Here is a 55376-nt window from a genome sequence, read left to right as displayed (position 1 = left end):
TCGGCCGAGCCGGCGAAGAAGCGGCGACGACGGAACACGGGGTGCTCACGGCGCAGCTCGACGAGGTTCTGGGTGAAGGCGATGAGGTCGAGCTCGTCCTGGTCGAGCTCCCAGTCGATCCACGAGATCTCGTTGTCCTGGCAGTAGCCGTTGTTGTTGCCGCCCTGGCTGCGACCGAGCTCGTCGCCGTGAAGCAGCATCGGCACGCCTTGGGAGAGCATCAGGGTGGCCAACATGTTGCGCTGCTGCCGCAGCCGCAGGGCGTTGACCTCCTCGTCGTCGGTCGGGCCCTCGACACCACAGTTCCAGGAGCGGTTGTGGCTCTCGCCGTCGTTGCCGTCCTCGCCGTTGGCGTCGTTGTGCTTCTCGTTGTAGGACACCAGGTCCCGCAGCGTGAAGCCGTCGTGAGCGGTGACGAAGTTGATCGACGCGATCGGCTTGCGGCCGCTGTGCTCGTAGAGGTCGCTCGACCCCGTGAGCCGTGACGCGAACTCACCGAGGGTCGCGCTCTCGCCGCGCCAGAAGTCGCGGACGGTGTCGCGGTACTTGCCGTTCCACTCGGTCCACAGGGGCGGGAAGTTGCCGACCTGGTAGCCGCCGTCGCCGACGTCCCAGGGCTCGGCGATGAGCTTGACCTGGCTGACCACCGGGTCCTGCTGGACGAGGTCGAAGAACGCGGACAGCTTGTCGACCTCGTGGAACTGGCGGGCCAGCGTCGCCGCGAGGTCGAACCGGAAGCCGTCGACGTGCATCTCGGTGACCCAGTAGCGCAGCGAGTCCATGATGAGCTGCAGGACGTGCGGGTGGCGCATGAGCAGGCTGTTGCCGGTGCCCGTGGTGTCGTAGTAGTGCGCCTTGTCCTCGTCGACGAGGCGGTAGTAGGCGGCGTTGTCGATGCCGCGGAAGCAGATGGTGGGTCCGAGCTGGTTGCCCTCCGCCGTGTGGTTGTAGACGACGTCGAGGATGACCTCGATGCCGGCCTCGTGCAGCGCCTTGACCATGCCCTTGAACTCGGCGACCTGCTCACCGCGCGTGCCGTACGCCGCGTAGCCGTTGTGCGGGGCGAGGAACCCGATCGTGTTGTAACCCCAGTAGTTGGACAGCCCCTTGTCGCGCAGGGTGAAGTCGTTGACGAACTGGTGCACCGGCATGAGCTCGATCGCCGTGACGCCGAGGTTCTTGAGGTGCTCGACGATCACGGGGTGCGCGATGCCGGCGTAGGTGCCGCGGATCTCGTCGGGGACGTCGGGGTGGGTCTGCGTGAGGCCCTTGACGTGGGCCTCGTAGATGACGCTGTTGTGGTACTCGTGGCGCGGCAGGCGGTCCTGGCCCCAGTCGAAGAACGGGTTGATGACCACGGAGAGCATCGTGTGGCCGAGGCTGTCGTCGGTGTTGACCTTGTCGGGCTCGTCGCTCGGGTCGTCGAAGCGGTAGGAGAACAGGGACTCGTCGCCGTCGGGCTGTCCGTCGATCGCCTTCGCATAGGGGTCCAGCAGCAGCTTGGCGGGGTTGCACCGGTGGCCGGCGGCCGGGTCGTAGGGGCCGTGGACGCGGTACCCGTAGCGCTGGCCGGGCTGCACGCCCGGCAGGTAGCCGTGCCACACGAAGCCGTCCACCTCGGGGAGCTGCACCCGCGTCTCGACACCGTCGTCGTCGACGAGGCAGAGCTCGACGTTCTCGGCCACCTCGGAGAAGAGGGCGAAGTTGACGCCGGTCCCGTCGTAGGTGGCGCCGAGCGGGTAAGACTTGCCGGGCCAGATCTGCATGTGTCGCCTTCGTGTCGATGTCGCGGCCGGGCGGCCACGTGGTGCTGGTCGAGGGCGCCAGTGACCTCGGTAGACGTCCCATTGTGCAGGAGGCGGGGCCACCGCGCCGACCAGCGCCCGGACGCTAAGGTAAGCGAGCGCTTAGTACAGCGCACCCCACCCGACCCCGCCCGTCCCACCCCTTGGAGGACCGATGAGTACCCAGCGCGTCGCGATCGTCACCGGAGCAGCCCGCGGCATCGGAGCCGCCACCGCGAAGCGCCTGGCCGCCGACGGCCACGCCGTCGCCGTGCTCGACCTCGACGAGGGCTCGTGCGCCGCGACGGTCGACGCCATCACCGCCGCCGGGGGCCGCGCCATCGCCGTCGGGGTCGACGTGGCGAAGGCCGACCAGGTCGAGGCTGCGGTGCAGCGCGTCGCCGACGACCTGGGCGCCCCCACGATCCTGGTCAACAACGCCGGCGTCATCCGCGACAACCTCATCTTCAAGATGACCGAGGACGACTGGGACACCGTGATGTCGGTGCACCTCAAGGGCTCGTTCCTCATGACCAAGGCCGTGCAGGCGCACATGACGGCGGAGAAGTACGGCCGCATCGTCAACCTGTCCTCGAGCTCGGCACAGGGCAACCGGGGCCAGGCCAACTACTCCGCGGCCAAGGCCGGCCTGCAGGGCTTCACCAAGACCCTGGCCATCGAGCTGGGACGGTTCAACGTCACCGCCAACGCCGTCGCCCCCGGCTTCATCCAGACCGACATGACGCGCTCGACCGCGGAGCGGATCGGCGTGCCCTTCGAGGACTTCATCGCCCACTCCGCCTCCCAGATCCCGGTGCAGCGCGTCGGGCAGCCCGAGGACATCGCCGCCACCATCGCGTTCCTCACCTCGGACGAGGCCGGCTTCGTCTCCGGCCAGGTCATCTACGTCGCCGGCGGCCCGCTCGACTGACGCCCTGGAGGCGCACGTCGCCGAACGTGCACCGATGGCCCCGCCGGACACCAGCGCGGCCATTCGTGCGGAGATCGGCGCGCCCCCGCCTCAGGGAGCGGTGACGACGATGCGCCCGGTGCTCCGGCCGGCGCCCAGCCTGGCCAGGGCGGCCGGGGCCTGCTCGAACGGCACCTGCTCGGAGACCACCGGTCGCACCAGGCCCTCGTCGGCCCAGGCCGTGAGGGCGGCGTGCGACTCACGGGCCACCGCCGGGTCGCGCTGCAGGTAGAGCCCCCAGTGCAGGCCGAGGATCGAGTAGTTCTTCACCAGGGCGTGTCCCAGGGCGGGCGCGGGGATCGTGCCGCTGGTGAAGCCGACCACGACGATGCGCCCCTCGAACGCGATGACCTTGGTCGATGCGTCGTACGACGCCCCGCCCACCGGGTCGAACACCACGTCGGCCCCCGAGCGACCGACCGCGTCCTTGAGGCCCGCGACGAGGTCGCCGGCGGTCCGGTCGACGACGACGTCGGCCCCAGCAGCCCGGGCCACGTCGGCCTTCTCCCTGCCGCCCACCACGGCCACGACCGTCGCCCCGAGCGCCTTGCCGACCTGGACGGCGGCCGTGCCGACGCCACCCGCGGCCGCGTGGACGACGAGGGTCTCCCCACGCTGCAGGCCGGCACGGTGCACGAGCCCGACGTGGGCGGTCTGGTACGCGATGGTCAGCGCGCTCGCGCGGGCGTCGTCGAGCGCGGCCGGGGCGGGAAACGTCCCGGCCACCGGCATGAGGCACTCCCGGGCCAGCCCACCGTGCGGCATCGCCGTCGTCCCCACGACCCGGTCGCCGACGCGCAGGTGCGGGTCGGTGGTGATCCCACCCGTGGCCGGGCCGACCTCGAGCACCTCGCCGCACACCTCCACCCCGGGGGTGAACGGCAGCTCCGGGCGGACCTGGTACTGGCCGCGGGCCATGAGCACGTCGGGGAAGTTCAGCGCGGTCGCCAGCACCCGGACACGGACGTGGCCGGCGGGCACCTGCGGCACGGGGACGTCCTCGAGGACGAACACGTCGGAGGGCTCACCGAGGGACGTGACCTGCCATGCCTGCACGGGGCCTCCTGCTGCTCGTGGGGGACTTCAGTCGGTGCCCATGGTGACCGAGGGCAGCGCCCCGGACATGCGCCGCATACCGGCGAGCCAGCGGTCCGGGTCCGAGGCGCGACGCGCGTACATCTCGGCGACCTCCGGGTGCGGCAGGACGAGGAAGCGCCCGGCCTCCATCGCCGCGAACAGGTCACGAGCCACGTCGTCAGGGTCCACGGCGTCGGGCTCCATGAGGGCACGGCCGGCTGCGCCCGAGCTCCACAGCATGTCGGTGCGGACGCCTTGCGGACAAACGGCGTGGACGCGAACACCCTTGTCGCCGTAGGTCATCGACAACCACTCGGAGAACGCCAGGGCTGCGTGCTTCGTGACGGCGTACGGCGCGGCGCCGGGGATCGAGAGCAGGCCGGCGGCCGAGACGGTCGCGACGAAGGTGCCGCTCCCCCGCTCCACCCAGTGCGGCACGAGCAGCCTGGCAGCGCGCACGTGCGCCATGACGTTGACGTTCCACGAGACGTCCCAGGCCTTTTCGGCGACCGCCTCGGTGCCGCCGCGGGCGACACCGGCGTTGGCGCAGTACACGTCGACCTCGCCGAGCCGCTCGCGGGAGGCCGTGACGAGGGCGTCCACGCCGTCCTCGCTGGAGGCGTCACCGGGGACGGCAAAGGCCTTGTCCCCCAACGACTTCGCGACCGACGTCGCCGCCTCTGCGTCGAGGTCGTTGACGACAACCGTGGCCCCTGCGGCGACGAACGCCTTGGCGTAGGCCGCGCCGATGCCGCGGCCCGCCCCGGTGACGACGACGCCCTTCCCGGCGAGGTCCGGGGTCACAGGTTGCCGCCGAGCGTGACGCCGCCGTCGACGACGAGCGTCTGCCCCGTGACCCAGGACGCATCCTTGGACAGGAGGAAGGACACCGCACCCGCGACGTCCTCCGGGACACCGAGCCGCTTCATGGGGTAGGCGGCGGCGACCTTCTCCTCGCGCCCCTCGTACAACGCCTCCGCGAACCGGGTCTTGACGACCGCCGGCGCCACCGCGTTGACGCGCAGGGCCGGCCCGAGCTGGTACGCGAGCTCGACGGTGAGGTGGATCAGCGCGGCCTTGCTCACGGCGTACCAGCCGATCGCGCCGGTCGCGCCGAGGCCGGCGATGGACGCGACGTTGACCACGGCGCCGGGGTTGGCCTCGCTGCCGAGCCCGGCGGCCACGGCCTTCTGGGTCCACGAGAACGCCGAGAGGACGTTGACCTCCATGATCTTGCGGGCGACCTCGAGCTCGGTGTCGAGCATCGGTCCGTAGACGGGGTTGATGCCCGTGTTGTTGACGAGGTAGTCGAGCCCACCGAAGGTGTCGCGGGCGGCGGCGAGCACCTCGTCCTGGTGGTCGGGGTCGGCGGCGTTGCCCGCGACGCCGAGCGCCTTGGACGGTCCGCCGAGGTGCTCGACGGCCTCGGCCAGGGCCTCGGGCTTGCGGGCGGTGATGACGACACGGGCGCCGCCGGCGACCAGCTTCTCGGCGATGCCGAGGCCGATCCCGCGAGAGGCTCCCGTGACGACGGCGACGGCGTTGTCGTGCGTCAGGTGGCTCATGGGTGTCAGAGGCCGAGGTCGCGGCCGATGAGCTCCTTCATGATCTCGTTGGAGCCGGCCCAGATCTTCGAGACGCGGGCATCGCGCCAGGCGCGCGCCACCCGGTACTCGTTCATGAAGCCGTAGCCACCGTAGAGCTGGACGCACTCGTCGAGGACGTCGTTCTGCACCTGCGCGGACCACCACTTGGCCTTGGCCGCGTCGACCGCGGTGAGGTCGCCGTCGGCGTGCGCGGCGATGCAGTCGTCGACGTAGGCCTGGGTGACCTCGAGCTTGGTCTGCAGCTCGGCCATCTTGAACTTGTTGTGCTGGAACGAGCCGACGGGCTGGCCGAAGGCCTTGCGCTCCTTGGTGTACTCGACGGTCTCGCGGAAGATCTGGAAGGCGTGCGCGGTGTTGGCGACGGCGGCGCCGATGCGCTCCTGCGGCAGGCGCTGCATCATCGAGATGAAGCCCAGACCCTCCTCCCCGAGGCGGTTGGCGTCCGGGACGCGCACGTTCTCGAAGAACAGCTCGGACGTGTCGGCCTCCTCCTGGCCCACCTTGTCGAGCTTGCGGCCACGGCTGAAGCCCTCCATCCCGGCCTCGACCATGAGCAGGCTGATCCCCTTGGCCCCCTTGGACGGGTCGGTGCGCGCCGCCACGATGACCAGGTCGGCCTGGTAGCCGTTGGTGATGAAGGTCTTGGAACCGTTGAGGATCCAGTCGCCGGAGCCGTCGTCGGCCTTCACGGCGGTGGTCTTGAGGGCCGCCAGGTCGGAGCCACCGGAGGGCTCGGTCATCGCGATGGCGCAGATGAGGTCGCCGTTGGCCATGCCGGGCAGCCAGCGCTCCTTCTGCTCCTGCGTGCCGAGGTCGACGATGTAGGGCGGGCAGACGTCGGAGTGGATGCCGAAGCAGGACGACACGGCGAAGTTGAAGCCGGCGATCTCCTCTGCGGCCACCGCGTTGAAGCGGTAGTCGTCGGCGCCCATGCCGCCGAACTCCTCGGGGATGTCGAGGCCGAACAGGCCCTGCTTGCCCGCTTCCTTCCAGATGTCACGGTCGATCGACTTCACCTCGAGCATCTGCTCCGCGCGAGGCTTGAGGTTCCGGTCGATGAACTCCCGGACCGAGCTGCGGAAGGCCTCGTGGTCGGGGCCGTAGAGGTTGCGGGGCATGGCTCTCCTTGACGGTGAAACACAGGTGACTAAGCGCTTGCTTAGTCTGCGATGGCTGCGGCATGCTGTCAACCATGTCGACCCCCGCGCGCGCCACCGAGGACCGCGCCGACCCGACCTCGGACACGGCCCACCGCCTGCTCGAGGCCGCGGCCGAGGCGTTCGCCGACCGGGGCTTCCACGCCACCACCACCCGCGACATCGCCTCCAGGGCCGGTCTGTCTCCGGCAGGCGTCTACGTCCACTTCTCCTCCAAGGAGGAGCTGCTCTACCAGCTGAGCCGCGAGGGACACGAGGCCGCACGCGACATGCTGGTCGCGGCGTCCGCCGGCGCGGGCTCCCCCACCGAGGCGCTGCGGGCGATCATGGGCACCTTCTCCCGCTGGCACGCCGAGCACTTCCGGGTCGCCCGGATCGTGCAGTACGAGTTCGGGAACCTGACCCCCGAGCACCGCGACGCCGTCCTCGGCCTGCGCAAGCAGATCGACGCCGTCGTGCGCGACGTGGTCACCGCCGGGGTCGCCACCGGCGAGTTCAGCGTCGACGACGTCCCGGACACGACGCTGGCGCTCATGTCGATGGCCGTCGACGTCGCCCGCTGGTACGACCCCGAGATCAAGCGCACGCCCGCGGCGATCGGCGAGGCCTACGCCGACCTGGGCATCCGCCTGGTCACCGCGCGCTGAGCGCCACCTCCCCCATGAGGTATGGCGCGGACCCCACCGGGGAGCCCGCGCCACACGCGTCCGTCAGGGCTACTTCACCTCGGAGCGCCGCACCCGCCAGAGGCCGATGGCCAGCGGGAGCACCACCCACAGCAGGCTAGACGTGCCGATCTGCGCCCAGTCACGCGCCGACACGGCCGCGCCCTCCAGCAACGGCTCGGTGGCCGCGCCGATGTCCAGCCACTGGCCGACCGTCCGCATCTGCTCGACGAGTCCCGTGACGATGGACCACACCGTGGGGAGGACGAGGTAGCCCACGATCGCGGCAGGGGTGTTGAGCAGGGAGAGCCCGAAACCCACGCCCTGGGCCAGGCTCAGGGCGAGGACGAGCGCCACGCCCCACAGCATCCCGGCAGACAGGCTCCACGCGCTGTCCGCGCCGCGCACCTGCACCGCGACGAGGCTGGCGAGGGCCGCCAGGGCGAGCGCGGCCACCAGGCAGGCCGCCGCCGCGACCAGCGACGCGACCACCTTGGCCAACACCACACGATCTCGACGAGGCTCGAGGGCGAACGTGGTCAGGCCGGTGCGCTGCGACCACTCGGCTGTGGCCGCGAGGATGCCGACGACCGGCACGAGCAGCATGAGCGGTAGCGCGGTGGCACCGAAGTAGCCCTCGTAGCCGTGGGCTCCTCCCCCCACGAACAGCATGATGGTGACGATGCCCGCCACGACGAGGCCGATGGTGAGCAGCAGCCAGCGGCCGGCACGGGTGTCCACCTGCTTGCGCAGCTCCACCAGGGCCAGTCGGGCGAACGGGATCCCCGTCGTCGGGCGCGGCCCGTCGATGCGCGGGAGCGGCGCCGCCCCGGACGACGTGCGCGGTGGCGTCTGGGTCACGGCGCTCATGCGGCGACCTCCTCTCGTGCGGTGCTGGCGGTGAGCTCGAGGAACATGTCCTCCAGGCCCCGGCCGTCAGCCTGCCGCAGCTCGACGAGCACGACGGCGTGGCGGGCGGCGACGGCGCCGACCGCGGCGGGCTCGGCCTCTGCCACCAGCCCACCCCCCGGCGCCCATGTGGTCACGATCCCCGCCGCTCTCAGCGCCCCCTCCAGCGCCCCGTCGTCGGTGGACCGCACCGTGGTGCCCGCTCCGCGCAGGAGGTCGGACTTGCTGCCGGAGGCGACGATCCGCCCGCTGCCGATGACGACGATCTCGTCGGCCACGAGCTCGATCTCGTTCAGCAGGTGCGAGGACAGCAGCACGGTGCCGCCCTCGTCGGCGAAGCCGCGCAGCAGGGAGCGCATCCACCTGATGCCTGCCGGGTCCAGTCCGTTGGCCGGCTCGTCGAGCACGAGCACCTCCGGGTCACCGAGCAGGGCGTGGGCGAGGCCGAGCCGCTGGCGCATGCCGAGCGAGTAGTTGCGCACCCGGCGGTGGCTCTCCCGCTCCGTGAGGCCGACGACGTCGAGCACCTCGTCGACACGACGCCGGTCGACACCCATCACCAGGGCCGACAGGGCGAGGACCTCGCGACCGGTGCGGCCTGCGTGCTGGGCGCTGGCGTCGAGGAGCACCCCGACGTGGCGCCCGGGGTTGGGCAGGGCGGCGTACGGTCGGCCGAGCACGGTGGCCGTGCCGGACGTGGCGGGCGTCAGGCCGCACAGGATGCGCATGGTGGTCGACTTCCCGGCACCGTTCGGGCCGAGGAAGCCGGTCACTCCTCCCGGTCTGGCCTCGAAGGTGACGTCGTCGACGGCCACCATGGGCCCGTAGCGTCTGGTCAGGCTGTTCACGGAGATCATGGAGCCAGCCTGCGTGCCGCGCGGTGGCTGCCACATCGGCCGCAGGCACCCGCGGGGTCATCCTTTGGTCTCGCGCCGCCCGACCAGAGGATGACGACCCCCGTGCACCGGCGGCATACGCTCGTCGCGTGCTGCTGCGAGACGCGAACCCCCTCCCCCGGACCGCCTGGGGCGAGACCTGGAGGCTCCTGGTCGCCCTGGCCGTGGGGCTCGTCCTGTTCGGCATCGTCCTCGCGGACGCCGACCAGCCCGGCCGTGCCCCGGTGCCCGCGCTGCTGCCGTTCCTCGAGGTGGTGTTCGGGGTGGCTGCCCTCGCCGTGCTCCCCCTGAGACGGCGCCACCCGCTGCCGGTCGCCGTCGCGACGGCGGTGCTCAGCGGCGTCTCGTCGCTGGCCGTGGGGGCGGCCCTGCTGGCCCTGGTGTCGCTGTCGACCCATCGCCGTTGGCGACCGGTCGCGGTGACCGCGCTGGTGTCGGTGCTCGGGGGCCTGGCGTACGAGGAGCTGCGCCCGGCGGCCGACGGGGTGTGGTTCAGCGTCCTCAACGTCGTCATCGGCGCCCTGCTCGTCGCGCTGACCATCGCGATCGGGTACTACATCGGTGCGCGCCGGGCGCTCGTGATGTCGTTGCGCGACCGGGCCGAGACCGCCGAACGCGAGCAGGCCAGCCGGGTGGCCGAGGCCCGCGCGAACGAACGCGCCCAGATCGCCCGCGAGATGCACGATGTCCTGGCGCACCGGATCTCGTTGGTGGCCATGCACTCCGGCGCCCTCGCCTACCGCACCGACCTCACGGCCGAGGAGACCACGGGCACCGCCACGATCATCCGGGACAACGCGCACCTCGCCCTCACCGAGCTGCGTGAGGTCCTCGGCGTCCTGCGTGACCCCGGCCGGTCGACGGACGGCTCCGTCGTGGAGCCCCCGCAGCCCACGCTCTCCTCGGTCGGGGCCCTGGTGGAGGGCGAACGCGCATCGGGCCGGGAGGTCGGCGCCACGATCGACGTCACCGACCTCGACGAGGCACCGACCGCCCTGTCCCGCAACGCCTTCCGCATCATCCAGGAGTGCCTCACCAACGCGCGGAAGCATGCCCCGGACGCACCCGTGACGCTGGCGGTCAGGGGCGGCCCCGGTGCCGGGCTCGACCTGAGGGTCAGCAACCCGGTGCCCGTCCGTATGGCCCCTGCCACCGACCTGCCGGCCAACGACCTGCCGCTCTCGGGGATGGGGCTCGCGGGGGTCACCGAGCGGGCCGTCCTGTCCGGCGGCGAGCTCACCTTCGGCACGGACCGCCGTGGCCACTTCGTCGTGCACGCTCGGCTACCGTGGCGCGCATGAGCCAGTCCATCCGGGTCGTCCTCGTCGACGACGACCCCCTGGTGCGGGCCGGCCTAGGGATGATTCTCGGTGGTGCACCCGACATCGAGGTCGTGGGCGAGGCCGCCGACGGCGTCGAGGCGGTCACCGTCGTGGCCGCGGCGCAGCCGGACGTCGTGCTCATGGACCTGCGCATGCCCGGACGTGACGGGCTGGAGGCGACGCGCCAGGTCGTCGCGGCCCAGGCGTCCTCCGCCCGCCTGTCCCCCACTCGGGTCATCGTGCTCACGACGTTCGACACCGACGACATGGTCGTGGGGGCCCTGCGCGCGGGCGCGAGCGGCTTCCTCCTCAAGGACACCCCGCCCCCGCGCATCGTCGCGGCCATCCGCTCGGTCGCGGCCGGCGAGCCCATCCTCTCGCCCACGGTCACCGCCCAGCTCATCGCCTCGGTGACCTCCGGCGGCAGCGACCGCTCGGTCGCCGCCAGGTCCGCGCTCGACAGCCTGACCGAGCGGGAGCGGGACGTCGCGGTCGCGATCGGCCGTGGCTGGTCCAACGCCGAGATCGCCGCCGAGCTCTACCTCGGCATCCCGACGGTGAAGACCCACGTGTCCCGGCTGCTCACCAAGCTCGGCGCCGAGAACCGCGTGCAGATCGCCCTGATCGTCCACGACGCAGGTCGCGGCTGAGGTCAGCGCGCGGACAGCGGCTCGACCTGCCTCGCCAGCGCGGCGACAAGCTGGTACGTCGCCTCGTCGGTGTCGTCGGCCAGGCCCATGATGACCGTGTCGACGCCCGCCGCCGACAGCCTGCCGAAGCGCTCGACCGTCTCGTCGACCGAGGCGTACGGCTCACCGCTCGGGGCGGTGCCCGAGCCGTCGCGACTCAGGGCCACGCGCGCGAGCACCGTCTTCTCGATGTCGGCGTAGTCGCGGCCGACCTCCTCGCAGTGACGGCGCAGCACGTCGAGCTTGCGGGGGAGCCCCTCCGGCCCGAGCCCGTTGTCGAAGAGGTTGCAGGCATCCGCGTACTGCGCGACCAGGCGCAGCGTCTTCTTCTCACCACCGCCGCCGATGAGGATCGGCGGGTGCGGGCGACGCAGGCACTGCGGGACGTTGAGCGGGCGCTCGAGGCGGTGGTGCCGGCCCTTGTACGGGCTGTCGTCGCCGGCCCACATCTGCAGGCAGATCTGCAGCGTCTCCTCGAGGCGCTCGAACCGCTCCCGGGTCGACGGGTACGGCACGCCGAGGCCGCGGTGCTCCTCCTCGTTCCAGGCGGCGCCGATCCCGAGCCACGCCCGTCCACCGGAGAGGACGTCGAGGGTCGTCACGGTCTTGGCGAGCAGCCCCGGGTGGCGGTAGGTCACGCCGGTCACGAGGGTGCCGAGCTCGATCGTGCTGGTCTGGCCGGCGGCGAACGCCAGGGCCGTGTAGCCCTCGAGCATGTCGAGCTCCGGCGGCCCGATCATCGAGATCTGGAAGAAGTGGTCCATCACCCAGAGGCTGGCGAGCCCGGCGCCCTCGGCGTCACGCGCGATCCGGCCGAACGTGGGGCCGATGGAGGCCGGGGCACCCGGCCAGGAGAAGTAGGAGACCTGCAGTCCGAGTCGCATGGCCTCATCCTGCGCACACGCGGGCGTCGACCACAACGCGGGGTCGCCGGACCCGCGGAGGGGGACAGCACAGCGCGCGGCGACCCGGTGGGGTCGCCGCGCGCCGGTCGGGCCGGGGCCCGTGTCAGAGGCGTGTCAGTGGCTGGTCAGTCGCGGGTGAGCTTGCGGTAGGTCACCCGGTGCGGCCGCGCCGCATCGGCGCCGAGGCGCTCGATCTTGTTGGCCTCGTAGGACTCGAAGTTGCCCTCGAACCAGTACCACTTGCTCGGGTTCTCCTCGGTGCCCTCGTAGGCGAGGATGTGGGTCGCGACCCGGTCGAGGAACCACCGGTCGTGGCTGATGACCACGGCGCAGCCGGGGAACTCGAGCAGGGCGTTCTCCAGCGAGCCCAGCGTCTCGACGTCGAGGTCGTTGGTGGGCTCGTCGAGCAGCAGCAGGTTGCCGCCCTGCTTGAGGGTGAGCGCGAGGTTGAGGCGGTTGCGCTCGCCGCCGGACAGCACCCCGGTCATCTTCTGCTGGTCGGGGCCCTTGAACCCGAACTGCGACACGTACGCGCGCGACGGGATCTCGACCTGGCCGACCTGGATGTGGTCGAGGCCGTCGGACACGGTCTCCCACAGGTTCTTCTTCGGGTCGAGGCCGGACCGGCTCTGGTCGACGTAGGACATCTTCACGGTCTCGCCGACCTTGACCGAGCCGCCGTCAGGCTCCTCGAGCCCCACGATGGTCTTGAACAGCGTCGTCTTGCCCACACCGTTCGGGCCGATGACGCCGACGATGCCGTTGCGCGGCAGGGTGAAGGACAGGCCGTCGATGAGGACCCGGTCGCCGAAGCCCTTCCTGAGGTTGTTGACCTCGATGACCGTCGAGCCCAGGCGCGGGCCCGGCGGGATCTGGATCTCGTCGAAGTCGAGCTTGCGGGTGCGGTCGGCCTCGGCGGCCATCTCCTCGTAGCGGGCCAGACGGGCCTTGGACTTCACCTGACGGGCCTTGGCGTTGGAGCGGACCCACTCGAGCTCGGTCGCGAGGCGCTTGGCCAGCTTGGCGTCCTTCTTGCCCTGGACCTCGAGTCGGGCCTGCTTCTTCTCGAGGTAGGTGGAGTAGTTGCCCTCGTAGGGGTAGGCGCGGCCGCGGTCGAGCTCGAGGATCCACTGGGCCACGTTGTCCATGAAGTACCGGTCGTGGGTCACCGCGACGACGGCGCCGTGGTAGGCCGCGAGGTGCTGCTCGAGCCACAGGACCGACTCGGCGTCGAGGTGGTTGGTGGGCTCGTCGAGGAGCAGCAGGTCGGGCTTCTGCAGGAGCAGCTTGCACAGCGCGACCCGGCGACGCTCTCCGCCGGAGAGGACCGTGACGTCGGCGTCCGGCGGGGGGCAGCGCAGGGCGTCCATGGCCTGCTCGAGCTGGGAGTCGAGGTCCCAGGCGTCGGCGGCGTCGATCGCCTCCTGGAGCTTGCCCATCTCCTCCATCAGCGCGTCGAAGTCGGCGTCCGGCTCGGCCATCTCCGCGGAGATGGCGTTGTAGCGGTCGAGCTTCGCCTTGATCTCGCCGGCGCCCTCCTCGACGTTGCCGAGGACGGTCTTGGACTCGTTGAGCTCGGGCTCCTGCATGAGGATGCCCACGGAGTATCCCGGGGTCAGCCGAGCGTCGCCGTTGGAGGGCTGGTCGAGCCCGGCCATGATCTTCAGGACCGAGGACTTGCCGGCTCCGTTGGGTCCCACCACACCGATCTTGGCGCCGGGGTAGAAGGAGATGGTGACGTCATCGAGGATGACCTTGTCGCCGTGGGCCTTGCGGGCCTTCGACATGACGTAGATGAACTCGGGCATGGGGGCAAGGCTAACGGGCACCGCCCCCACGCCCGAATCCGTGTCAGGCGGGGACGGGCACCGTCGCCTGCTCGTGCTGGTCGTCCTCACGCGTGACCAGCCCAGAGGGCTGGGGCACGACCTCGTACTGGTCGGTCTCGGGGTCGCCGGCGCCGTAGCCCTCGAGCTCGGCGTGCACGGACTGGACCGCGTCGTCGGACAGCCGGTCGGACTGGTCGACCTGGGCGCGGGACACCTTCACCAGCGAGGTCGTCCCCCACGTGAGGTCGTGGCCGACGCTGTAGGCGTCGATCTCCACCGACGTCGCCGGGATGTTGTCGTTGCGCATCCACTGGTTGACCCGCATGCGTCCGTAGACGACCACCGGGTCGCCCTTGGAGAGGGAGTTGCCGACGTTGGCCCCGAGGGTCCGGAAGGCCGTGACGTTGAAGAAGTTCGTCGGCCCGTCCTCGTACTCCCGCGTCTGCGGGTTGGGCCGACGCACCGTCGACGCCAGCCGGAAGGCCGTGAAGGGCACCCCGCCCCGCGTGGTCCGCGACTCGGGGTTGGCCACCAGCCGGCCCATGACCGTCGTGTAGATCTCGTTCATCTCTTGCTCACCTCGTCTGTGTCCGTCCCCGACTGCCGGGGTCGCAGGCAAGCGTCGTCGCGACGACCCGGTGGGAGAAGGACACGCGAGGCCCCCTGTGGACGCACGGCACCACGAGCCGCCCCCTGTGGACGGCAGGAGAGACGTCCACGGCAGCGAGGTCAGGAGTCCACGCAGCGAGGTCAGGCGACCGCGCGGTCGAGCGCCTCCCGCGCCTCACGGTGCCGGGCGAGGACGACCCGCACCGGGGCGACGATGCGCTCGGCGGCGACGCCGGACACCGCCTCGAGCAGCCGGGACCGGATCAGCTGCCCGCGTCGGCGCGAGCCGACCACGGCGAGGTACCGCGCGAGTGCAGCCAGCGCGATACCGAGGACCACCCCTCCGACGAACATGAGCAGCGGGTAGGGCACCGGGCCGAGGCTGGGCGTGCTGACGTCCGGCAGCGCCAGCCACCCGAGGACGACGAGCACCACCAGCCAGCCCAGCCCGAGCACGGCGACGAGGGCCAGGACCAGCTGCGCCAAGCCGAACGCGCGCCACCACATCGGGGTCCGCGCACGCAGCGAGGTGCCGACGACGGCCTGGTCGAGCGCGTCGGCGAGCTCGGGACCGGGCGGGGTGGCCGCATCGGAGACGGCCTCGGCCCAGCGGGCGGGCAGGCCCTGCCCTGCTTCGTCGCCGACGCGACGCGTGGCGAGGTCGACCGAAGCGCGTGCCGCGGGGGTCGGCGGCGGCAGCGAGGAGCGACCCAGCACCGAGCGCACGTCACCCGCGGTGACCGCCAGCTTCTCCTCCACGGCGTCGCGGCTGCCCAGCCGCAGCCGCTTCAGCGGGTCGGGGCGCAGCGCCTGGACCCAGCGGGTGAACGGCCACCCGGTGCGGCTCCAGGCCTGGTTGCGGTAGTCGCGCTCGACGGCGGCGACGACGGTGGGTATGCCGGCGGCCCGTGACAGTGCGTCGACGAGCTCGCCGTCGACCCGCTCGGCCAGCGACGGCTCGGTATCCGCGACGTCGGTCCGCAGCCGCCCGGCGCAGGCCCGGATGTCAGCGGCCAGCCGCACCGAGGCTGCGTTCTGGGCCGCGACCGCGCTGGCGAGGCGCACCCCGAGCTCGTCGATCCCGCTCCGCGTGGTCGCGGAGGTGGCGATGACCTTCACCCCACCGATGCCGTCCTCCGCCGCGAGCCTGGCGAGGTCGCCCCGGATCTGCGCGAGCGCGTCGGCGGTGAGCCGGTCGGCCTGGTTGAGCACGACGACCGTCACGGCTCCGTGGTCGGCGAGGACCTTGAGGAAGTCGTCGTGGAGGCGGGCGTCGGCGTACTTCTGGGGGTCGGTGACCCAGACGAACACGTCGACCAGCTCGAGCACGCGCTCGGACTCGACGCGGTGGGACTCGACGCGGGAGTCGAAGTCGGGGAGGTCGAGGAGCACGAGTCCGTCGAGGTTCCAGGCCTGTCCGCCGGGCAGCCCGAGGGAACCGGTCGCGGAGGCGGGCACGTGGTGGCGCTGCTTCACCGAGAGCCAGTCGAGCAGCTCGCCGGCGTCTCCCTCCCCCCACACGGCGGCGACCGGGTGGGCCGTCGTGGGCCGGCGCGCACCGACGACCGCGACGTCCTCCCCGACGAGGGCGTTGAACAGGCTGGACTTGCCCGAGCCCGTGGCGCCGGCGAGCGCGACGACCGTGTGGTTGCCGGTCTTCGACATCCGCTCGCCGACCTTGTCGACCACGGCCGAGGCCTCCTCGACACGGGCCGGGTCGAGCTGGGCGCCACCGGCCACGAGGGCAGCGCTGAGCGCCGACGAACGGCCCTGCAGCTCCTCCGCCGTGACGCCCTTGACCTTCTTGCTGCCCATCACCAACGGGCTCATCGAACCGCCTTCACCGCTGCTGCAGCATCAGCCAGGCGTGCGGCCCGGCCTGCCTGGATGTCCACGCCCCGGAGGGCCTCGTCGTACCTCTGCTGTTCCGCGGCGTACAGGTCGCGCACCCGCTCGAGCAGCCGCTTGCGGGCGGTAGCCGCCATCTCGCGCACCGCCTGGTCGCCGAAGATCGCCTCGAGGACCTTCTGCGCCAGGACCGCCGTGCCGCCGGCGATGCCGACCTCCGCCCCGGCGAGGAGTCCGCCGGTGTGGGCGAACACGATGAGCATCAGGACCACGCCGATGCCGTTGAGCCCGTAGGCCGCGATGCGTGCCGTCGTGCGCCGGTCCTTGCCCTCGCTGCGGACGAGGTCGAGGAGCTCGCCCTGCCAGTCGCGGACCAGCCGCTCGGTCGCGGCGGTGAACGTCGCGGACGGCTTGGCCACGCCGGGCCGGGACTGCAGCACCGCGTCGCCACCGGGCAGCTGCCGCCACCGGCGGGCGACCGTCGCGGCGGCACCCTCCCCCTGGGACTGGATGAGTGCGGCCACCCCGGACTGCAGGGCCTCGCCGAGGTCGCCCGACGGCGGAGGGTTGCCCTTGATCGCCGCGGTGACCCGGTCGCGCACCCGGGAGATCGTCGACTCGACCTGCTTGAAGAACTCCCCCGTGCCCACGTACTCCTGCCAGCGGGCGAGCACCTCGCCGCGCAGGAGCGTGCCGTCGGTGACGCCCTGCTCCACCGCCCGGGTCGCGTCTCCGTATGCCGCGTCGGCCGCGTCGCGCAGGGCCGTCACCGCGGCGAGCTGGTCGGCCGTGGCCGCGGCCAGGACGGCGGCACGCTGCTCGAGGGAGCCGAGCGCCCCCTCGAGGGTCTGCCTGACGATGACCGAGCGGGCACGGGCGTCGCTGGCGAGGGCGGTGAGCCACGAGCGCAGCCGGGCCACATCACTCTCCGGCAGCCTGCCCTGGGCGGTGAGGGCCGCCTCGGGGATGCCGAAGATCGGCGCCGTGGACAGGCCCTGCTCGCGGAGCATGCCGGCGAGGTGGCTGCGGATGTCGGCCATCGCCTCCGGCGGCACGCGGTCGAGGACGATCGCGACGGCGGTTCCGCGCTCGGATGCCTGGCGCAAGAGGTCCCATGGCACCGCGTCGGCGTAGCGGGCGGCGGTGGTGACGAAGAGCCAGAGGTCCGCGGCCGCGAGGAGCTGGGTGGCGAGCGCGCGGTTGGCGCTGACCACGGAGTCGATGTCGGGGGCGTCGAGCAGGGCCATGCCGGGCGGCAGCGAGCTGGACGCGACGAGGCGCATGGAGGTCTCCCCAGCGCCGTTCGATCCAGCGCCGTCCGATCCGGCCCCCTTCGTCCCCGCCGAGGCCGCTCCGGCGGTCGGCGCACCCTTGGTGCCGGTGACCCGGCTGAGCCCCGGGAGGATGCGGTCGTCGAGGAACCAGCGCTCGTCCTGCGGGTGGTGGACGAGGACGGGGGTGGTCGTGGTGGGGCGCAGCACCCCCGAGCGGCTGACCTCCTCGTCGACGATGGAGTTGACCAGCGTGGACTTGCCGGCGCCGGTGGACCCACCCACCACGGCGAGGAGCGGGGCGTCGAGGGAGCGCAGCCGGGGGATGACGTAGTCGTCGAGCTGCTTGAGGAGGGCCTCGCGCGTGCCGCGGCCGGCAGCCACTCCCGGGATCTCTAGGGGCAGCTCGGCCCCGGCAACCTCTTCACGAAGGGTCGTCACGGCGCCCAACATCGACATGGCGTCGTCCCTTGAGATCACGTCGCAAGCCTAACGAACCCGACCACATGCCAGCGGCCACGACAGACCGGTACGGGCCGCGAGATCACGCGGGTGCGATCCAGCCGGAGGAGACGCGCGGCTGCCACCACCTACGACCGGCGGAGGTACTCCTCGTAGCCGCTCGGGCTGGACCCGTCACCACGCCCGAAGGAGCGGGGCTCGAGCCGCTCGACGGCAGGGATGTGCTCGACGCCGTCGAGGAGGATCGCGTCCTCGTCGACGCCGGCCGCGGCCGTCCGCGCCGTGCGCTCGGCGGCCTGCTCGGCGCTGTCCTCCTCCGCCTCCTCCGGCTCCGCCGGCAGGCGCAGCCACCACAGGCCGCTGGGTGCGAGCAGGGCGAGCGACGCCAACGGCCAGGCGATGTTGCCGAGCACCTGGGCGACGAGCCCGGGACCCCGGTAGCCGGACACGACCGACGGGTCGTCGGAGGCGAACGGGTCGTCCCCGAAGAGGGCCACCACCCCCACGAGCACCACGGCCAGGGCCACGAGGGCCAGGAGCCCGAACAGGACGAGCCACTCCCACCGCACGATGCGGGCATGGGCCACAGGGGCGGCGCGGTGCAGGACGGCGATGCAGACGGCGAGCAGGAGGGCCCCGACGACCAGGCCGATGGGCCCGCGGTAGCCGCCGTAGAGCGCCATACCGGTGACGCGGGTCATGAACGAGGGGTCGGCCACCGGGGTGCCGTCCGCGGAGGAGTACTCAACGCTGGCGCGCCAGGTGAGCCACATCTCCTGCACCACGCTCGCGAGGAGCACCAGCACGGCGGCCTCGACGGCGCGCACCGTGAGGAACCACGTCCTCGGCAGCGACAGACCGTGCACCGGTGAGCCCATGTCCACCCCTTCCTCCCGGGGGCCAATCTAGCCCGGGGGCGACGCGCTCGTCCCGCCCTCCAGAATGGCGCCATGCGCATCTTCGCCGCCCTCGTCCCGCCTGAGGCGGCGCTCGCCGACCTCGGCGAGTTCCTCGAACCGCGGCGCGAGGCCGGGCCCGACCTGCGCTGGGTCGACCCGAGCCTGTGGCACGTGACCCTCGCCTTCATGGCCGACGTCCCCGACCGTCGCGTCGACGACGTCGCCGAGGCGATCGCCGTGGCTGCTGCAGGCCGCGAGGAACTGGCCCTGCACCTGCGGGGGGCCGGGGCGTTCCCGCACCCCGGGGACGCGAGGGTGCTCTGGACCGGCGTCGGCGGCGAGCCGCCCGCGCTCGAGTCGCTGGCCAGCCTGTCCCGCACCGTGCGGCTCGCCTGCAACCACGCGGGGGCCTCACCCGAAGGCGGACCGTTCCACCCGCACCTGACCGTCGCCCGGTCGCGGCGGCCGTTCGAGGCCACGCGTTGGCTGCGCACCCTCGACGTCTACGACGGGCCCGGGTGGGTCGCACAGGACGTCACCCTCTTCGCGTCGCAGCCGGGGACCAGGGGCCGGCCGCGCCACTACGAACCCGTGGCGGCGATGCCGCTGGGCGGCGAGGCGTGAGCCGCAGGAGGGTCGTCTCGGTCAGCCCGTACCCTGCGAGCGAGGCCTTCGCCGCCCTGCTCGCCCACGCGGCCCCCGGCCTCGAACAGGTCGATGCGTCGGCGCGGACCTACGCCCGGCTGGTGCGCACCAGCTCGGGGCCCCTGCTCGTCGAGGCGGCGTTCGGTGCCGACGAGGTCACCGTCGACATCGTGGACACCGAGGACGTCGGCGGCTCGACCGCTCCGGGGGCGCGGGCCCTCGAGGCGGTCGTCGAGGCAGGAGCGCTGGGCGAGGTCCGGGCAGCCGTGGACGGCTGGCTCGACCTCGACACCGACCTGGGCGCGGTGGCCGCCCACCTCGGCGCCGACCCCGTGCTGGGGCCCCTGGTTGCCGCCCGGCCGAGCCTGCGGATCCTCGGGTCGTTCGACGGGTTCGAGTCGACCGTGATGACGGTGCTGGGGCAGCACGTGTCGCTGCTCGCGGCTCGCACCTTCGGTGGGAGGCTCGTCCACCGGTGGGGACTCCTCCACGCTGCCAGCGGTCTCGTCGGGTTCCCCTCTCCTGCAACGCTTGCCGCGGTGGACCCCGTCGAGCTGCAGTCCGTCGTGGGCGTCACCGGCCAGCGGGCCAGGACGGTCGTCGCCCTGGCTCGGGCCTGCATGGACGGGCTCGTGGTCGCGCCCGGGGTGGACCCGGTCGACGTGCGGCGCGACCTGGTGGCCCTGCCGGGTATCGGGCCGTGGACCGTGGAGTACGTCGCCATGAGGGCGATGCGCGACCCCGAAGCCTTCCCCGCCGGGGACCTGGTGCTGCGCAAGGCGCTGGGGCTCGACACGCCCCGCGAGGTCACCGCGCGGGCCACGGCATGGTCCCCCTGGCGCGCGTACGCGGCCATCCACCTGTGGCACCACGCGGCGTACGCGCGGCACCTGTGAGGTGCGTGACCAGCCCACGGCGGCAGCCCTGCCCGCGCCCCTAGACTGTGCGCGCACTGCCCCCGTAGCTCAGCTGGATAGAGCAAGAGCCTTCTAATCTCTAGGTCGCAGGTTCGAGTCCTGCCGGGGGCGCCCCTCCTCGTGGTGGCCACGAGCCCGCCGCACCCCCGAGCGCCCGTCGACCCCGTCGAGCTTGTCCTGTCAGACCGGGTCTGACAAGGTTGGTCTGATCTTGTCGGACCACCACGAAGGGCGAACCATGAGCAGCGACGACTCCACCCTGACCACCAGCACCGGGCGCGACAGTGACTGGCAGGTCACCTCCCGTCGGTCCGAGGCCGGGTGGGAGGTCGAGGCACGCTGGTGGGGCGCGCCGGGCGAGCCCCCGACCGACGGCCCCCTCGAGGTGCTCGTCCGCCTGGCCCCCGACCACACGCCGGCCCAGCGGCAGAAGGGGGTCACCTCCGGTGTCCTGCGGCGCCTGGAGCGGCACGTGACCGCGATGACCGACCAGGCACGCGTCGACCGCGACCACCCCAGCGTGGGCGCCTACGACCGCATGGCGCGTGACCACGTGGCGCGGCTGGCAGCCACCCTCCCGGCCGGTCCGCACGGCGACGACGCCGCGACCTACTACGCAGGGCTCCTGGCGATCATGGAAGAGCTCACCGAGCGTGGACACCCCACCCCGATCGCCCTGCTCGCCTCCGTCCTCGAGGTCCCCAAGGGCACCGTCAAGACCCGGCTGAACACCGCCCGGCAGCGGCGCGCAGCGGCGAGCGCCTAGTCGCGGCCTGCGGCGGCGGCGCCACGGCCCAGCAGGGTCGTGCGCCGCAGGGCGAGCTCGGCGAGCAGCGCGGCGGCGTCCGGGACCACCGAGTCGTCGAAGTCTGCTCGGGGCGAGTGGTTGTCCGGCGCCGACTCGTGGTCGGTGGCGGGGCAGGCACTGAGGTTGACGTAGGCGCTCGGCACGAGCTCGCCGACGAACGAGAAGTCCTCCGCGCCCATCTCGGGGTCGCGCTGGTGGCTGTACCGCTCCGCCCCGAACAGGTCGATGATCGTGTCCTTGGCGAAGGCGTACTCGTCCTCGTCGTTCACCGTCACCGGGTAGCCCGGGAGGTGCTCCACCTCGGCGGTGAGCCCGTGTGCGCTCGCGAGCTGCTCGGCGAGCACGGTGATCTTCTCGCTCACCGCCTTGCGCGCCTCCGGCGAGAGGCTGCGGACCGTCGCCTCGAACACGGCGTCGTCGGGGATGATGTTGTCCTTGGTGCCGCCGACGAACTTCCCGACGGTGATGACCACGGGGTCGAAGACGTCGAACTGGCGGGTGACCATCGTCTGGAGGGCCAGCACGATCTCGCACGCCACGGGGATCGGGTCCTTCGCCCGGAACGGCTGCGAGCCGTGGCCGCCCTCGCCGACGACGCGCACCCGCACCTCGTCGGCCGCCGCCATGAGCGGACCCGGGCGCCCGAACCACTGCCCCAGCGGGTACTCCGAGGAGAACACGTGCAGGGCGTACGCCGCGTCGACCCGGCGCCCCGCGGCCTCCAGGAGGCCCTCGGCGATCATGGGCTCGGCCCCGCCGGGGCCCTCCTCGCCGGGCTGGAACATCAGCACGACGTCGCCCTCGAGCTCGTCGCGCAGCTCGTGCAGGATGCGGGCTGCGCCGACCAGGCCCGCGACGTGCAGGTCGTGCCCGCAGGCGTGCATGAGCCCCGGGTGCCGCGACACGTAGTCGAGGTCGAGGTCCTCGGTCACCGGCAGGGCATCCATGTCACCGCGCAGCAGGACCACCGGCCGGTCCTTGCCGACGAGGTCCCCGCCGCGGCCCCGCAGCACCGCGACCACGGACGACAGCTGCTCCCCCACCGTGACCTCGAGGTCGAGGCCGTCGAGCGCGGCGAGGACGGCCCGCTGGGTCAGGGGGAGGTCCAGTCCGAGCTCGGGGACCTGGTGCAGCTCACGTCGGAGGGCGACGAGCTCGGGGCCGATGGTCGAGGCGATGTCGAGGGTGCGCACGCGTGCAACCTAGTACGAGCGCGACCCGGTACGCGTTGCCACCTAGTACGCGCCGAGAAGCTCTTGGCGGCGGGCCGTGAGTGCGGCGAGCATGTCGCGCTCGTCCTGCAGGGCCTGGGAGTCGGCAGCACTGTGGTGCATGCGCGCCCGCAGCAGGGCGAGCTCGCTGGCGGTGTCCTGGAAGCTGCGCATGGACGCGAGCGACCGCCGGCCGGCGGAGCGCGCCCACATCCTCGCCGCCCGGCGGCCCCTCATCGTCGAGAGCATCTGCACCTCGCTCGGCGACAGCCAACCCGCGTCGGCGTAGACGCTGAGGTAGCGCCCGATGAGCCGGCCCTCTCGGCGACGCGCCCACACCACGAGGGCGACGAAGGCCAGGAAGATCGGCACCTCGACGAGCAGGTAGACCGTGACCAGCCCGGCCCCTCCCGTCACCGCGGCGAGGTTCCAGATGGCGTGCGACAGCGCGGCGAGGAGGTAGCCCGCGACCGGGGCGAGGACCTTCAGCGCGGTACTGCGCGTGGTCGCCGCGATCCCGATGCCGATGCCCGTGAGGACGGTGAACATGGGGTGCGCGAACGGCGTGAAGACGCAGCGGGCGATAAAGGTCCCGGTCAGCGCCTGGTCCCCGCCGTCGGCGTACGCCATCCCCAGGTACTGGATGTTCTCGGTGAAGGCGAAGCCGGCCGCGACGATGCCGCCGTAGACCATCCCGTCGATGATCCCGTCGAACTCCCGTCGGCGGAACCACCAGATGAGCAGGACGAGCAGGCCCTTGCAGGCCTCCTCGACCAGCGGTGCGGAGAACACCGCGGTCGCCAGCATGGCCGTCTGCGAGCCCCCGGTGGCCGCCTGGAAGGCGATGTTGGCGCCCGTGTTGAAGACACCGGCGACGAGGGCGGCGACCAGCGCCCCCCAGGCGAAGGCCACGAGCAGGTAGCGCTTCGGCTCGGCCTCGAAACGGTCGAGCCACAGGAAGGTGGGGATGACGATGCCCAGCGGGATGGCGGCCAGCAGCACTGCCAGCAGGCTCGTCACCACGCCCAGGGTCGCGCCGTAGTAGGCAGCGAGGACGAGGGCGGCCAGGGCGAACCCGATGACCACGAACGCGGCGAACAGCCAGCGCCGCAGGGCGCGGCGGCCCGTCCCGCGTCCCGTGCCCGGTCCCCCCGGAGTCGTGCCCACGGCCACGTCCCCCTGTCCCGGTCCCCCGGCCAGCGGTCCGGCCCCGTACCGGGGCTCCTGTCCCCACGTCATGACGGGCAGGCTAGTGCAGCAGCCGCACGCCCGGGCGCCTGCCGCGGGTGGGCCATAGGGTGTGCGGGTGACCCAGACCCCCACAGAACGCTCGATCAACGACCGCATCGTCTGGATCGACTGCGAGATGACCGGGCTGTCCCTCGAGAACGACGCCCTGATCGAGGTGGCCGCCCTGGTCACCGACTTCGAGCTCAACCAGCTCGGCGACGGCGTCGACGTCGTGATCGCCCCGCCGGCCGGCGCACTGGAGCAGATGGACGACTTCGTGCGGGACATGCACACCACGTCGGGCCTGCTCGAGGAGCTCGCCGGCGGCACCACCATGGAGGACGCCCAGGAGCAGGTGCTCGCCTACGTGCGCGAGTGGGTCCCCGAGCCCCGCAAGGCGCCCCTCGGCGGCAACACCGTCGCCACCGACCGCGGGTTCCTCGCCCGCGACATGGCCGAGCTCGAGGCGCACCTGCACTACCGGATCATCGACGTGTCGTCGATCAAGGAGCTGTCGCGCCGGTGGTACCCGCGCGCCTACTTCAGCTCCCCGAAGAAGTCCGGTGGCCACCGCGCCCTGGCCGACATCCGCGAGTCGATCGCCGAGCTGCGCTACTACCGGGAGGCCGTGTTCGTGCCTCAGCCCGGGCCGGACAGCGCCACGGCGAAGGCGATCGCGGCCCGGCACGTCGTCGACCACTCCTGAGGGCGCCCCGCTGGTCCGCCCGGGGCACGACCGACGCGTCGTCGGGGGTGGTCACGAGCACCCCCTCGGAACGGGTACGATGGTTGTCGCTTCCGCGGCCGGCACTGTCCGGTCGTGTTGCATGGTGGGCGTAGCTCAGCTGGTAGAGCACCGCGTTGTGGTCGCGGGGGTCGCGGGTTCAAGCCCCGTCGCTCACCCCAGGACGAAGGCCCCCGACCGTCTCGGTCGGGGGCCTTCGGCATCCCCTGGAGGTGCCCGGGGTCTCCCGGACCCGCCCGGGTGGCCATCAGGCAGGATGGACGCGTGTTCATGGACTCCGACCGCAAGCGCAGGACCATCCGGGTCACCGTCTGGGTGGCCGTACTCGGCCTGCTCCTCGGGGTGCTGTCGTCCCTCGTGACCGCCCTCGGTGCCGACGCCCACGCCGCGCTGCGGTCAGTCACCCCCGCCGACGGGACGACGGTGCAGACGGCACCGCGGCAGGTCGTCCTCGAGTTCGACGAGCCCATCAGCTCGAGCTTCGCGACCGTGACGGTCACCGGCCCGGGCGGGGACGCCGGCAACGGCCGTCCGAAGGTGGACGGCACGAAGGTCACCCTCGACCTCGACAGCGACCTGCCCAGCGGCGCCTACAAGGTCGCCTTCCGAGTCGTGAGCGAGGACGGCCACCCGGTGTCGGACACGAGCTCCTTCCGGCTCGCTGCGGCCGCGCCGAGCACCAGCAGCAGCGCCCCGTCACCGAGCACCGCAGGCTCCCCCACGATGACCCCCCTCCCCGAGACGCCGAGCTCCTCGCCCGGCGAAACCCCCTCTGCCACAGCGTCTTCCGGCTCCGGCGACGGCACCGGCCTGCGTCTCGGCCTGGCCGTCGGGGTCGGCACCCTGGCCGTCGCCGCCGGCGGTGCGCTGCTCGCTGCGTCGCGCCGTCGGAGGCAGTCATGACACGTCCCGGAGCCGATTTCACGTCCCCGGCATCGTCCTGCTAATGTCTCTCCTCGCGCGCCATTAGCTCAATTGGCAGAGCAGCTGACTCTTAATCAGCGGGTTCGGGGTTCGAGTCCCTGATGGCGCACCAGAAGCGACGAAGGGCCGGTCACAGACACGTGACCGGCCCTTTGTCGTGTCCGACCCGCCGACCTCGGATCCCGGCCGACCACTGACTTCCGTGGCCCGGCGGCGCTTCTCGTCCTGCGAGACACCGCCCGGTGGTCGTGGACGACGGCAGGGCAGGCGTGCTGCACTGGTGCCATGTCTTCGACCACCGCGGTGATGCGCGTGCACATGGCTCCCATGTGCAGCGGCGTCATGCGGTGTTGCTGCTGCGCCTGACCTTCGTCCGCACCAGCCCCGACGCCTCGAACGCGTCCCCCCGAAACCCCGGAGACATCCCATGGCCACCAGCCACACGGCACACCGCCGCATCCACCTCGACCTGTTCCTCGTCCAGGGCTCGGTCTGTCCGCGAATGCGCAGCCTCCACGCGCCTTCCCGCACCCCACAGACCACCACCTCCCAGGAGCAGGACCATGACCATCACCACCACCGCCGGCACCCCCGGCGTCAACCGCTTCACCCGTAGCCAGCTGCTGCGCACCGCCCAGCTGTTCGCCACCGACCCCGACCTGCACCGCCACGTCGACCTCGGCGCCGCCGAACGCACGTGGCACCGCCTCGACGCCACCGAGCACCTCGAGATCTGGCTGATCGCCTGGCCGGTCGGCAGCTCGACGGGGTGGCACGACCACCTGCGGTCCGAGGGCGCGTTCCTCACCGTCGAGGGCACCCTGGCCGAGCACAGCTGGTCCGGAGGCCGGGCGCACGAGCGCCTGCTGCCCCGTGGCGAGGGACGCTCTTTCGGGAGCCACCACGTCCACGACGTCGCCAACCTCGGCGACAGCCCCGCCCTGTCGGTGCACGTGTACTCCCCCGCCCTGCGCGGCATGACCCGGTATGCCGTCCTCGGCGGCACCCTGCAGGTCACGGGTGTCGAGCAGGCGGGTGAGCAGTGGTGACCGCGGTGGCCGGCGGCCTGGCCGCAACGACGCACTGGGAGACCCGGCTGTTCAGCGGGCCCGTGGCGATCCGCGAGGGCCGCGAGCGCCAGCCGGGTCGTGGGCCACTGGCCCCGACCTACGCCGGCATCGACGACCAGCTCGCCGACGCCCGGAGCCGGCTCTCGCGCGTCAGTGCCCGCGCGGCCTACCAGGAGGTGCTGTACGGCCGCGCCGTCCTGGTCGACATCCGTCCCGCGGCGCAGCGCGCCGCGGAGGGCGAGGTGGCTCCCCACCTGCACCCCCTCGTCGTGGAGCGCAACGTGCTGGAGTGGCGCTTCGACCCCCGGCACGAGTCACGCCTCTCCGTCGCCGGGTTCGCCACCAGGGTGCTGGTCCTCTGCCAGGAGGGCTACACGTCGTCACTGGCTGCGGACGCGCTCCTTCGTCTCGGGGTCCACCGGGCCACCGATGTCGTGGGCGGCTTCAGGGCCTGGCGCGAGGCAGGGCTGCCGTCGACCGGGGTCCCGGCACCGGAAGCGGCTCAGAGGTAGAGGCCGGTCTGCCCGCCGTCGTCGCTGACCCGTGCCGCGGCGACGGCGTGCAGGTCCTTCTCCCGCAGCAGGACGTACTCCTTGGACTGGAGCTCGACCTCGCCCCGGTCCTGAGGGTCGAAAAGGACCCGGTCCCCCACCTCGACCTGGCGGACGTTCTGGCCGGTGGCCACGACCGTGGCCCAGGCCAGGCGCCGGCCGATGCTGGCCGTGGCCGGGATGACGATGCCGCCGCCGGACCTGCGCTCGCCGCCCTCCCCCTCGAGGGAGACCAGCACGCGGTCGTGGAGCATGCGGATCGGGAGGCGGTCTGCTCCCTCAGCCACGACGGCGGCGGACCGCGCCGAGCCCGATGAGCGCGACCGCGGCTGCCGCGAGCGCGGCGACGCGCTCGGTACGCAGCTCCCCGGTGGGGGTGCGCGTGGCCTCGGTGAACTTCTCCCGCGCGGACTGCACCTGGCGCCGGGCGATCTCCTGCGGGGCCGTCCGGGTGTGCAGCTCGTCGACGGTCCCGGCGAGGCGCTCCCTCGCGGCGGCGATGTCTGCCTCGATCTGGTCGACGGACTTCGGCTGGGACGGACGCGGGTCGCTCATGTCACTCACGGGGTCTCCTGGGGGTGGCGGGTCGGTGGTGGACGGCGGTGCGCAGGCTCAGGCGAGACCGAGGTCGCGTCGCAGCTTCGCGACGTGGCCGGTGGCCTTGACGTTGTACCAGGCGTGGGAGACCTTGCCCTGCTCGTCGACGACGACCGTGCTGCGGATGACGCCCTCGACGGTCTTGCCGTAGAGCTTCTTCTCCCCGAACGCACCCCACGACGTCATCACCGCACGGTCGGCGTCGGAGAGCAGGGTGATCGTCAGGCCGTCCTTCTCGCGGAACTTGGCGAGCTTGGCCGGGCTGTCGGGCGAGATGCCGAGCACCTCGTAGCCCTCGCCGCGCAGGGAGCTGATGTTGTCGCTGAAGTCGCACGCCTGGGTCGTGCAGCCCGGCGTCATCGCGGCCGGGTAGAAGTAGACGATGACCTTGCGGCCGCGCAGGCCGGACAGGGTCACCTCCCCGCCCTGGTCGTCGGGCAGCGTGAAGTCCGGCGCTTCGTCGCCGGGGCTGAGTCGCTCGCTCACGGGCGGGTCTCCTCGGGTCGCGTAGTTGCAAACGATTTGCAATAGAGTGGACGTCGTCCTCCTGCAAACCTATCCCAGCAGCGGGTCGGCCACCCGAACGGCAAGGAGTCCCCTGTGCACGTCCCCGACGGCTTCCTCGACGCCCCGACGTCCTTGGCGACGGCCGGGGTGGCCTCTGTCGGCGTGGTGGGCGCCCTCGCGGGCGCCGCCCGCCGTGAGCTGGACGACCGCACCGCGCCGCTCGCAGGGCTGGTGGCGGCGTTCGTCTTCGCCACGCAGATGCTCAACTTCCCCGTCGGGGCAGGCACTTCCGGGCACCTGCTCGGGGGTGCGCTCGCCGCCGTGCTGGTCGGTCCCTGCACCGCCACGCTCTGCCTCACGGTCGTCCTCCTCGCCCAGGCACTGCTGTTCGCCGACGGCGGCCTGACCGCCATCGGCACCAACGTGACCCTGATGGGCCTCGTGGGCGTGTGGGTCGGCTGGCTCGCGTTCCGTGGCGTCCGGGCACTGCTGCCGCGCCGGGTCGCGATGGTGGTGCCGGCGGCCGCGGCAGGCGCCTTCCTGTCCGTCCCCGTCGCCGCGCTCGGCTTCGTGGGCCTGTACGCCGTGGGTGGCCAGGCCCCCATCCCGCTCGACCGGCTCGCGACGGCCATGGTCGGGTGGCACCTGCTCATCGGTGTCGGCGAGGCGGTCATCACCGCGCTGGCCGTGTCCTCGATCGTCGCCGTCCGCCCGGACCTCGTCTACGGCGCTCGCCCACTGCTGCAGCAGCGAACCCTCGTCGTCCGCGACGGGGTGCCCGCATGAGGTCGGTCAGCACCAGGCGCCTGCTCCTGGCCGGCCTCCTGGTCGCCCTCGTCCTCGCCGGTGTCGTGTCCTACTACGCCTCCAACCACCCCGACGGCCTCAACTACGTCGCGGGCCGGATCGGCTTCCTCTCGACCGAGCGACCCCACAACAGCGACGGCTCCCCCTTCGCCGGCTACGCCACCCGCGGCGTCGGCAATGCCCAGCTGTCCGGTGGCCTCGCAGGCGTCGTCGGCGTCCTGGTCGTCGGTCTGGCCGGTGGTGGCCTCGCCTGGCTGCTGCGCCGCCGGGGCCACGGCCCCAGCGAGGACGGGCGGTAGCCGGTGGGCGCCAGCCACGGTCACCACCTGCACTTCCACGGCCACTCCCCGGTGCACCACCTCCCCGCGCACACCAAGATCGTCGCCCTGGTCACCTTCGTGCTCGTCGTCGTGGCCACCCCGCGGGAGCACGCCTGGGCGTTCGCCGTGTACGCCGCGCTGCTCCTCGGCGTCGTCGGCCTGGCCAGGGTGCCGTTCGGCCACCTCGCCCGGCGGATGGTCGTCGAGGTCCCCTTCGTGGTCTTCGCCGTGCTCCTGCCGTTCGTGGCGTCCGGCCCCCGGACGCAGGTCGGGCCGTTCAGCGTCTCCGAGCCGGGGCTGCTCGCGTCCTGGGGCCTGCTCGCCAAGGGCACGCTCGGGGTGCTCGCCTCGCTCACCCTGGCCGCGACGACCGAGCCACGCGACGTGCTCGCGGGCCTCGAGCGGCTGCGCCTGCCCCAGCAGCTGGTGCAGATCTTCGGCTTCATGATGCGCTACCTCGAGGTGGTCACCGGCGAGCTGAAGCGGATGCGGATCGCCCGGGAGTCGCGCGGGTTCCGGGCCCGGTCGCTGGGTTCGTGGCCCGCGCTCGCCTCGACCGTCGGCGCCCTGTTCATCCGCTCCTACGAGCGCGGGGAGCGGATCCACCTGGCCATGCTGTCCCGCGGCTACACCGGAAGGCTCCCCGTGACCCGTACCCTCACCGCCACCCCCGCCCAGTGGCGGCTCGCGGCAGCCCTGCCGGCTGCCGCACTGGTCACGCTCGCCGTGGCGGTGTCGCTGTGAGCGACCCGGTCCTCGACGTGCGCGGCCTCGCCTACGCCTACCCCGACGGGCACCAGGCGCTGTACGGCGTCAACCTGCACGTGCACCGGGGCGAGCGGGTCGCCCTGCTCGGGCCCAACGGTGCCGGCAAGACGACCCTGGTCCTGCACCTCAACGGCATCCTGACCGCCGGGGCCGGCTCCGTGGCGGTGTCCGGCCTGCCGGTCGCCAAGGACTCCCTGCAGGAGGTGCGCCGCCGGGTGGGTGTGGTGTTCCAGGACCCCGACGACCAGCTCTTCATGCCCAGCGTGCGGGCGGACGTCGAGTTCGGGCCGGCCAACCTGGGACTGCGTGGCGCGGAGCTCGAGCGTCGCGTCGTGGACGCCCTCGAGCGGGTCGGCATGGTCGACTTCATCGACCGTCCCCCGCACCACCTGTCCTTCGGCCAGCGGCGCCGGGTCGCAGTGGCGACCGTGCTCGCGATGGAGCCCGAGGTGCTGGTGCTCGACGAGCCGTCCTCCAACCTCGACCCCGCGTCGCGGCGCGAGCTCGCCGACATCATCAGGTCGCTCGACGTGACGGTGCTGATGGTCACCCACGACCTCCCCTACGCCTACGAGCTGTGCCCCCGGTCGGTCGTCCTGTCCGACGGCGTCGTGGTGGCGGACGGCCCCACCCGTGACGTGCTCACCGACGAGGCCCTCATGGCAGCCCACCGGCTCGAGCTTCCGTTCGGCTTCGACCCGCGCAGCATCCCGGCGCCCTAGGACGCCCGCCTGCGTGCCGCGGGGCTAGGGGGCCAGCCACTCGGCCGCGTCGGCGCCCCAGCGGTGGCCGACGCGCGTGAACTCGCGGGGTGCGTCGTCGACCCGGAACGCGGGCCGAGACTGCACGAGCTCACCGGCCTCCGTCGCGGTCGCCACCATCCACGGCGAAGGGTCGTCCACGGCGCGGGCCGGGGCGTCGAGCGCACCGGAGCCGAGCAGCCAGTGGGCCGTCCGCGCCAGGTGCGCCGACACCCGCCACGTGCCACCTTCCGCCGCCCGGCGATGCAGTGCGGTGGCCACACCCGCGGCGAGCAGGTAGCCGGTGGCGTGGTCGAGCGCCTGCGCCGGGAGCGCACCGGGCGTGCGGTCGTCGCGCGACTCGAGCAGCGCGATACCGGTGGCTGCCTGGACGATGCTGTCGAAGCCACGCCGCCCTCCCCACGGCCCGCTCGGGGTCCACGCCGTCAAGGTCGCGCACACGAGATGTGGGTGCGTCCGGGCCAGCGCGTCCGGGTCCAGGCCGTACGCCGCGAGCGCCCCGGGGCGGTACCCCGTGACGAGCACGTCGGCTGCGTCGAGGAGCTCGTGGACACGACGACGGGCGTGCTCGTCGTGCAGGTCGGCGAGCGTCGACCTCTTGCCGGCGCCGGTCTCGAGGTGCTGGGCCTCGATCTCGGGCAGGTGTGGGCTGTCCACCCGCAGCACGTCGCAGCCGAGCAGGGCCAGCGTCCGGGTCGCCACGGGGCCGGCGATCACGCGGGTGAGGTCGAGGACTCGTGGCCGGGACCGGACCGGCACGGGCGCCGCCGCGCCGCTGGGCGCCACGGCGAGCACGTCATGGGTCGCCACCGCGTGCGCCTGGTCCCCGGCCATCCACTCGGCCAGCGACCGCACCCGCACCGCGATGCCGTGCTCCGCGGTCACGACGTCCTCGATCTCGCCGGCGCTGCCGGCAGCCACGACGGCGGCGAGGTCGTCACGGGTCGCGTCGTCACCGAGCCCCAGCGCGCGCAGCAGCCGCGCCCGGTGGTGGGGGTAGTTCGCGTGCGTGCGCACCCAGCCGTCCCCTGCCTCGAAGAAGCCCGACAGCGGCGCGAACCCCGAACCCCCCACCCCGTCGAGCGTCTGCAGCTGGTCGTTGCGGAACGACACCGCCACCTGCCGCGGGTCGATGTGCACCCGCTCTCCCCCACGCAGCGCCGCCCCGGCCAGCCCTGCTGCCGCGACCGCTCCGCAGGCCAGCGTGCTCACCGGGAGCGCTGACGGCAGCGCGCTACCGGGCGGCAGGTCGAGGTGGGCGGCGACGTGGCCCTCGTCGAGCCGAAGCGTCGGGAGCAGCTCGCGCAGCAGGGGGTTCACGATCCGACTGTAGGGCGCTGGCCGCGGGGCGGCGCGGTGCCGTCGTCGTGGTCAGGGGTCGCGGTCAGGCGTCGTGGTGGTCAGGTGTCGTGGCGGTCAGGCGTCGTACCCCTCGGGCAGCAGCTCCCCCACCGGCGCCGCCACGTCGAGGCGGTTCGCGGCCGGGGCCAGCGGGCACACCCACCGGTAGTCGTAGACGCACGACGGGTTGTAGGCGAAGTTGAGGTCGACGACCCACGAGCCCTCACCGTCGCGCCCGAGGTCGGCGCCCTTGACGGTGTCGAGCAGGTAGCGCCCGGCGCCGTACGTCTCCTGCCCGGCCGACCCGTCCCTGACGGGCAGGAAGAGGCCGCCGCCGTAGGAGTCCAGCCACCACAGGTCCAGCGTGCCGAGCCCGTCGAGGCTGACCCGCCCGGCGCCGCGGAACGGCACGATGCCGTCGGTGGCCGAGTGGAACTCCCACGGCTTCTGCTCGGCCGGCTCGACCGGCACGACGAACCGGAAGGCGGGGTCGTACGGCGCGTGCCGCATCGCCTGCCCCTCACGGCGGGGTGAGGCCGGGTGCTCGAGGAACAGGAGCGAGCGCGTCTCGACCCAGAGTGCGTGTGCCCTCTGGGGGTCGGGCTCGGCACGGACGGCGGCGTACAGGGCGTGCACCTCCCTGCGCCAGGACGCCGTGTCCAGCGCGTTCTTGCCCGGCAGGTCCTGCTCGTCCTCGAGGTCGTCCATTGGATCGGTCACGTGCGCAAGGCGGGACTTGAACCCGCACGCCCGAAGGCACCAGGACCTAAACCTGGCGCGTCTGCCGATTCCGCCACTTGCGCGCGGACGCCACTGTACGGCCTCGCAGGGGCCTCAGCCGAGCAGGTCGCGCAGGTGCGGGACCATGGCGCGGAAGGCCTTGCCCCGGTGGGAGATCGCGTTCTTCTCCTCCGGCGAGAGCTCGGCCGCGTGCCGGGTGTCCCCCTCCACGACGAGTACGGGGTCGTAGCCGAAACCGTTGGCGCCCTTGGGCTCTCGCGCCAGCGAGCCGGGCATGCGTCCCTCGGTGGACCGCACCGTACCGTCCGGCAGGGCCAGCACTGCCGCGCAGACGAACGCCGCGGAGCGGTGCTCGTCCTTGACGTCGGCGACCTGGGCGAGCAGCAGCTCGAGGTTGGCGCGGTCGTCGCCGTGCCGTCCGGCCCAGCGGGCCGAGAAGATGCCGGGGGCGCCACCGAGGACCTCGACGGCGAGGCCCGAGTCGTCGGCCAGGGACGGCAGCCCGGTGAACTCGGCGAGGGCCTGCGCCTTGAGGCGCGCGTTGCCCTCGAAGCTCACCTCGTCCTCGACCACGTCGGGGGCGCCCGGGAAGTCGCCGGCGCCGACGATCTCGAGGCCGAGCTCGTCCACGACGTCCGCGAGGATGGCGCGGAGCTCGACGACCTTGTGGTGGTTGCGGGTGGCCAGGACGACCCGGGTCACAGCTCGCGCTCCCGCGGGGTGGCGGCGAGGGCCTCCTGCTGACGGGCGGTGAGGTCCGCACAGCCCTGCGTGGCCTTGTCGAGCAGCAGGTTGAGCATGTCGCGGTCGAACGGCTCGGCCTCGGCGGTGCCCTGCACCTCGACGAAGCGCCCGTCGCCGGTCATGACGACGTTCATGTCGGTCTCCGCGGTGGAGTCCTCCGGGTAGTCCAGGTCGATCACGGCCTGGCCCTTGACGATGCCGACGGAGACGGCAGCGATCGAGCCCTTCAGCGGCTGGGCGTTCCTGGCGATGAGGCCCTTGGCCCGGGCGTCCTCGATGGCGTCGACGAGCGCGACGTAGGCACCCGTGATGGCCGCGGTGCGCGTGCCGCCGTCGGCCTGCAGGACGTCGCAGTCCAGGACGATGGTGTTCTCGCCGAGGGCCTTGGTGTCGATGACGGCGCGCAGGCTGCGGCCGATCAGCCGGCTGATCTCGTGGGTGCGCCCGCCGACCTTGCCCTTGCGGGACTCGCGGTCGGAGCGGGTGTTGGTCGAGCGCGGCAGCATCTCGTACTCGGCGGTGACCCAGCCGGTGCCCTTGCCCTTGAGCCAGCGCGGCACGCCCTCGGTGAACGAGGCGGCGCACAGCACCCGGGTGCGGCCGAACTCGACGAGCACGCTGCCCTCGGCGTGGTCCAGCCAGTTGCGGGTGATGCGCACCTCGCGGGTCTGGTCGGGGGTGCGGCCGTCGTGGCGGGCCTGGGCGGTCGGGGCGGTGGTGTCGGTCACGGCAGCAAGGCTAACCGCCGTCGGTGGGCCGCCCTAGGGTGGACCCATGGCTGCAACCTTCGCGATCGGTGCCCACGTCGACTCGGCCGACCCGGTCTCCGCGGCCCGTGAGCGGGGCGCCGGCCTGTCCCAGTTCTTCCTCGGCAACCCGCAGAGCTACAAGGGCCCCGAGGTGGAGTACGCCGGGGGCGCCGAGGCCCTCAAGGCCGACGCCGCCGCCGCCGGGGTCGACCTCTACGTCCACGCGCCCTACCTCATCAACGTCGCCACCACCAACAACCGGATCCGCATTCCGAGCCGCAAGCTGCTCCAGCAGTTCATCGACGCGGGCGCGTCGGTCGGGGCCAAGGGCCTCATCGTCCACGGCGGCCACGTCGACAAGGCGGAGGACGTCGAGAAGGGGTTCGACAACTGGCGCAAGGCGATCGAGGCCACCGACCTGAAGATCCCGCTCCTGCTCGAGAACACCGCGGGCGGCGACAACGCCATGGCGCGCACCCTGGAGCGGATCGCCCGCACCTGGGACGCGATCGGGCAGGCGGAGGGTTCGGACAACGTCGGCTTCTGCCTCGACACCTGCCACGCCCACGCCGGGGGCATCCCCTTGGCGAGCGCCGTCGACGCCATCCGCTCGATCACGGGGCGCATCGACCTCGTGCACTGCAACGACAGCCGTGACGAGTTCGACTCCGGCGCCGACCGCCACACCAACCTCGGCGAGGGGCTCATCGACGCCGACGAGCTCGCTGCGACAGTGCGTGCGGCAGCCGCGCCGGTCGTCATCGAGACCCGCGGCGGCCTCGAGGGCCAGCGGGCCGACCTCGACTGGCTGCGCGAGCGGCTCTAGACCTTCTGCGTGGCCAGGAACCGCCGGATCGCCTCGCGCGGCTGGTCGGCGATGTGCGGTCCGTGGGTGAACGCCGCGGTCGTGTAGTCCAGCTCGGCCAGCCGGTGCGCGGTCTTCTGGGTCAGCCTGAAGTCGGTGCAGAACGACTTGATCGGCCAGCGCACACCACGGACGTTGAAGATCGAGTCACCGGTGATCAGCACACCCGAGTCCCGGTGCAGGTAGGCCACGTGCCCGGGTGAGTGCCCCGGGGTGTGGACGACCTCGAGGCCGCCGGCGACGTCGAGGACCTGTCCGTCGATGAGCCGCTCCCCCACCATGACCGCCGGGAACGCGTTGCTCCCCATGAGCCTGGTCATGATGCGGGCCAGGCGGAACGACTGGTCCCGCGGCGGGCTCGCCCCGGCCTCGGCGTACGGCGCGTCGGCCTCGTGGACCCCGAAGTCACGACCGGTGGCCTTCGCGACGTGCGCTGCGCCCCCGGCGTGGTCGGGGTGGGCGTGCGTCAGCAGCAGCCGCGTCACGTCCGACGGGCCGGACCCGATCGAGGCGAGCGCTGCCAGCACCTTGGGCCCCGACTGCTTCACCCCCATGTCGACGAGGGTCACCTGACCGTCGTCGTCCCGCAGGATGAACCCGTTGACGAAGTCGCCGAGCAGGGGGATGCGCCACACACTCGGCGCGAGCTCGACCGTCGCTGCTCTGGCCATGGCCCGAGCGTAGGGGGCCACCGGTCTTTCGCCCAGACCCCGCGGTGGACCGTCAGTCGGCGAGCTCCGGCGGCCACACCCTGGTGAACCGCTCGAAGACCACCTCGAGCTCGTCGGAGAAGTCGATGCCGATCCGCGCGCACTGCCGCCGGAAGAAGCGCCGGTGCCCGTCGAGCCACGACTCGAGCGTGCGGTCGTACTCGCCCTCGTCCCAGGCGAACTGTGCGTCCACCGAGCTCAGCGGGCCGACCCGCAGCTCCTGCGTCCGCAGCACGACGCGCGGCTGTCCGTCGCCGCCGCAGGCGACCCAGTGCGAACCCACCCGGGGCAACGGGTCCCCGTCCGCGGCGTACCCGGCGACGAGGCCCGCCGTGGCACGCTTGGGGCCGTCGGTCACGAAGGCGAGCAGCTCGTCCGCGAGGGCCGGGCTGTCGCCGAAGCACTCCACGGGTGGGTCCCCCTCCTCGGGGAGCCCGGGGCGGCTGGCGCGGTACTCGGCCCACATCGCCAGCCCCGCGGCGCGGTCGATTGTGACGGGATCCTGCTCGGGCGACCCGGCGCCGGCTCCGTCCTCGTGGCCGAGGGTCCACGTCCTCCCTTGGGCGGCGAGCTCGAGCGCCCCCGGCCACACCGCGGCGGCCTGGGCCCGGCAGACCTCGGGGTCGTTCCACGCCGGGATGTGGGTGAGCACGAGCCGGCCCACCCCGCCGGCTGCCACGGCGGCCTCCGCCGCGCGACGACCGGAAAGGTGGATCCCGGTCGCGTCGTCCCGGCCGTCGACGAACGCGCTGTCCACCAGGGCGAGGTCCGCGCCGGTGAGCAGCGGGGTGAGCGCGTCGGTCTCGTCGGTGTCGCCGGTGTAGGCGAGCACCGCGCCGTCGGCCTCCACCCGGAACCCGTACGCCTCGACCGGGTGGTTGACCCGGTGGGCCGTGACGGTGAACGGGCCGACCGTGGTGGCGACGGCGTCACCGAGCACGTGCACGGCGAACTCGGCGCTCATGCCGGCGTGCTCGAGCCCGTGGTACATCAGCGCGAAGCGATCGGCCGCCCCGGCGGGTGCGTGCACGTCGAGCTGGCCGGGCACGGCGCCGCCCGGCCGGTACTTGCGCGTGACGTAGAGCCCGCAGATGTCGACGCAGTGGTCGGGGTGCAGGTGGCTGATGAAGACCGCGTCGAGCTCGGCGGGGTCGAGGTGGCGTTGCAGCGGGCCGAGGGCGCCGTTGCCCAGGTCGAGGACGATGCTCCAGGTGCGGCCCGCGTGGTCCGCCTGCACGAGGTAGGACGAGGCGGGCGAGTCCGGTCCCGCGTAGGAGCCCGAGCACCCGATGACCGTCGCCCTCATCGCGTGCCGCCCGACGTCCCCGACGTGGCGGCGGCCACGACCGAGCGGACCACCGCGTCGCCGAACACCGCGTCCTGGTCGGCCCCGACCTCGGGCCCGAGGAACCGGCGGGCCAGACGCGTGAACTCCGCCGCGTCACCGGTCGTGGTGAAGCCGTGGCTCGGCGGGGGCAGGTGGGGCGGGCGCAGCGCGTCGGTGTCGGCGAGCACGCGGTACACGTCCTTGGCCGTCTCGTCGGCGGAGGACACCAGCGTCACGCCCCCCATCACGTAGGAGATGGCGCCCGTGAGCAGCGGGTAGTGCGTGCAGCCGAGGACCAGCGTGTCGACCTCCCGCTCGAGCAGCGGCGCCAGGTAGCCCCGGGCCGTCTCGATCACCTCCGCACCGCTGGTCACCCCGGACTCGACGAACTCGACGAACCGCGGGCACGGCACGCTGGCGACGTCGATCTGGGGGGCTGCGGCGAAGGCGTCGACGTACGCCCCCGACTGGTGCGTCCCCCGGGTGGAGATGACCCCGACCCGGTGGTTGCGGGTGGCGGCGGCGGCGCGGCGCACGGCGGGGCGGATGACCTCGACGACCGGCACGTCGTAGCGCTCCCGGGCGTCGTGCAGGACCGCTGCGCTGGCCGTGTTGCACGCGATCACCAGCACCTTGACGCCGTGGTCGACGAGCCGGTCGAGGCACTCGAGGGCGAACTCGCGCGTCTGGGCGATGGGCCGCGGACCGTACGGCGCGCGGGCGGTGTCGCCGAAGTAGGCGATCGACTCGTGGGGCAGCTGGTCGAGCACCGCCCGGGCGACGGTCAGGCCGCCGTAGCCGGAGTCGAAGATCCCGATGGGTGCGTCAGCCACGGGTCAAGGCTAGACGCGCGGGCGCGCTGGGCCGGGACCGCCGGGCCGTCTGGTCCGTCACACCGTCGGGCGGCGCGATGGGTGGCGCCTACCCGCTCAGGGCAGGAGGGCGTGCGCCAGGGTCTCCTGGAGCCAGGTGAGGAAGTCGTACACCGCGAGTGCGTAGACCGCCGGGTCGTCCTCCTCGAGGCTGGAGACCTGCTCCTCGATGAGCTCGAGGTCGTCGTCCTGCTTGAGCCCGAGGCGCTCGCCGAGCACGAGCCGTACGTCGGTGAGGGCGACCACGAGCGCCACGGCCTGGGCCTGGTCGAGGGAGACCTTCTGCTCCTCGAGGTGGGCCAGGGCCGCGATGGCGGTGTCGAGGTTCGCGGTCTTGCGGGCCCGCAGCCCCTGCTCGGTGAGCTGTCGGAACTCCGCGGCGACCTGGTCGTCCTGCCGGTTGGCGGTCGGGAAGATCCGGTCGAGGGCGGGGTCGCGCGGCGCCGGCACTCCCCCGGCCAGCTGCACCTGGTCGTCGGCCGCCAGCGAGACGCCCATGCCCACGCCCCCGAGCCCGGCCACGATGCGGTCGAACTCGTCGCCACCCTCGGCGCCCTGGGCGGCGTCGGCGGGCTGCACGAGCTCGCGCACCTGCTCCATGAGGCCGACCACCAGCCCGCGCTCGACCGCGTCGAGCCGGGCCACGTAGCGCCCCTGCCGCTTCTTGAACCCGCGGGCCACTCAGCTGTCCTTCTGGAAGGTGGCCCACAGGCCGTAGCCCTGCAGCGCCTCGGTGTCGGTCTCCATGCGCTCGCGCGCGCCGGTCGACACCACGGCCCGCCCCTTGGTGTGCACGTCCATCATGAGGCGCTCGGCCTTGGCCTTGGAGTAGCCGAAGTAGGTCTGGAACACGAACGTCACGTACGACATGAGGTTGACCGGGTCGTTCCAGACGAGGGTGATCCAGGGGACGTCGGGCTCGGTCGCCGCGTCAGCTGCGACGCTCTGCTGCTCCACGGGCGCGAGGGAGGCGGTGACGGACAGGGCAGACGGCACGGCACCACCATAGGCTGCCCGCGTGGAGTCCACTGCACTGCTCACCGACCACTACGAGCTCACCATGGTCGAGGCCGCACTGCGCAGCGGGGCCGCCTCACGGCGCTGCGTGTTCGAGGTCTTCGCCCGGCGGCTGCCGGAGGGCCGCCGCTACGGCGTCGTGGCCGGTACGGGGCGCCTCCTCGACGAGCTCGCGGCCTTCCGCTTCGGCGAGGCCGAGCTCCGGCGGCTGCGCGACAGCCGCGTGGTCGACGACGCCACCCTGGACTTCCTGGCCGGCTTCCGCTTCGACGGAGACGTGTGGGGCTACGCCGAGGGCGAGTGCTACTTCCCGGGATCCCCGGTGCTCGTGGTCGAGTCCGACTTTGCCCACGGGGTGCTGCTCGAGACCCTGGTGCTGAGCATCCTCAACCACGACAGCGCCGTCGCCTCCGCGGCCTCACGGATGACCTCGGCCGCGGGGTCGCGGCCCTGCATCGAGATGGGGTCGCGCCGCACCCACGAGGAGGCCGCGGTCGCCGCCGCCCGCGCGGCGTACGTGGCGGGGTTCGCCACCACCTCCAACCTCGAGGCGGGGCGCCGGTACGGCGTGCCCACCGCCGGCACGGCCGCGCACGCGTTCACGCTGCTCCACGACGACGAGCGCGAGGCGTTCGCCGCCCAGATCGCGACGCTGGGGAAGGGGACCACGCTGCTCGTGGACACCTACGACGTGCCGACCGCCGTCGCCACCGCCGTCGAGCTGGCCGGGCCCGAGCTGGGCGCAGTCCGGCTCGACTCCGGCGACCTGCTCGTGCAGGCACGGGAGGTCCGCGATCAGCTGGACCGGCTCGGCAACACCGGCACGAGGATCGTGGTCACCTCGGACCTCGACGAGTACGCCATCGCCGGGCTCGCCGCAGGACCGGTCGACCTCTACGGCGTGGGCACGTCCCTCGTCACCGGGTCCGGGGCCCCCACGGCCGGCATGGTCTACAAGCTCGTCGCCCGCGAGGACGAGAGCGGCACGATGGTCGGCGTCGCCAAGCGCAGCAAGGACAAGGCCACGGTGGCGGGTCGCAAGTTCGCGCTGCGACGGCGCTCCGCGGACGGGGTGGCCGAGGCGGAGGTCCTCGGGATCGGCGAACCCCCGAGCGACGACGGTGACGACCGCGACCTGCTGGTCCCGTTCCTGCGCTCCGGCGAGCCCGTCGACCCGGGGCGGCACACCCTCGAGGCTGCACGCGCGCGCCACACCGCCTCGCGCGCAGAGCTCCCCGCCGCAGCCCTGCGGCTGCAGCGGGGAGAACCGGCCATCCCCACGGAGTACGTCGGCGCCCGCGCCTAGGACCGCATGCGGCAGGATGCGGTCATGGCTGACCACGACTACCGCGCCGAGGCGGCACAGCTCGACGCCGCCGACCCGCTGGGCGCCCTGCGCGAGCGCTACCTCACGCCGGAGGGCACCGACCTCGTCGCGTACTTCGACGGCAACTCCCTGGGGCGGCCGGTCGCGGCCGCAGCCGACCTGCTCCAGCAGTTCGTCGCCGGCCCGTGGGGCGACCGCCTCATCCGGTCGTGGGACGAGCAGTGGCTCGAGTGGCCCGGCCGCGTGGGCGACCGCATCGGCGAGCTGGTGCTCGGCGCCGCCCCCGGCCAGACCTTCGTCGGCGACTCGACCACGGTCCTGCTCTACAAGCTCTCCTGGGCCGCGGTGGACGCCCAGGTCGCCGAGGGGCGCGACGAGGTCGTGCTCGACACCGACAACTTCCCCACCGACCGCTATGTCCTCGAGGGCATCGCGGCCGAGCGGGGGCTGACGCTGCGGTGGATCGAGGCCGACGAGCGCTCAGGTGTCAGCCTCGAGCAGGTGCAGTCCGTCGTGGGCCCGCGGACGGCACTGGCGGTGTTCAGCCACGTCGCCTACCGCTCGGGCTTCATCGCCGACGGCGCGGCCATCACTGCAGCGGTGCACGACGCCGGCGGCCTGGTCCTGTGGGACCTCAGCCACACCGGCGGCTCGGTGCCGGCGCACCTCGACGACTGGGGCGTCGACCTCGCGGTCGGCTGCACCTACAAGTACCTCAACGGTGGCCCCGGCTCGCCCGCCTGGGCGTACGTCGCGCGGCGTCACCACGGCACGCTGCGCCAGCCCATCTGGGGCTGGATCGGCCGGCGCGACGCCTTCCAGATGGGCCCCGGCTACGACCCCGCGGACGGCATCCGGTCGTTCGTCTCCGGCACACCCCCGATCCTCGCCATGGTGCCGCTGCAGGCCTCCCTCGACGTCATCGAGGAGGCAGGGATCGAGGCGATCCGCACCAAGTCGGTCGCGCTCACCGAACTCGTCATCCGCCTGGCGGACGACCTGCTCGCGCCGCTCGGCGTGGAGGTCGCCAGTCCGCGCGACTCGTCCGTCCGCGGTGGTCACGTGACGTTGCGGCGCAACGGGTTCCGCGAGATCACGGCGACCCTGTGGACCCAGGGAGTCATCCCCGACTACCGCGACCCCGACGGCATCCGGATCGGCGTCGCACCGCTCAGCACCAGCTTCGAGGAGGTCGTCGTCGGCATGCTCGCCCTCCGCGACGCCATCGTGGCGAGCGACGCGGGCGGCGTCACGGGATAGCGTGAGGCCATGAGCCGCGCGCTGGTCATCGTCGACGTGCAGAACGACTTCTGCGAAGGCGGCTCGCTCGCCGTGGCCGGCGGCGCGGAGGTCGCCGGGCGCATCAGCGAGCACATCCGGGTCCACGGCGACGACTACGCCGCCGTGGTGGCCACGGCCGACTGGCACGACGACCCGGGCGCACACTTCAGCGACTCCCCCGACTTCGTCGACACCTGGCCGGCGCACTGCCGGGTGGGCACCGACGGCGCGCTGTTCCACCCGGCCGCCGAGCCCGCCTTCGAGCACGTCGAGGCGATCTTCCGCAAGGGCCTGCACAGCGCTGCCTACAGTGGTTTCGAGGGGGTCACCGTCGAGGCCGACAAACGCGTTCCGCTCGCAGAGTGGTTGCGGGACAGGGCGATCGAGGCGGTCGACGTCGTCGGCATCGCCACCGACCACTGCGTCCGCGCGACCGCCCTCGACGCCGCGGAGGAAGGCTTCGAGACCACCGTGCTGCTCGACCTCACCGCGGGGGTGGCAGCCGAGACGACCGAGCGCGCCCTGGCCGAGCTGGCGGCCCACGACGTGGTCCTCAGCGGGACGCCTGTCGTGCGAGCCGGCTGACACACGGGTCCGTCCGCCCGGGCCGAGCCGGCCCGCGCTCCCGCTACATCTCACAACCCCGGCCGCGCCACTGTGCGGCAACTGTTACGGATGCTTAACGGGCATCGGTCGGCCGTGAAACACGCCGTTGCCACGCTCGGCGGGTGACCACAGAACTCACCCCCACCGAGGCCGTTGGCCTGTCCCACCCGGTACGCCGCTCCGGTCGCTGGTTCGACCACTGGGACCCCGAGGACCCCACGTTCTGGCGTGGTGGCGGACGCACCATCGCCCGTCGCAACCTCGCGGTGTCCATCAGCGCAGAGTTGCTCGGCTTCTGCGTCTGGGCCCTGTGGAGCGTCGTCGTGCCGCTGCTGCCTGCTGCCGGGTTCGACCTCACGTTGGACCAGCAGTTCTGGCTGATCGCCCTGCCGAGCCTCGTGGGCGCCACGGTGCGGATCCCCTACACGTTCGCCGTCCCCCTCTTCGGCGGCCGCAACTGGACGGTGGTCTCCGCACTGCTGCTCCTCGTCCCCGCGACGGCGCTGGCCTGGGTCGTCTCCGAGCCGTCGTCGCCCTTCGGCCTGCTGCTGGCCTGCGCGGCCCTGGCGGGGTTCGGCGGCGGCAACTTCGCCTCCTCGATGACCAACATCTCCTTCTTCTTCCCCGAGGCCGAGAAGGGAAAGGCGTTGGGGCTCAACGCCGCCGGGGGTAACCTCGGCACGGGCGTGGTCCAGCTCGTCGTGCCCGCGGTCATCACCCTCGGCGCCGGCACCCACCTCGAGCGTGCCGGGCTGATGTTCATCCCCCTCGTCCTGCTCGCCGCCGTCGCCGCGTGGCGCGGCATGGACAACCTCTCCGGCGTCCGGTCGGACTACGGCAGCTTCGCGCGGGCCGCCCGCAACCGGCACACCTGGGTCATCTCCTTCCTCTACATCGGCACCTTCGGCTCGTTCATCGGGTACTCGGGGGCGTTCCCCACCTTGCTCAAGACCCAGTTCCCGCAGGCCCCCTCCACCGTCGCCTTCCTGGGCGCCCTCATCGGCGCGCTGTGCCGGCCGCTCGGTGGGATGGTGGCGGACCGGCTCGGAGGCGCCCGGGTGACCATCGGGGCGTTCGCCCTGCTGGCGGCCGGCGCCGTGGGCGCCGTCGCGGGCCTGGCATCGCATGGCTTCCCCCTGTTCTTCGGCTCGTTCCTGGTGCTGTTCCTGGGCGCGGGCATCGGCAACGGTGCGACCTACCGCATGATCCCGGCGGTGTTCCGGGCGGGGGTGAGCGCTGAGAGGTTGCCGACGGCCCGCAAGACGGCCGCCGGCTGCATCGGCATCGCGGGTGCGGTGGGCGCCTACGGCGGCTTCCTGATCCCGCGCGGGTTCGCGATGGCCAAGGCGACCTACGGGTCCCTCGTGCCGGCCCTGTGGGTGTTCGTCGCCGCGTACGTCGTCATGGCCGCCACCACGTACGTCGTCTACGCGCGCGGGGGCTCGGCCCTGTCCGCCGAGAAGATCTGAGGCCGGTGCGCCCGTGAGCCGCTCCCCCGTCGCCACCTCGACCCACTGCCCGTACTGCGCCCTGCAGTGCGCTCAGCGCCTCACGCCCGCGGACGCGTCGTGCGACTCCTCCGCTCCCGCGGCCACCGCCGCCAGGCGCGTGGCTGGAGGTGCGGCCACCCAGCCGGCTGGCGATGCTCCCGTCGTCGTGGAGGGCCGGGACTTCCCCACCAACCGGGGCGGCCTGTGCCAGAAGGGTTGGACCAGCGCGACGCTGCTGCAGGCCCCCGACCGGCTCACCGCACCGCTCGTGCGGGGACCGGACGGGACTCTGGTGCCGACCTCCTGGGAGGTGGCGCTGGACCTCGTGGCGGGGCAGCTCGCCCGCATCCGCGCCGAGGACGGCCCCGACGCTGTGGCCGTCTTCGGCGGGGGTGGCCTCACCAACGAAAAGGCCTACCAGCTGGGCAAGTTCGCCAGGGTCGCCCTCGGCACCGCCAACATCGACTACAACGGCCGCTTCTGCATGAGCAGTGCCGCCGCGGCCGCCAACCGGTCCCTCGGCATCGACCGCGGCCTGCCCTTCCCCCTGACCGACCTCTCGCGGGCCGACGCCGTGCTCCTGCTCGGGAGCAACCTCGCCGAGACCATGCCGCCGTCCGTCGCGCACCTGGCCGAGGTCCGTGCCCGGGGTGGCCTGGTGGTCGTCGACCCACGGCGGAGCGCGACCGCAGAGCTGGCTGCCGACAGCCAGGGACTTCACCTGCAGCCTCTGCCCGGCACCGACCTGGTGGTGCTGCTCGCGCTCGTCCACATCCTGCTGAGCGAAGGGCTCGCCGACACCGCGTACCTCGAGGAGCGCACCGAAGGGCTCGAGGACGTCCGCCGGCGCAGCGCGCTCTGGTGGCCGGAGCGCGCCGAGCAGGTCTGCGGCGTCCCTGCCGACCAGCTGCGTGCCGCCGCCCGACTCCTCGCTGCCGCGAGCCCGTCGAGCGGTGGCCGGGGCGCGTTCGTCCTCACCGGCCGTGGGGTGGAGCAGTCACGCCAGGGAACGGCGACCGTGTCGGCGGCCATCAACCTCGCGCTGGTGCTGGGCCTGCCCGGTCGCGTCGGCAGCGGCTACGGCGCGGTCACCGGGCAGGGCAACGGCCAGGGTGGGCGCGAGCACGGCCAGAAGTGCGACCAGCTCCCGGGCTACCGGATGATCGACGACCCAGCCGCCCGGACCCACGTCGCCGGGGTGTGGGGCGTCGACCCGGACACGCTGCCGGGCAAGGGAAAGCCTGCGCTGGAGCTGCTCGCCTCCCTTGGCACCCACGGGGGGCCGCGGGCGCTGCTCGTGCACGGCTCCAACCTTCTCGTCAGCGCCCCCAACGCCCAGCTCGTGGCCGCGCGCCTCCGGTCGCTGGAGCTGCTCGTCGTCTGCGACTTCGTGCCCTCGGAGACCGCGCTGCTCGCGGACGTCGTCCTGCCGGTCACCCAGTGGGCCGAGGAGGAGGGCACGATGACTTCGCTCGAGGGCCGGATCCTGCGGCGCCGCAAGGCCATCGAGCCACCGGCAGGGGTACGCAGCGAGCTCTGGGTGTGGGCTCAGCTCGCCGCCCGCCTCGGGGCGGCAGGGACCTGGGACACCGACCCGAGGCTCGTGTTCGACGAGCTGGCACGCGCCAGCCACGGCGGCCGGGCCGACTACGGCGGGGTGAGCCACGAGCGGCTCGACCGGGACGACGCGAGCGCCGTCGTGTTCTGGCCCTGTCCGGCGGTCGCAGCCGGGGAGCCCGAGCACCCTGGCACCCCGCGCCTGTTCGGCGACTCCTTCCCCACCCCCAGCGGGCGCGCGCGACTGGTCGCGGTCGACCACGTGGGGCCGGCCGACGACCTCAGGCCCGATGCCCCGATCCACCTGGTCACCGGCAGGGTCCTCCAGCACTACCAGTCGGGCGCCCAGACACGTCGTGTGCCGTCGCTGGCCACCGCGGTGCCGGGTCCCCGGGTGGAGGTGCACCCGCTCCTCGCCGCCCGACTCGGGGTGGCGGACGGCCGCCGGGTCCGCCTCACCACGGCGCGCGGCTCGATGGTCCTGCCCGTACGGGTCAGCGACGCCATCCGTCCGGACACGGTCTTCGTGCCGTTCCACTGGGGTGGTCCTGAGGGCGTCAACCAGCTGACCTCCGACGCCACCGACCCGGTCTCGGGGATGCCCGAGTTCAAGGTCTGCGCCGTCGACGTCTCCGTGGACAGCCCCGACGGCGCGACTCGACCCGTCCCGGCCGCTGGGGCCACACGGTGACCCGGCTCGTCGTCGTCGGCAACGGCATGGTCGGGGCACGGTTCGTCGAGGACCTGCTGGCTGCCGACTCGGCGCACCGCTTCGACGTGGCGGTCGTGGGTGCCGAGGCCGGCGAGCCCTACAACCGGGTGCTGCTCAGCGAGGTCCTCGCCGCCAAGCACGACCTCGCGGACCTGACGCTGCCGACTCCGGTCAGCGACCGGCTGACCGTGCACCGGGGCACCCACGCGGTGCGCCTCGATCTCGACGACCGGCTCGTGGAGACCGACGACGGGGTACGGCTGCGCTACGACCGGCTCGTGCTGGCCACGGGCTCCACCGCCCGCGTGCCCCCGATCGCGGGGCTGAGCACCGTCGGCCGGCTGGCCGGCGGGGTCCACCCCCTGCGCACCATCGACGACGCCCGCGAGATCGTGGCGGCGACCCTCAACGCGCACCGCGCCGTGGTGCTCGGTGGTGGGGTGCTGGGGATGGAGGCGGCCTGCGGCTTGGCGCGCCGAGGGGTTGCGGTGACGGTCGTGCACCCCGCTGCGGCCCTCATGGAGCGCCAGCTCGACGAAGGGGCCAGCCGGGTCGTCGAGACCGCCATGACCGCCCTCGGGATCGACCAGCGTGTCGGCACCGGCGCCGTCGAGGCCGTCGTCGAGCACGGTCGTGTCAGCGGGCTGGTCCTCGACGACGGCCAGGTGCTCGCTGCCGACCTGCTCGTGCTCGCCACCGGCACCGTGCCGAGCACCGGTCTCGCGGCAGCAGCAGGTCTGGGCGTCGACCGCGGCATCGTGGTCGGCGACGACCTCGCGTGCCCCGCCGACCCCCGGGTGGCGGCGATCGGCGACTGCGCCCAGCCGCCGGAGGGCGGCAGCGGCCTGGTGGCCCAGGGCTGGGAACAGTCTCGACGTCTCGCCGCCCGTCTCTGCGGTGCGGCGCCGGACCACTCGGTCCAGGCGCCGCCCACCACGAGCGACGTCGTGCGCCTCAAGGCCCACGGGCTCGATGTCGTCACGATGGGCGTGTGCGGCACTCAGCGGCCCGGTGACCCGACCCAGCGCACCCTGCGCCTCAGCGACCCCGCAGCCGGACGGCACGTCGAGGTGGTCGTCTCCGGCGGCCTTCTCGTCGGGGCGACCTGTGTCGGGGGCGGCAGCGTGGCTGCCGAGCTGGTGACGACCTACACCCGCCGCACCCCGGTGCCGGCCGACCCGGCCCACCTGCTCCTGTCCGCGCTGGCACCGCGTCCGGGGAGGGCCGCCACCCCCGCCGACGTCCCGGACGACGAAACCGTCTGCCGCTGCAACGGGGTGAGCAAGGGAGCCATCGCCGCCTGCGTCGGGGACGGCGCCACCTCTGTCGAAGAAGTGGCCACCCGTACCCGCGCGACCACCGGCTGCGGAGGCTGCGCTGACGACGTGTGTGCCCTTCTGGACGCCTTGCACCCGGGGCCGGACACCACCTCCTCCACCGGCTCTCGCACCACCGTCCTCCCCCGTGAGGACGACGTAACGAAGGGGAAACACATGATCCACAGCACCGAAACGGCAGCGTCCTAGCGTGGTCGCCATGGCCCAGGACCAGAGCACGCGACAGCTCGTCGTCGTCGGCGGCGGCATGGTCGCACGCCGTCTCGTCGACGCGCTCCGGGCCCGTGACACCACAGGTGAGTGGTCGGTGACGCTGCTCTGCGAGGAGCCCCGCGCACCGTACGACCGGGTGGCCCTCACCTCCTACTTCACCGGCCGCGACCCCGAGGACCTCGCCCTCGGCGGCCAGGACCTCTGGGACGACCCGCTCGTCACCCTCCGGCGAGGCGTGGCCGCGACGGCGGTGGACCGGGCTGCCAAGACGGTCACGACCTCCGAGGGCCGGACCCTTGCCTACGACTCGCTGGTGCTCGCGACCGGTTCGTACGCCGCCGTGCCCCCGGTCCCCGGCAAGGACCTGCGTGGGGCCTTCGTCTACCGGACCATCGACGACGTCGCCGACCTGCGGACCTACGTCGAGCAGCTGCGCGCCGACCTCGGTCGTCCCCTTCGCGGCGCCGTCGTCGGTGGCGGCCTGCTGGGCCTGGAGGCGGCCGGCGCCCTCACGGCCCTCGAGGTCGGCACCACGGTCGTCGAGTTCGCTCCCCGGTTGATGCCGCTGCAGGTGGACGACGGGGGCGGCGAGGCCCTGCGCAGGCTGATCGAGGCGCTCGGGGTCTCGGTGCGCACGGGCACCGCGACCTCGAAGATCACCGGCCGACTCGGCCGCGTGTCAGGGATGCAGTTCACCGACGGCGGGCGGCTCGACGTGGACGTGGTCGTGTTCGCCGTGGGGGTGCGCCCCCGAGACGAGCTCGCTCGCGACGCAGGCCTGGAGGTCGGCGAACGGGGTGGCGTCGTGGTGGACGACTCGTGTGCCACCGCCGACCCCTCGGTGTGGGCGGTCGGAGAGGTGGCCTGCATCGGCGGCCGCTGCCTCGGTCTCGTCGCCCCGGGCTACACCATGGCCGAGGTGGTCGCGGACCGCCTCGTCGGCGGCAAGGGCACCTTCCCGGGCGCAGACCTGTCCACCAAGCTCAAGCTCCTCGGCGTGGACGTCGCCTCCTTCGGCGACGCGTTCGCCCAGGAGCCCGGCGGCTTGGAGGTGGTCATCTCCGACCCAGTCGCCGGCGTCTACAAGAAGCTCGTGATGTCGGACGACGCACGGACCCTGCGCGGCGGCATCCTCGTCGGCGACGCCAGTGCGTACGCGGCCCTGCGGCCCATGGTGGGTCGCGAGCTCGGCGGCGACCCCGCGGCCTACCTCCTGCCCGAGGGTGCCGCACCTGCACCCGCCGACCTGCCCGACGAGGCCACGGTCTGCTCCTGCAACAACGTGGCGGCGGGTGCGATCCGTTGCGCGGTGACCGAGGGCGGCTGCACCGACCTGGCCGGCGTCAAGGCCTGCACCCGCGCAGGCACCAGCTGCGGTTCCTGCCTCCCGTTGGTCAAGCGCCTGGTCACCACCGAGCTGGAGAAGTCCGGGGTCGAGGTGAGCAACGCGCTCTGCGAGCACTTCGAGCTGTCGCGGGCGCAGCTGTTCGACGTCGTGCGCGTGCAGGGGCTCACAACCTTCAGCGAGATCATCGCCGCCCACGGACGCGGTCGGGGCTGCGACATCTGCAAGCCGGTCGTCGGCTCCATCCTCGCCTCGCTCGGTACCGGGCACATCCTCCAGGGCGAGCGGGCGGCGTTGCAGGACACCAACGACCACGTCATGGCGAACCTCCAGAAGGACGGCTCCTACTCCGTGGTGCCCCGCATACCGGGCGGCGAGATCACCCCCGAGGGGCTCATCGTCATCGGTCAGGTCGCCAAGGACTTCGGGCTCTACACCAAGATCACCGGCGGGCAGCGCATCGACCTGTTCGGCGCCCGCATCGAGCAGCTGCCGAAGATCTGGAAGCGGCTGGTCGACGCCGGCTTCGAGTCGGGGCACGCCTACGGCAAGTCGCTGCGGACCGTGAAGTCCTGCGTCGGCTCGACCTGGTGCCGCTACGGAGTGCAGGACTCGGTCGGCCTCGCGATCGCCCTCGAGCTCCGCTACCGGGGGCTGCGCTCACCGCACAAGATCAAGCTGGGCGTGTCAGGGTGCGCGCGCGAGTGCGCCGAGGCCCGCGGCAAGGACGTCGGTGTCATCGCCACCGACAACGGCTGGAACCTCTACGTCGGGGGCAACGGCGGCTTCACCCCTCGACACGCCCAGCTGCTGGCGGAGGACCTGGACACCGAGACCCTGGTGCGCACGATCGACCGGTTCCTCATGTACTACGTCCGCACCGCCGACCGGCTCCAGCGCACGGCGGCGTGGGTCGAGGACCACGAGGGCGGCCTCGGCGCCATCCGCGACGTGGTGCTCGAGGACTCCCTGGGCATCGGCCACGACCTCGACGTGGCGATGGCGGGTCACGTGGACGGCTACGAGGACGAGTGGGCTGCTGCGCTCGACGACCCCGACACGCTGCGTCGCTTCGGTTCGTTCGTCAACGCCCCCAACCAGCCGGACGACATGCTGGCCTACGTCAGCGAACGCGGGCAGCCCCGCCCCGCAACGGATTCCGAACGTGCCAGCGGCGGGGTCCTCATCGCCGGCACCACGTTGGAGGTGCGCGGATGACCATCGAGACGACAGCCACCAGCGAGCTCGGGGTCACCTGGCACGAGGTGTGCACCCTGAAGTCGCTGTCCCGAGAGCGTGGGGCCGCAGCGCTCGTCGCCGGCACCCAGGTGGCCCTCTTCCGCACCCACGACGACCGGGTCTTCGCGGTGCAGCAGCTCGACCCGTTCAGCGGCGCCAACGTGATGTCGCGCGGCATCGTCGGCACCCGCGGCGACGTCCCCACCGTGGCCTCGCCGATGTACAAGCAGGTCTTCGACCTGCGCACCGGAGGCTGCCTGGACCCCGTTGGCAAGGAACCCCGTGCGCTGCAGACGTTCCCGGTGCACCTCGACGGGGACATCGTCAGCGTGGGGCTCCCCGGAGGACAGGGTGGGCGATGACGATGCTGCTGGGGCTCGAGGTCACGGGCAGGCGCGTCCTGGTCGCAGGTGGCGGGACGGTCGCGGCCCGGCGGGCGACGGCGCTGGCCGCGGACGGCGCGGTCGTCACGGTCGTCGCGCCGCAGCTGTGCGAGGACCTCGTCGACGCCGTCCTCGACGGTGCGCTCACGTGGGTCCAGCGGGAGGTGCGTGAGGACGACCTCGACGGGATGTGGCTCGTCCACGCCGCGACCGACGACGCCCGCACCAACACCCGGGTCTGCGCCTGGGCCACCGAGCGCCGCACCTGGAGCGTGTGCGCGAGCTCGGTCGCGGACGGTACGGCGCGAACGCCGGCGACCACCCGTCACGCCGGCTTGGTCGTGGGTGTCGCCTCCTCCGAGGACGCGGACCCGGCGCGCGCCCGATCCGTGCGCGACCAGCTGACGCTCGCCCTGGAGACCGGCGACCTCGACCTGCGACACCGGCGCAGGGACTCCGCGGGGGTCGGTCGCGTGGTCCTCGTCGGTGGCGGACCCGGTGCGCCCGACCTGCTCACCCTCCGCGGTCGGCGTGCCCTCAGTGAGGCTGACGTCGTCGTCACGGACAGGCTGGGGCCGACGAGCCTGCTGTCCTCGCTCCCGGCCGACGTCGAGGTCATCGACGTGGGCAAGGTGCCCGGCGCCCACGCGGTCAGCCAGGACCAGATCAACGCCCTGCTCGTGGAGCAGGCCGAGCGCGGCCGCGTCGTGGTCCGGCTCAAGGGTGGCGACCCCTACCTGTTCGGGCGCGGTGGCGAGGAACAGGCGGTGCTGGCCGCGCACGGGATCCCCGTCGAGGTCGTACCCGGCGTGAGCTCGGCGCTGGCCGGCCCGGCCGCGGCCGGCATACCGGTCACCCACCGGGGCACCGTGGCCGCGGTGCACGTCACGCACGGCCACACGACGCTCGAGGCCGCCGCGGTCCGCTCGGTGGTCGACGCCAGCGCCACGCTCGTCGTGCTCATGGGTGTCTCGAAGTTGGGGCAGCACGTCCGGCAGCTGCTGGCAGCGGGGGCTCTCGCGTCGACCCCCGTCGCCATCGTGGAGGACGCCACGCTGCCCGGCCAGAGGGTGACCCGCGCCTGGCTGGGGGACGTCGCGCGGGTGGCGACCGAGTCGGGGGTCCGAGCCCCAGCGGTCGTCGTCGTGGGAGCCGTGGCCTCCGACGATCTCCTGGACGTGCTCCCGTGACCCGTGGGTCCGGGGCGGCCGGGGCGCCCGGGGCGCCCGGGCTGAGCCCGGTGATGACCGGCTGTGTGGTGCTCGTGACGGCCGACCGGCGCTCGGGTGAGCTGGGGTCTGCCCTGGCGCGCCGCGGGGCCTCCGTCCGGCACGCCCCGGCGCTGAGCATCGTGCCGCACGAGCACGACGACCAGCTGCTGCTCGACACCAAGGCCCTGGTCGCCGACCCCCCGGACACCGTCGTCGTCACCACGGGTATCGGCTTCCGCGGCTGGGTCGAGGCAGCGGATGCCGCCGGCCTCGCCGACGAGCTCAGCGAGGTGCTCGAACGGGCCCGCATCATCGCCCGCGGCCCCAAGGCAAGGGGTGCCATCCAGGCTGCGGGCCTGCAGGCGGACTGGGTCGCGGAGTCCGAGACCTCGGCGGAGATCCTCGACCTGCTGCTCACCGAGGGCGTGGCCGGGCACCGGATCGCCGTCCAGCACCACGGTGCCGGCGCCGACGGCCTCGACATCGAGCTGGCCGCGGCCGGGGCGGATGTCCACAGCCTCGTCGTCTACCGGTGGGGGCCCGCACCCGACCCGCAGGCGCTCACGAACTCGGTCCTCGCCGCAGCCGCCGGCGAGATCGACGCGGTGGTGTTCACCTCTGCGCCGGGCGCCGCGGCCTGGCTGGCTGCGGTCGACGCGGAGGGGGTGTGGCCCGCCGTGCAGCAGCGCTTCGCCACCGGCGCCATGGTGGCCGCCGCTGTCGGCCCGGTGACCGCTCGCCCGTTGCGCGAGCGTGGTGTCGAGCCAGTGGTCCCTGACCGGGGGCGCTTGGGCGCTCTGGTGCGCAGGCTCGTCAGCCACTACGAGCAGGCGCAGACGTCGGCCGTCTCGACGGTGGCGGGGCGCCTCCAGGTCCGACGGACTGTCGCCCTGCTGGACGGCCACGTCCTACCGGTCTCCCCCAGCGGCCTCGAGGTGCTGCGGTTACTGGCAGCCGCCGAGGGCGAGGTCGTCACGCGGGCCCAGCTGCTGGCCGTGCTCCCCGGGGACTCGAACGACCCCCACACTGCCGAGGTGGCCGTCGCCCGGCTGCGCGAGGCCTGCGCAGCCAAGGGACTGGTCCGCACGGTGGTCAAGCGCGGCTACCGGCTGGACGTCCTCCCCCGCTGACGTCGAGCCCGGGCCGGCACCCGTCCGTGACGGGTGCCGGCCCGGGTCACACCTCCTCGGTGGCCTGACGGGCGCGGTGGCCCTGGCTCAGTGCCGACCGCCCTCGGCGGCACCCTCCACGACCACAGGCGTGCCGTTGGAGACGAGCCTCCAGTCGTACGTGGTGAAGGTCGACGGGTCGATCACACCCTGCTCGGTGGTCCAGTTGATGAGCAGCTGCCGGATCTCCACCTGGGCGTTGTAGAGCACCGGCGCCGTCGTCACGCCCGGGAAGTTGCCGCCACCGGACTGCCGGTAGTTGTTGATCGCGACGACGAACTGCGCCGCCGGGTCGACGGGCTGGCCCCCATACGTCAGCGTGGTGATGCGCTGCCCCACCGGCTTGGCGATGTCGATGTCATAGGCCAGCGACTTGTCGAGGCCGCCCATGATGTCGTAGTTGTAGTCAGGCGTTTCGAGCCCAGTGGCCGGGTTGACGGCATTGGTGATGTCATCGGGGGCGAACGGGCCGGCACCGGTGACGGTCTCGTAGTAGGCAGCGGAGTACTCGAGGTAGGCCTTCACCTGGGCCCCGGTGAACCGGATCCCGAGCAGGGTGTTGTCGTAGACGTAGAGTCCGGCGACGTCGCGCACCGTGACGTTGCCCGCCGGGATGGCCGCGTCGCGGTTGAAGGGCGCAGCGATCGACAGCACCGGCAGCGACGCGTCGGGGGTACCGGCCAGCGCAGCCTTCACGGCGTCGGCCTGGACGTGGTTGATGAAGTCGATGGCCGCCGTGTCCTCGAAGCGCGCCGTGGCGGCGGACATGGGGGCCGTGCAGGTGCCGATGACGGAGTTGACGTAGGTGCGGACCACGGCGTGGTCCTCGCGGACGAGCTCGGCGACCGCAGCGTCCTCGGGGACCGTGTTGGCGTCGAGGAGGTGCGAGTGCGCCGAGACGAGCTTCCAGCCCCGCGCCTGGTGGACCACGTCGAGGTCCATCACCGACAGGCGCATCCCCCACTTGAGGGGCTCGGTGACCAGGACGTTCTTGCCGGGCGTGGCCTTGCTCGGGACGAGCTGCTCCTTGATCTCCACGTGGGCGTGGCCCACGAGGACGGCGTCGATGCCGGCGACCTGCTCGGCGAGCTGGAACGAGGCATTCTCCGGGTAGGGCAGCGCGTCACCGTAGGACGAGCCCGGCTTGGCGCCCGAGTGGCACGACACGATGACGAGGTCGCAGCCCGCCGACTTGAGCTTGGGGACCCAGACCTCGGCCTGCTCGACGATGCCGGGGAACTTGAGCCGCCCCTCGACGTTCGCCTTGTCCCAGATGGCCACCCCGGGGGTCACCAGGCCGAGGATGCCGACCTTGAGCGGCTTGGGCACGCCGGGGACCTTGAAGGACTTGATCGTGTAGGGCTGGAAGGCCGGCGCACCGGTCTTCCAGTCCACGGTGTTGGCGGACAGCAGGGGGAAGTCACACTGCGACTCGAAGGTCCGCAGGGTCTCGATGCCGTAGTTGAACTCGTGGTTGCCCAGCGCAGCAGCGTCGTAGCCCATGGCGTTCATCGCCTTGGCCATCGGGTGGGTGGAACCACCGGTGATGGGGTCGATCTTCGCGTAGTAGTAGGCCAGCGGCGTCCCCTGGATGGTGTCACCCGCGTCGAGCAGCAAGGTGCTCGAGGCCCCTCGCTCCGCGCGCACGAGCTTGACGAGCGACGCGATCTTGGCGAGGCCGATGTCGTTGTGCGGACCGTCGTCGTAGACAGCGTCCTTGAAGTAGTCCCAGTTGAGGACGTTGCCGTGGGTGTCCGTGCTCCCCATGACCGTGAGCCGGTACGGCGTCGTCCCCGACCCGGGACGACCCTTCGGGGTCGCCGCCTGCGCGGTGCCGGGCGCGGCGAAGAACGCCGCACTCGCCCCGGCGCCACCGAGCACCGCCATGGACAGGACCTGGCGACGCGACTGCTCGCTCGCCGGCTGGGTTCGGGTGGGCTCGGGACGAGCAGAAGGGCTGGACGCGGACATCGGGACCTCCGGGACAGGGGTACGCCGACGGTCGGCCGGCGGTGGGGGCAGCGACGACCGCGTCGTTGCGGTCGTCCGGGGGTCACCCTAACCGGTCATACCGACACGAAGGGACCTTGTCGACAACAGAGGACAAAGCCCTGGGAAAGAGCCCGGGGAATGCAAAAGGGCCTTCCCGTGGGAAGGCCCTTTTGTGAAGGTGTGTTCGGCTGCGTCCTACTCTCCCACACCGTCACCAGTGCAGTACCATCGGCGCTGAAGGGCTTAGCTTCCGGGTTCGGAATGGGACCGGGCGTTTCCCCTTCGCTATGACAGCCGAAACTCTATGGAGATATTCAGTGGTTTGTTTGTCCCGACCGTATCTCGGGAACCACACAGTGGACGCGTAACATCTTTGTTGTATCAAGTT

General features: G+C 72.5%; 54 protein-coding genes, 4 tRNA genes, 1 rRNA gene and 1 pseudogene (1 of these 60 running past the window's edge). 29 read left to right on the top strand and 31 right to left on the bottom strand.

The window, feature by feature from the left end; all coding sequences use genetic code 11:
* Positions 1–1766, bottom strand: the 5' portion of a protein-coding gene (gene glgX, locus ABEA42_RS17190; protein ID WP_345505103.1) for a glycogen debranching protein GlgX. It extends 400 nt beyond the left edge of the window; only the first 1766 of its 2166 coding nucleotides appear in the window; it begins with the start codon at positions 1764–1766; the stop codon falls past the left edge of the window.
* A gap of 193 nt (positions 1767–1959) precedes the next feature.
* Between glgX and fabG the strand changes: the two genes are divergently transcribed.
* On the top strand, positions 1960–2715 hold the full coding sequence (gene fabG / locus ABEA42_RS17185) for a 3-oxoacyl-ACP reductase FabG (protein WP_345505102.1): 756 nt from the start codon (positions 1960–1962) through the stop codon (positions 2713–2715).
* 90 nt (positions 2716–2805) lie between these two features.
* Here the strand turns inward: fabG and ABEA42_RS17180 are convergent, their stop codons facing one another.
* Genes ABEA42_RS17180 through ABEA42_RS17165 form a run of 4 tightly spaced genes read right to left on the bottom strand, consistent with a single transcriptional unit; the run spans position 2806 to position 6556 of the window.
* Positions 2806–3810 carry an NADPH:quinone oxidoreductase family protein gene (locus tag ABEA42_RS17180; protein ID WP_345505101.1) on the bottom strand — a complete coding sequence of 335 codons (1005 nt, stop codon included), beginning with the start codon at positions 3808–3810 and terminating at the stop codon, positions 2806–2808.
* A 27-nt stretch (positions 3811–3837) separates the two neighbouring features.
* A complete protein-coding gene (locus ABEA42_RS17175) occupies positions 3838–4635 on the bottom strand; it encodes an SDR family oxidoreductase (RefSeq protein WP_345505100.1) in 798 nt (265 codons plus the stop codon).
* On the bottom strand, positions 4632–5396 hold the full coding sequence (locus ABEA42_RS17170) for an SDR family oxidoreductase (protein ID WP_345505099.1): 765 nt from the start codon (positions 5394–5396) through the stop codon (positions 4632–4634). Before ABEA42_RS17170 ends, ABEA42_RS17175 begins: the two co-directional genes overlap by 4 nt.
* A 5-nt stretch (positions 5397–5401) precedes the next feature.
* Complete coding sequence (locus ABEA42_RS17165; RefSeq protein ID WP_345505098.1) at positions 5402–6556, bottom strand: acyl-CoA dehydrogenase family protein; 1155 nt, start codon at positions 6554–6556, stop codon at positions 5402–5404.
* Between the two features lie 74 nt (positions 6557–6630).
* Between ABEA42_RS17165 and ABEA42_RS17160 the strand changes: the two genes are divergently transcribed.
* Positions 6631–7242, top strand: coding sequence for a TetR/AcrR family transcriptional regulator (locus tag ABEA42_RS17160; protein WP_345505097.1), 612 nt, complete (start codon positions 6631–6633; stop codon positions 7240–7242).
* A gap of 69 nt (positions 7243–7311) precedes the next feature.
* Here ABEA42_RS17160 and ABEA42_RS17155 read toward each other — a convergent pair whose 3' ends face one another.
* A complete protein-coding gene (locus ABEA42_RS17155; RefSeq protein WP_345505096.1) occupies positions 7312–8130 on the bottom strand; it encodes an ABC transporter permease in 819 nt (272 codons plus the stop codon).
* A complete protein-coding gene (locus ABEA42_RS17150; protein WP_345505095.1) occupies positions 8127–9026 on the bottom strand; it encodes an ABC transporter ATP-binding protein in 900 nt (299 codons plus the stop codon). Before ABEA42_RS17150 ends, ABEA42_RS17155 begins: the two co-directional genes overlap by 4 nt.
* Before the next feature lie 128 nt (positions 9027–9154).
* Between ABEA42_RS17150 and ABEA42_RS17145 the strand changes: the two genes are divergently transcribed.
* Positions 9155–10366, top strand: coding sequence for a sensor histidine kinase (locus ABEA42_RS17145; protein WP_345505094.1), 1212 nt, complete (start codon positions 9155–9157; stop codon positions 10364–10366).
* Positions 10363–11037 (top strand): response regulator transcription factor, encoded by a 675-nt coding sequence (locus tag ABEA42_RS17140; protein ID WP_345505093.1) that lies wholly within the window; start codon positions 10363–10365, stop codon positions 11035–11037. The genes ABEA42_RS17145 and ABEA42_RS17140 overlap by 4 nt, the downstream gene beginning before the upstream one ends.
* 2 nt (positions 11038–11039) lie before the next feature.
* On the opposite strand, the gene ABEA42_RS17135 is transcribed toward ABEA42_RS17140, so the two are convergent.
* The 6 genes from ABEA42_RS17135 to ABEA42_RS17110 form a co-directional block, all read right to left on the bottom strand.
* Positions 11040–11960 (bottom strand): LLM class F420-dependent oxidoreductase, encoded by a 921-nt coding sequence (locus ABEA42_RS17135; RefSeq protein WP_345505092.1) that lies wholly within the window; start codon positions 11958–11960, stop codon positions 11040–11042.
* Between the two features lie 146 nt (positions 11961–12106).
* Complete coding sequence (ettA, locus tag ABEA42_RS17130; protein WP_345505091.1) at positions 12107–13789, bottom strand: energy-dependent translational throttle protein EttA; 1683 nt, start codon at positions 13787–13789, stop codon at positions 12107–12109.
* 43 nt (positions 13790–13832) lie between these two features.
* Positions 13833–14378 (bottom strand): single-stranded DNA-binding protein, encoded by a 546-nt coding sequence (locus ABEA42_RS17125; protein ID WP_345505090.1) that lies wholly within the window; start codon positions 14376–14378, stop codon positions 13833–13835.
* A gap of 182 nt (positions 14379–14560) precedes the next feature.
* Positions 14561–16249 (bottom strand): GTPase, encoded by a 1689-nt coding sequence (locus ABEA42_RS17120; protein WP_345505089.1) that lies wholly within the window; start codon positions 16247–16249, stop codon positions 14561–14563.
* Positions 16246–17997, bottom strand: coding sequence for a dynamin family protein (locus ABEA42_RS17115; RefSeq protein WP_425572113.1), 1752 nt, complete (start codon positions 17995–17997; stop codon positions 16246–16248). The genes ABEA42_RS17120 and ABEA42_RS17115 overlap by 4 nt, the downstream gene beginning before the upstream one ends.
* Positions 17998–18128: 131 nt before the next feature.
* Entirely contained in the window at positions 18129–18878 is a 750-nt protein-coding gene (locus ABEA42_RS17110) for a hypothetical protein (protein ID WP_345505087.1), read from the bottom strand.
* Between the two features lie 72 nt (positions 18879–18950).
* On the opposite strand from ABEA42_RS17110, the gene thpR reads away from it, so the two are divergent.
* From thpR to ABEA42_RS17090, 4 genes are all read left to right on the top strand, one after another.
* Entirely contained in the window at positions 18951–19523 is a 573-nt protein-coding gene (thpR, locus tag ABEA42_RS17105) for an RNA 2',3'-cyclic phosphodiesterase (RefSeq protein ID WP_345505086.1), read from the top strand.
* Positions 19520–20440 carry a DNA-3-methyladenine glycosylase 2 gene (locus ABEA42_RS17100; protein WP_345505085.1) on the top strand — a complete coding sequence of 307 codons (921 nt, stop codon included), beginning with the start codon at positions 19520–19522 and terminating at the stop codon, positions 20438–20440. Before thpR ends, ABEA42_RS17100 begins: the two co-directional genes overlap by 4 nt.
* Before the next feature lie 58 nt (positions 20441–20498).
* Positions 20499–20572, top strand: a tRNA-Arg gene (locus ABEA42_RS17095).
* 127 nt (positions 20573–20699) lie between these two features.
* A complete protein-coding gene (locus ABEA42_RS17090) occupies positions 20700–21227 on the top strand; it encodes a hypothetical protein (protein WP_345505084.1) in 528 nt (175 codons plus the stop codon).
* Here the strand turns inward: ABEA42_RS17090 and ABEA42_RS17085 are convergent.
* Both ABEA42_RS17085 and ABEA42_RS17080 read right to left on the bottom strand, forming a co-directional pair.
* Positions 21224–22462, bottom strand: a complete 1239-nt coding sequence (locus ABEA42_RS17085) for a M20 metallopeptidase family protein (RefSeq protein ID WP_345505083.1) — start codon at positions 22460–22462, stop codon at positions 21224–21226. The two genes, ABEA42_RS17090 and ABEA42_RS17085, sit on opposite strands and share 4 nt — an antisense overlap.
* A 42-nt stretch (positions 22463–22504) precedes the next feature.
* Positions 22505–23719, bottom strand: coding sequence for a PrsW family intramembrane metalloprotease (locus ABEA42_RS17080; RefSeq protein WP_345505082.1), 1215 nt, complete (start codon positions 23717–23719; stop codon positions 22505–22507).
* A 67-nt stretch (positions 23720–23786) separates the two neighbouring features.
* Between ABEA42_RS17080 and orn the strand changes: the two genes are divergently transcribed.
* The 6 genes from orn to ABEA42_RS17050 all read left to right on the top strand — a co-directional run bounded on the left by orn (position 23787) and on the right by ABEA42_RS17050 (position 26961).
* On the top strand, positions 23787–24416 hold the full coding sequence (orn, locus tag ABEA42_RS17075; protein WP_345505081.1) for an oligoribonuclease: 630 nt from the start codon (positions 23787–23789) through the stop codon (positions 24414–24416).
* Positions 24417–24540: 124 nt separating this feature from the next.
* Positions 24541–24616 (top strand) — tRNA-His (locus ABEA42_RS17070).
* 109 nt (positions 24617–24725) lie between these two features.
* Positions 24726–25358 carry a copper resistance CopC family protein gene (locus ABEA42_RS17065; protein ID WP_345505352.1) on the top strand — a complete coding sequence of 211 codons (633 nt, stop codon included), beginning with the start codon at positions 24726–24728 and terminating at the stop codon, positions 25356–25358.
* Between the two features lie 57 nt (positions 25359–25415).
* A tRNA-Lys gene (locus ABEA42_RS17060) sits at positions 25416–25491 on the top strand.
* A gap of 451 nt (positions 25492–25942) precedes the next feature.
* Positions 25943–26428 carry a cysteine dioxygenase gene (locus ABEA42_RS17055; RefSeq protein ID WP_345505080.1) on the top strand — a complete coding sequence of 162 codons (486 nt, stop codon included), beginning with the start codon at positions 25943–25945 and terminating at the stop codon, positions 26426–26428.
* Entirely contained in the window at positions 26425–26961 is a 537-nt protein-coding gene (locus ABEA42_RS17050) for a rhodanese-like domain-containing protein (RefSeq protein WP_345505079.1), read from the top strand. Before ABEA42_RS17055 ends, ABEA42_RS17050 begins: the two co-directional genes overlap by 4 nt.
* On the opposite strand, the gene ABEA42_RS17045 is transcribed toward ABEA42_RS17050, so the two are convergent.
* Genes ABEA42_RS17045 through bcp form a run of 3 tightly spaced genes read right to left on the bottom strand, consistent with a single transcriptional unit; the run spans position 26952 to position 28083 of the window.
* Positions 26952–27254: a GroES family chaperonin gene (locus ABEA42_RS17045; protein ID WP_345505351.1), complete on the bottom strand. Its 303-nt coding sequence runs from the start codon at positions 27252–27254 to the stop codon at positions 26952–26954. The genes ABEA42_RS17050 and ABEA42_RS17045 overlap by 10 nt on opposite strands.
* A gap of 25 nt (positions 27255–27279) precedes the next feature.
* Complete coding sequence (locus ABEA42_RS17040) at positions 27280–27555, bottom strand: DUF3618 domain-containing protein (protein ID WP_345505350.1); 276 nt, start codon at positions 27553–27555, stop codon at positions 27280–27282.
* A gap of 57 nt (positions 27556–27612) precedes the next feature.
* Positions 27613–28083 carry a thioredoxin-dependent thiol peroxidase gene (gene bcp / locus ABEA42_RS17035; protein WP_345505078.1) on the bottom strand — a complete coding sequence of 157 codons (471 nt, stop codon included), beginning with the start codon at positions 28081–28083 and terminating at the stop codon, positions 27613–27615.
* Positions 28084–28197: 114 nt separating this feature from the next.
* On the opposite strand from bcp, the gene ABEA42_RS17030 reads away from it, so the two are divergent.
* The 4 genes from ABEA42_RS17030 to ABEA42_RS17015 are packed head-to-tail and all read left to right on the top strand — an operon-like array spanning position 28198 to position 30721.
* On the top strand, positions 28198–28890 hold the full coding sequence (locus tag ABEA42_RS17030; RefSeq protein ID WP_345505077.1) for an energy-coupling factor ABC transporter permease: 693 nt from the start codon (positions 28198–28200) through the stop codon (positions 28888–28890).
* The gene (locus tag ABEA42_RS17025) at positions 28887–29210 is read left to right on the top strand and encodes a PDGLE domain-containing protein (RefSeq protein ID WP_345505076.1); all 324 of its coding nucleotides are present in this window, start codon (positions 28887–28889) and stop codon (positions 29208–29210) included. Before ABEA42_RS17030 ends, ABEA42_RS17025 begins: the two co-directional genes overlap by 4 nt.
* A 3-nt stretch (positions 29211–29213) precedes the next feature.
* A complete protein-coding gene (gene cbiQ, locus ABEA42_RS17020) occupies positions 29214–29975 on the top strand; it encodes a cobalt ECF transporter T component CbiQ (protein ID WP_345505075.1) in 762 nt (253 codons plus the stop codon).
* Positions 29972–30721: an energy-coupling factor ABC transporter ATP-binding protein gene (locus tag ABEA42_RS17015; protein WP_345505074.1), complete on the top strand. Its 750-nt coding sequence runs from the start codon at positions 29972–29974 to the stop codon at positions 30719–30721. The genes cbiQ and ABEA42_RS17015 overlap by 4 nt, the downstream gene beginning before the upstream one ends.
* A gap of 24 nt (positions 30722–30745) precedes the next feature.
* Here ABEA42_RS17015 and ABEA42_RS17010 read toward each other — a convergent pair whose 3' ends face one another.
* The 5 genes from ABEA42_RS17010 to rph all read right to left on the bottom strand — a co-directional run bounded on the left by ABEA42_RS17010 (position 30746) and on the right by rph (position 34314).
* Entirely contained in the window at positions 30746–32080 is a 1335-nt protein-coding gene (locus ABEA42_RS17010; protein WP_345505073.1) for a CoA transferase, read from the bottom strand.
* 96 nt (positions 32081–32176) lie between these two features.
* Positions 32177–32821, bottom strand: coding sequence for a DUF1684 domain-containing protein (locus ABEA42_RS17005; protein ID WP_345505072.1), 645 nt, complete (start codon positions 32819–32821; stop codon positions 32177–32179).
* A gap of 1 nt (position 32822) precedes the next feature.
* Positions 32823–32904 (bottom strand) — tRNA-Leu (locus ABEA42_RS17000).
* A gap of 31 nt (positions 32905–32935) precedes the next feature.
* Positions 32936–33544, bottom strand: coding sequence for an RdgB/HAM1 family non-canonical purine NTP pyrophosphatase (rdgB, locus tag ABEA42_RS16995; protein WP_345505071.1), 609 nt, complete (start codon positions 33542–33544; stop codon positions 32936–32938).
* Entirely contained in the window at positions 33541–34314 is a 774-nt protein-coding gene (rph, locus tag ABEA42_RS16990) for a ribonuclease PH (RefSeq protein ID WP_345505070.1), read from the bottom strand. Before rph ends, rdgB begins: the two co-directional genes overlap by 4 nt.
* Positions 34315–34360: 46 nt before the next feature.
* Here rph and ABEA42_RS16985 point away from each other — a divergent pair, with 46 nt between their 5' ends.
* Entirely contained in the window at positions 34361–35161 is an 801-nt protein-coding gene (locus tag ABEA42_RS16985; protein WP_345505069.1) for a deoxyribonuclease IV, read from the top strand.
* On the opposite strand, the gene ABEA42_RS16980 is transcribed toward ABEA42_RS16985, so the two are convergent.
* The 6 genes and pseudogenes from ABEA42_RS16980 to clpS all read right to left on the bottom strand — a co-directional run bounded on the left by ABEA42_RS16980 (position 35158) and on the right by clpS (position 39105).
* Positions 35158–35871 (bottom strand): MBL fold metallo-hydrolase, encoded by a 714-nt coding sequence (locus tag ABEA42_RS16980; protein WP_345505068.1) that lies wholly within the window; start codon positions 35869–35871, stop codon positions 35158–35160. The genes ABEA42_RS16985 and ABEA42_RS16980 overlap by 4 nt on opposite strands.
* 52 nt (positions 35872–35923) lie before the next feature.
* Entirely contained in the window at positions 35924–36376 is a 453-nt protein-coding gene (locus ABEA42_RS18540; RefSeq protein ID WP_425572112.1) for an ASCH domain-containing protein, read from the bottom strand.
* Between the two features lie 75 nt (positions 36377–36451).
* Positions 36452–37216, bottom strand: a pseudogene (locus ABEA42_RS18535) (MBL fold metallo-hydrolase); the annotation flags it as partial.
* Positions 37213–38070, bottom strand: a complete 858-nt coding sequence (murI, locus tag ABEA42_RS16970; RefSeq protein WP_345505066.1) for a glutamate racemase — start codon at positions 38068–38070, stop codon at positions 37213–37215. The gene murI and the pseudogene ABEA42_RS18535, both read right to left, overlap by 4 nt.
* Positions 38071–38166: 96 nt before the next feature.
* Positions 38167–38790 carry a DUF2017 domain-containing protein gene (locus ABEA42_RS16965; protein ID WP_345505065.1) on the bottom strand — a complete coding sequence of 208 codons (624 nt, stop codon included), beginning with the start codon at positions 38788–38790 and terminating at the stop codon, positions 38167–38169.
* Positions 38791–39105 (bottom strand): ATP-dependent Clp protease adapter ClpS, encoded by a 315-nt coding sequence (gene clpS, locus ABEA42_RS16960; RefSeq protein WP_425572105.1) that lies wholly within the window; start codon positions 39103–39105, stop codon positions 38791–38793.
* 64 nt (positions 39106–39169) lie between these two features.
* On the opposite strand from clpS, the gene ABEA42_RS16955 reads away from it, so the two are divergent.
* From ABEA42_RS16955 to ABEA42_RS16910, 10 genes are all read left to right on the top strand, one after another.
* Positions 39170–40432, top strand: a complete 1263-nt coding sequence (locus ABEA42_RS16955; RefSeq protein ID WP_345505348.1) for a nicotinate phosphoribosyltransferase — start codon at positions 39170–39172, stop codon at positions 40430–40432.
* A gap of 24 nt (positions 40433–40456) precedes the next feature.
* Complete coding sequence (locus ABEA42_RS16950; RefSeq protein ID WP_345505064.1) at positions 40457–41713, top strand: kynureninase; 1257 nt, start codon at positions 40457–40459, stop codon at positions 41711–41713.
* A gap of 9 nt (positions 41714–41722) precedes the next feature.
* A complete protein-coding gene (locus tag ABEA42_RS16945; RefSeq protein WP_345505063.1) occupies positions 41723–42319 on the top strand; it encodes an isochorismatase family protein in 597 nt (198 codons plus the stop codon).
* A gap of 143 nt (positions 42320–42462) precedes the next feature.
* Positions 42463–43809, top strand: a complete 1347-nt coding sequence (locus ABEA42_RS16940) for an MFS transporter (protein WP_345505062.1) — start codon at positions 42463–42465, stop codon at positions 43807–43809.
* A gap of 13 nt (positions 43810–43822) precedes the next feature.
* Positions 43823–46078, top strand: coding sequence for a molybdopterin oxidoreductase family protein (locus ABEA42_RS16935; protein ID WP_345505061.1), 2256 nt, complete (start codon positions 43823–43825; stop codon positions 46076–46078).
* Positions 46075–47625: an FAD-dependent oxidoreductase gene (locus ABEA42_RS16930; RefSeq protein WP_345505060.1), complete on the top strand. Its 1551-nt coding sequence runs from the start codon at positions 46075–46077 to the stop codon at positions 47623–47625. Before ABEA42_RS16935 ends, ABEA42_RS16930 begins: the two co-directional genes overlap by 4 nt.
* A gap of 10 nt (positions 47626–47635) precedes the next feature.
* Positions 47636–50212 (top strand): nitrite reductase large subunit NirB, encoded by a 2577-nt coding sequence (gene nirB / locus ABEA42_RS16925; RefSeq protein WP_345505059.1) that lies wholly within the window; start codon positions 47636–47638, stop codon positions 50210–50212.
* Positions 50209–50595, top strand: a complete 387-nt coding sequence (nirD, locus tag ABEA42_RS16920) for a nitrite reductase small subunit NirD (protein WP_345505058.1) — start codon at positions 50209–50211, stop codon at positions 50593–50595. The genes nirB and nirD overlap by 4 nt, the downstream gene beginning before the upstream one ends.
* Complete coding sequence (cobA, locus tag ABEA42_RS16915; protein WP_345505057.1) at positions 50592–51806, top strand: uroporphyrinogen-III C-methyltransferase; 1215 nt, start codon at positions 50592–50594, stop codon at positions 51804–51806. The genes nirD and cobA overlap by 4 nt, the downstream gene beginning before the upstream one ends.
* A 53-nt stretch (positions 51807–51859) precedes the next feature.
* On the top strand, positions 51860–52957 hold the full coding sequence (locus tag ABEA42_RS16910) for a uroporphyrinogen-III synthase (RefSeq protein ID WP_345505347.1): 1098 nt from the start codon (positions 51860–51862) through the stop codon (positions 52955–52957).
* Between the two features lie 87 nt (positions 52958–53044).
* Here the strand turns inward: ABEA42_RS16910 and ABEA42_RS16905 are convergent, their stop codons facing one another.
* Positions 53045–54967: a bifunctional metallophosphatase/5'-nucleotidase gene (locus tag ABEA42_RS16905; protein ID WP_345505056.1), complete on the bottom strand. Its 1923-nt coding sequence runs from the start codon at positions 54965–54967 to the stop codon at positions 53045–53047.
* Between the two features lie 203 nt (positions 54968–55170).
* Positions 55171–55287: ribosomal RNA gene (rrf, locus tag ABEA42_RS16900) — 5S ribosomal RNA — on the bottom strand.
* Positions 55288–55376 lie beyond the last annotated feature (89 nt).

Origin of the sequence: Pedococcus ginsenosidimutans (genome assembly GCF_039544395.1) — a bacterium.
GTDB lineage: Bacteria > Actinomycetota > Actinomycetes > Actinomycetales > Dermatophilaceae > Pedococcus > Pedococcus ginsenosidimutans.
Note: the sequence above shows the minus strand (reverse complement) of the source record. Positions and strands in the feature narration are given on the sequence as shown.

Coding starts and splice junctions, on each gene's coding strand:
- ABEA42_RS17140 (WP_345505093.1), top strand. CDS start 10,363: ATGAGCCAGTCCATCCGGGTCGTCCTCGTCGACGACGACCCCCTGGTG.
- ABEA42_RS17025 (WP_345505076.1), top strand. CDS start 28,887: ATGAGGTCGGTCAGCACCAGGCGCCTGCTCCTGGCCGGCCTCCTGGTC.
- ABEA42_RS17055 (WP_345505080.1), top strand. CDS start 25,943: ATGACCATCACCACCACCGCCGGCACCCCCGGCGTCAACCGCTTCACC.
- ABEA42_RS17165 (WP_345505098.1), bottom strand. CDS start 6,556: ATGCCCCGCAACCTCTACGGCCCCGACCACGAGGCCTTCCGCAGCTCG.
- ABEA42_RS17170 (WP_345505099.1), bottom strand. CDS start 5,396: ATGAGCCACCTGACGCACGACAACGCCGTCGCCGTCGTCACGGGAGCC.
- thpR (WP_345505086.1), top strand. CDS start 18,951: ATGCGCATCTTCGCCGCCCTCGTCCCGCCTGAGGCGGCGCTCGCCGAC.
- ABEA42_RS17110 (WP_345505087.1), bottom strand. CDS start 18,878: ATGGGCTCACCGGTGCACGGTCTGTCGCTGCCGAGGACGTGGTTCCTC.
- ABEA42_RS17045 (WP_345505351.1), bottom strand. CDS start 27,254: ATGCTCCACGACCGCGTGCTGGTCTCCCTCGAGGGGGAGGGCGGCGAG.
- ABEA42_RS16985 (WP_345505069.1), top strand. CDS start 34,361: ATGGCTGCAACCTTCGCGATCGGTGCCCACGTCGACTCGGCCGACCCG.
- cobA (WP_345505057.1), top strand. CDS start 50,592: ATGACGATGCTGCTGGGGCTCGAGGTCACGGGCAGGCGCGTCCTGGTC.
- ABEA42_RS17125 (WP_345505090.1), bottom strand. CDS start 14,378: ATGAACGAGATCTACACGACGGTCATGGGCCGGCTGGTGGCCAACCCC.
- ABEA42_RS17135 (WP_345505092.1), bottom strand. CDS start 11,960: ATGCGACTCGGACTGCAGGTCTCCTACTTCTCCTGGCCGGGTGCCCCG.
- ABEA42_RS17040 (WP_345505350.1), bottom strand. CDS start 27,555: ATGAGCGACCCGCGTCCGTCCCAGCCGAAGTCCGTCGACCAGATCGAG.
- ABEA42_RS16905 (WP_345505056.1), bottom strand. CDS start 54,967: ATGTCCGCGTCCAGCCCTTCTGCTCGTCCCGAGCCCACCCGAACCCAG.
- ABEA42_RS16910 (WP_345505347.1), top strand. CDS start 51,860: ATGACCGGCTGTGTGGTGCTCGTGACGGCCGACCGGCGCTCGGGTGAG.
- ABEA42_RS17115 (WP_425572113.1), bottom strand. CDS start 17,997: ATGTCGATGTTGGGCGCCGTGACGACCCTTCGTGAAGAGGTTGCCGGG.
- ABEA42_RS16945 (WP_345505063.1), top strand. CDS start 41,723: ATGAGCCGCGCGCTGGTCATCGTCGACGTGCAGAACGACTTCTGCGAA.
- ettA (WP_345505091.1), bottom strand. CDS start 13,789: ATGCCCGAGTTCATCTACGTCATGTCGAAGGCCCGCAAGGCCCACGGC.
- ABEA42_RS16950 (WP_345505064.1), top strand. CDS start 40,457: ATGGCTGACCACGACTACCGCGCCGAGGCGGCACAGCTCGACGCCGCC.
- nirD (WP_345505058.1), top strand. CDS start 50,209: ATGACCATCGAGACGACAGCCACCAGCGAGCTCGGGGTCACCTGGCAC.
- ABEA42_RS17120 (WP_345505089.1), bottom strand. CDS start 16,249: ATGAGCCCGTTGGTGATGGGCAGCAAGAAGGTCAAGGGCGTCACGGCG.
- ABEA42_RS17080 (WP_345505082.1), bottom strand. CDS start 23,719: ATGACGTGGGGACAGGAGCCCCGGTACGGGGCCGGACCGCTGGCCGGG.
- ABEA42_RS16980 (WP_345505068.1), bottom strand. CDS start 35,871: ATGGCCAGAGCAGCGACGGTCGAGCTCGCGCCGAGTGTGTGGCGCATC.
- ABEA42_RS18540 (WP_425572112.1), bottom strand. CDS start 36,376: ATGTGGGCCGAGTACCGCGCCAGCCGCCCCGGGCTCCCCGAGGAGGGG.
- ABEA42_RS17160 (WP_345505097.1), top strand. CDS start 6,631: ATGTCGACCCCCGCGCGCGCCACCGAGGACCGCGCCGACCCGACCTCG.
- ABEA42_RS17065 (WP_345505352.1), top strand. CDS start 24,726: ATGGACTCCGACCGCAAGCGCAGGACCATCCGGGTCACCGTCTGGGTG.
- ABEA42_RS17090 (WP_345505084.1), top strand. CDS start 20,700: ATGAGCAGCGACGACTCCACCCTGACCACCAGCACCGGGCGCGACAGT.
- ABEA42_RS17150 (WP_345505095.1), bottom strand. CDS start 9,026: ATGATCTCCGTGAACAGCCTGACCAGACGCTACGGGCCCATGGTGGCC.
- fabG (WP_345505102.1), top strand. CDS start 1,960: ATGAGTACCCAGCGCGTCGCGATCGTCACCGGAGCAGCCCGCGGCATC.
- nirB (WP_345505059.1), top strand. CDS start 47,636: ATGGCCCAGGACCAGAGCACGCGACAGCTCGTCGTCGTCGGCGGCGGC.
- ABEA42_RS16955 (WP_345505348.1), top strand. CDS start 39,170: ATGGTCGAGGCCGCACTGCGCAGCGGGGCCGCCTCACGGCGCTGCGTG.
- ABEA42_RS17155 (WP_345505096.1), bottom strand. CDS start 8,130: ATGAGCGCCGTGACCCAGACGCCACCGCGCACGTCGTCCGGGGCGGCG.